This window comes from Saccharopolyspora terrae (assembly GCF_004348435.1).
Classification (GTDB): domain Bacteria; phylum Actinomycetota; class Actinomycetes; order Mycobacteriales; family Pseudonocardiaceae; genus Saccharopolyspora; species Saccharopolyspora endophytica.
The window spans coordinates 1-56,592 of sequence record NZ_SMKS01000009.1 but is presented as its reverse complement, the minus strand read 5'-3'; the positions used below and the strand labels follow the sequence as shown (position 1 = coordinate 56,592).

Here is a 56,592-nt window from a genome sequence, read left to right as displayed (position 1 = left end):
GCTGAACGCGCCGTCGCCGAACAGGCACACCACTTCCTTGTCCGGGCAGGCCTTCTTGGCGGCCATGGCGAACGGCACGCCGACGCCGAGGGTTCCCAGCGGCCCGGGGTCCATCCAGTGGCCGGGGGACTTGGGCTGGATGACCTGGCCGGAGAAGGTGACGATGTCGCCGCCGTCGCCGATGTAGATGGAGTCCTCGGTGAGGAACTCGTTGATCTCGTGCACCAGCCGGTAGGGGTCGATGGGGGAGGAGTCGGAGTGCTGGCGCGGGAGGCGCTTGGTCAGCGCGGCGCTCTCGACCTCGCGCAGTTCCTGCACCCACGCCTTGCGCCCGCTGGCGCCGTTGTCGGTGCGCCCGGACGCGGCCTGCGACAGGGCGGTGAGCACCGCGTCGGCGTCGCCGACGATGCCCAGGTCGACGTCGCGGTTGCGGCCGACCGTGCGGTAGTCCAGGTCGATCTGCACGACGGTCGCCTCGGGGGAGAGGCGCTTGCCGTAGCCCATCCGGAAGTCGAACGGCGTGCCGAGGATGATGATCAGGTCGGAGTTCTGGAAGGCGTAGCGGCGCGCGAGCTGGAAGTGCAGCGGGTCCCCGGGCGGGAGCGTGCCGCGACCGGCTCCGTTGCAGAAGGCGGGGACGTTGAGCTCGCGGACCAGCTTGACCGCCGAGTCGGTGGCCCGGCAGGTCCAGGTCTGGCTCCCCAGCAGGATGCAGGGCTTCTCGGCCTTGACCAGCAGGTCGGCGAGCTTCTGCACCGCGTCGGGATCACCGGCCGAGCGGGTGGTGGCCCGGTATCCGCCGGCCTGCGGGATGCGGGCCTTGTCCACCGGGACCTTGGCGTCGAGCACGTCGCGCGGGATCTCCAGGAACGACGGGCCGGGCGAGCCGTGGAAGCACTCGCGGAAGGCCATCGACACCATGTCGGCGGCGCGTTCGGTGTGCGGCACGGTGGCGGCGAACTTGGTGATCGGGTTCATCATGTCCACGTGCGGCAGGTCCTGCAGCGAGCCCATCTTGTGCTGTGACAGCGCGCCCTGGCCGCCGATGAGCAGCATCGGGCTCTCCGCGCGGAAGGCGTTGGCCACGCCGGTGACCGCGTCGGTGGTGCCGGGACCCGCGGTGACCACCGCGCAGCCGGGCTTGCCGGTGATGCGGGAGTAGCCGTCGGCGGCGTGGGCGGCGACCTGCTCGTGGCGCACGTCGATGACGTCGATGCCCTCGTCGACGCAGCCGTCGTAGATGTCGATGATGTGGCCACCGCAGAGGGTGAAGATCGTGTCCACGCCTTCGGCTTTGAGCGCCTTGGCGACGAGGTGGCCGCCGGAGATCTGATCGGGTTCGCCTGCGTTGTCGGGTGCCGTCTGGGCCATCAGCGCTCATCCCCTTGTGTGAACACGCGTCTGCGGTCGTCTCCATACTGCATACCGTATGAGGTCCGTATCAGGGATACCGCAGCGAAGCGCGGGTGTCCATAGGTCGCCGCGGGACTCGTCGCCGGGCGAGATTCGTCCATAGTGGAGCTTGATGATGCGGATCAGCTGGTCATCGGGCCAATTCCGGCGTTCCGCCGGAAGTCCGGGGGAGCGAGAATCTTGCCCGGTGATTCACATACTGTATACTGAATGCACCGACACCTGCGCCTGGCCGCAAGACCAGAGCGGAGATCGATTGTGAGAGTCGCTGTTGTCGGCGCCGGTGCCATCGGCGCGTACGTGGGTGCCTGCCTGCATCGGGCGGGAGCGGACGTGAGCCTGCTGGCTCGTGGGGACAACCTGGCCGCGCTGCGCGCCGACGGCGTGCGGGTGCTCAGCCCCCGCGGGGACTTCCAGGTCGCGCCCCACGCCACCGACGATCCGGCCGAGATCGGCGCGGTCGACCACGTCGTCCTCGGCCTGAAGGCATATTCCTACGCCACCTGCGGACCACTGGTCCACCCCCTGCTCAAGGAGGACACCACGATCATCGCCGCGCAGAACGGAATTCCGTGGTGGTACTTCCACGGACTGCGCGGTCCCTTCGAAGGCCACCGCATCGACACCGTCGACCCCGGTGGAGCCGTCAGCCGGGTCCTGCCGCCACGCCGCGCCATCGGCTGCGTGGTCTACGCCGCCACCGAACTCGACGCCCCCGGAGTGGTGCGGCACAGGGAGGGAACCCGCTTCTCCATCGGCGAGCCCGACGGCACCGCTTCCGCGCGCTGCCGCGAGTTCAGCGACGCCATGATCGCCGGCGGGCTGAAGTGCCCGGTCGAGGACGACATCCGCCGCGACATCTGGATCAAGCTGATGGGCAACGTCGCCTTCAACCCGATCAGCGCGCTCACCGGAGCCACCCTCGCCGGGATGTGCCGCCACTCGGGAGTGCGGGCGCTCGTGGCCGCGATGATGCGCGAATCGCTGGAGATCGCCGCCGCGCTCGGCTGCGATCCGGACATCGCCATCGACCGGCGTCTGGCCGGAGCCGAACGCACCGGTGACCACAAGACCTCGACCCTGCAGGACCTGGAGAGGGGAAAACCGCTGGAACTGGCGGCGATGCTCACCGCGGTCGTCGAACTGGCCGACCTGGTGGGTGCCGAAGCCCCCACGTTGCGCACCGTCAACGCACTCGGTGACCTGCTCGGTCAGCGGCTCGCGCCCGGCGAACCCGCGACGGCCGGGCGCATCCCACGGGAGTGAGCATGTCCGACCGCAGCAGCACCCGGGCCCGCCGCGCGCTCGTCGCGGCGGGCCCGGCCAGGGGCCCGCGATGACGGCCCGCAACCACCGCGACGCCCTCGACCGCGTCCTGCGCAGGACCATCGAGCCGCGAGCCCGCGACACCGATGGTGCAGGGCGGTTCCCGCGCGAGAACGTCGACGCGCTCGGCCGGGCCGGTCTGCTCGGCCTGACCTCGCCCACGCGGCACGGCGGCTGCGGCCGCGGCCTCGGCGAAGCCGTCGAGGTCACCGACCGGGTCGCCCGCGTCTGCGGATCCACCGCCGCGGTGCTGGCCGCCCACTACGCGGCCACGGCGGTGCTGACCCGCCACGCCGATCCCGAACTCCTGCGCGCGATCGCCGCCGGCCGCCACCTCAGCACCCTGGCGCTGGCCGAGACCGGGAACCCCGGACTGGTCCCGGCAGGACGGGCCGAATCGCGCGGGGGAGTGGTCGCCCTGTCGGCCCGCAAGAACTGGGTCGTCTCGGCCGGTGAAGCCGACAGCTACGTCTGGACCGCACCGCCCGCCGGGCAGCGCGGCGGCCTGTCGCTGTGGCTGGTCCCGGCTGAAGCGCCCGGCCTGTGCGTTCCCGCATCGGCCGACGCGGTGGGGCTGCGCGGGAGCGCCACCGCGACCATCACCGCGGACCCGGTCCTGGTCCCCACCTCCGCCGCGATCGGCGAAAGCGGAGGCGCCGCGCAGGAGCTGCTGGAGGTGATCCTGCCCTGGCTGTGCGCCCTGCAGGCCGCGCTCGCGCTCGGCCTGATGCGGGCAGTGCTCGCTCGCGGCGTCGAGTGCGTGACGGGCCCGCAGCCGTCCTGGTCCCGCTGGCAGGCCCCGCCTGCCGAGCAAGCCGAGGTCAGGGCCGATCTGGCCCGGATGCGGACGAAGGTGGACACCGCCGAGCTGGTGCTCGCCGACGCCGTCCAGCACGGCTGGCACCCCGACGGTCTGCAACGACTGCTGCAAGCCCGCGCGCTCAGCGGCGAGAACGCCGTCCAGGTCGCCGAACTCGGCATCAAGGTGTGCGGTCAGCACGCCTTCCGCCAGGACTACGGCGTCGAACGCCGCTTCAGGGACGCCCACACCGCGGCCCACGGTCAGTTCGCGGTGGATCAAGCCTGGGACCACGTGGGCAGAATCGCCTGCGGGAGAGCGCTTTTGGCCTAGAAAGAGGAAAGAACGGCCGCTCCCCACAAGCGGCCGCTCTCAGTCCCCCTCCCTGGACGGTGACGCCGGCGCCGGCGCGATGAATCCCCCATCACTCACCGAACCGGCGCCCGGCCACCCGAGCGACCGCCGATCCAACACCGGACGCCCATGTGCCCCAGGCAGGCAACACGAATGGTGCACGATTCAGCTTTCTCGGTGCTTTCACAACGGAGAAACCGGAGCGTGTGGAGTTGATCTAGTCCTCGGTGCTCTGATCGAGGTAGCTCTTGCGGGTGTGTTCGGTGTGCTCGCGCATGAGGTTCGACGCGGTGTCGCCGTCCTTCTTGGCGATGGCGTCGATGAGCGCGGAGTGCTCGTCCCAGGCCTGCTTGCCGCGGCTCTTGGCGACGGGCGTGTGGTACCAGCGGACTCGGCGGTTGATCTGCGCGGCGAGCTCGTTGAGGACCTTGTTGCCGGACATCTCGGTGATCTTGGCGTGCAGCTCGGCGTTGGCGGCCACCACCGCTTCGACGTCGTCGGCCTTGAGGGCGGCGAGACCGGACTTGTAGATCTGCTTGAGCTCGGCGACGCCGTCCTTGGTGGAGTTCAGCGCCGCCAGCCGGGCGGACTCGGCTTCCAGCAGGGTGCGCACGCCGAGGAGCTGATCGGCCTCCTCCGGGGTGGGGCTGTGGACGAAGGCGCCGTAACCCGGGCGCAGGTCGACCCACTCGTCCTTCTGGAGCCACTGGAGGGCTTCGCGAACGGGCTGGCGGGAGACGCCGAGCGCCTCGGCCAGCTCCTTCTCGACCAGGTGCTGACCGGGTTTGAGCTCGCCGGTGATGATCAGTTCGAGGATGGCCTCGTAGACCGTCTCGCGCAGCGGGACCGGGCGCGCCACCTGGCGGGTGGCGAGGCCCTCGGACAGCTTCGAGGTCAGCGACATGCGGTCAGCTCCGGTTGCTCGTACCGACGGTGGCCACGGGCTCGGCCCGTGGTTTTAGCATACAGTATTCCGGTCGGTGAGCGCGGAGCTGCGAGCGGCGGAGCCGATCCGTCCAGTGTGGACCAGCCGCTGGGCCGAACGGATGGATAACCGGTGTGGTCCTGGACACCATCCTCCGGCCGGACTACAACCACCGGTGCCAGGCCCCAGAGCCGAGGTCCGCGGGGAACGATCCGCTCCCCACTGCCGGAGGCGCCGATGAGCGTGCCCGCGTTGCTCCCGTTCGCAGCGGTCGCCGTGCTGCTCGCAGCAGTGGCCACCGACCTGCTCACCTGCGCCCGAGGGCGCGCCCCCACGCGGCACGACCTGCCCGTGGCCGCAGCCGGAATCGCGGTCGCGCTGCTCGCCGCGGGTGGCCTGAGCATCGGTTCACCGGTGGTGGCCGCGGAGTTCCTGGCGGCCTGGGGATCGGCGTTCGCGGTCACCGTGGACCTGGTCGTCGTGCTCGTGGTGCTGACCCACCAGCTCCCCGCCGCGAAGGGGCTGGTGGTGCTCGCCGTCGGCGCCTCCGCTCTGACCCGGATCGTGCTGGCCGCCACCGGGGTCGCCGGGGTCGCGTGGATCTCCGCGCTGTTCGGGCTGCTGGTGCTCCTCGCCGCCTGGTGGCTGTTCCGAGCCGGTGAGTCCGGTCTGCCGCACGCCGGGGCGCTGAGCCTGGGCGCCATTCCGGCGGCGGTGGCGTTCGGCGCCTTCGCGGTGTCGGCGACCGGCGGTGGATCGGTGGTGGTGCTGTGCGCGAACCTGCTCGCGCTGCTCGGCGCCGTCCGGCTGGTGCGGCTGGCCGCCCGGCTGTGCGCGCGGACGACCGACGCGTCGGTCGGGTTCTCGGCGCTGCTGGTGTTCCTCGGCGTGAAATCCCTGCTGTCCGGGCTGTCCGGGCACGGGCCCGCGGACGACGCCGGAGTCACGGTGCTGTCGCTGGGGATGGCACTGCTGGTGGCGGCGCTGATGGTGATCACCGCGGTGCGCGCCGAGCGTTGACGGATCGTCGTTCGCGAGCCGAAGATGAGCCCTTCGCTGATCAGCCGGGCGGGAGGCGCGTTGAGCACCGGGACGCAGCACACGACAGGTTTCTTCCACGGCCGCACCATCGAGGAGCTCGGCGAGCAGCTGCGCCGCGATGAGCTGCGCGCCGTCGACCTCGCCACGGCCGCGCTCGCCGCGGTCGACGCGCTCGACGGAGAGCTGAACGCCGTGGTCACCCTCGACCGCGAAGGCGCGCTGCGCGCGGCGGAGAAGGCCGACGCCGAGCTGTCCGACGGCCTCGACCGCGGCCCGCTGCACGGCATCCCGGTGGCGGTCAAGGACATCATCGACGTGGCCGGGTTGCGCACCACCATGGGCTCGGCGCACTTCGCCGACCACGTGTCCACATCGGACGCCGAGTGCGTGCGCCGGTTGCGGGAGGCCGGTGCGGTGATCATCGGCAAGACCACCACCCACGAGTTCGCCTTCGGCCCCACCGGGGACCGCGCCCACAACGGGCCCTCGCGAAACCCGCACGACACCGGGCGGATGACCGGCGGGTCCAGCGGCGGCAGCGGCGCGGCGGTCGCGGCCGGGATGGTGCCGCTGGCGCTGGGCACCGACACCGGCGGCTCGGTGCGCATCCCGGCATCGCTGTGCGGGGTCGCGGGTTTCAAACCCGCCCACGGCGCGATTCCCGCCGACGGCGTGTTCCCGCTGTCGCAAACCCTCGACCACGTCGGCGTGCTCGCCGGCACCACCGCGGACTGCCGGCTGGCCTACCGGGTGCTGGCCGGACTGCGGCCGATGCCCAGCCGCGAGCACGGTTCCGAGGTGTCCCTCGGCTGGATCCCGCCGGACCTGCTGCACCCCACCGACCCCCGCGTCACCGGTGTCGCGCGGACTGCGCTCGACCTCGACGGGATCGACGTGCGGGAAGTCCGGCCGAGCGGGTTGGAGGGGATGCTGCGGGCCTTCGGCGCGATCCAGTTCAGCGAGGCCCACGCCGTGCACGCCGAGCGCATCGCCGACGCCCCGCAGCTGTTCACCGACGACGTCCTGGCGATCCTGCGGCTGGCCGGTGAGACCGCCGGCTGGCAGTACGTGCGGGCGCTCGGCGAGCGCGACGACTGGCGCGCCGAGGTCGCCGGGCTGCTCGACGAGGTCGAGCTGCTGGCCATGCCCACCACCAGCGTCACCGCGCCCGAGATCGACCAGCGCGAGATCGAGGTCAACGGCACCCGGACTCAGGTGCGCGGCCCGCTGATCGGGCTGACCCGGCCCTGGAACCTCGCCGGAGCCCCGGCGATCTCGGTGCCCGCCGGAACGGTGGACGGGCTCCCGGTCGGCCTGCAGCTGGTCGGCCGACCGGGACAGGAGGACCGGCTGTTCGCCGTGGCCGCCCGCCTCAGCCGTTGATCGCCTCGGCGATCGCCTTGCCGAGGTCCTCGGTCGTGGCCGTGCCGCCCAGGTCCGGGGTGCGCGGGGCGGTGGGGTCGCCGAGCACCTGCTCGATCGCGGTCACCACGTCCGCGCCCGCCTCGGTCAGGCCGAGGTGGTCGAGCAACATGCCGACCGACCAGATCTGGCCGATCGGGTTGGCGATGCCCTTGCCCGCGATGTCCGGCGCCGAGCCGTGCACCGGCTCGAACGTCGACGGGTAGCGGCCCTCCGGGTTGATGTTGCCCGAGGGCGCGACGCCGATCGTGCCGGTCACGCCCGGACCGAGGTCGGAGAGGATGTCGCCGAAGAGGTTGCTGGCCACCACCACGTCGAAGCGCTCCGGGGTCATCACGAACCGCGCGCACAGGATGTCGATGTGGTCCTGGTCCACGCGGACCTCCGGGTACTCCTGGGAGATCTCGGCGAAACGCTCGTCCCAGAACGGCATCGAGTAGTAGATCCCGTTGGACTTCGTCGCCGAGGTCACGTGCGGTTTGCCGAGCTTGCGGGCCAGGTCGAACGCGTAGCGCATGATCCGGTCCGTGCCGAAGCGGGTGAACGACGCGGTCTGCAGCACCGTCTCGCGGTCGGTTCCCTCGTTCTGGCGGCCGCCGAGCTTCGAGTACTCGCCCTCGGTGTTCTCCCGCACCACCCAGAAGTCGATGTCGCCGGGCTGCTTGTCGCGCACCGGAGGCGTCACCCCGGGCAGCAGGCGCACCGGGCGCAGGTTGACGTACTGGTCGAACACCCGGCGGATCGGGATCAGCAGCCCCCACAGCGAGATGTGGTCCGGAACGCCCGGGTAGCCGACCGCGCCCAGCAGGATCGAGTGGTGGTCGCGCAGCCGGTCGAGGCCGTCCTCGGGCATCATCCGCCCGGTCTTGCGGTAGGTCTCGCAGCTCCAGTCGAAGTGGCAGTGGTCGAACCGCACGCCGTACTTCGCGCCGATCACGTCCAGCACGCGCAGCGCTTCGGGCATGACCTCGTTGCCGATGCCGTCGCCGGGCAACACCGCGATCTCGTACTGCTGCATGGGCACATCCCGTCGCAAGGTCGAGTGGACACGTTCGGGTTCATCTAACGCGTGGGGACATCGGCGGGGAAGGGCCGTGCGGCAACGGTGGCGGAGGAGCGCGTCACGGGCTACCAAGGACGGGTGACCGACGACGGCGCGGTCTCGGCCCTGCGCGAGATCGCCTTCTGGCTGGAACGGAAGAACGCGCCCACCTACCGGGTCCGGGCGTTCCGCCGGGCCGCCGCAGTCGTGTCCGAGACCTCCGACCTGGACCGGCGGGTCGAATCCGGTGGGCTCACCGACCTGGAGGGCATCGGCCGCACCACCGCCGCGGTCATCACCCAGGCCCACCGCGGTGAAACCCCCGACTACCTGGCGAAGCTGCGCGACGAGGCCGAGGTCCCCGAGCACGGCGCGACCCTTCGCGCCGCGCTGCGCGGGGACTGCCACACCCACTCCGACTGGTCCGATGGCGGTAGCCCGATCGCCGAGATGGCCACCACCGCGCGAGAGCTGGGGCACGAGTGGATGGCGCTGACCGACCACTCGCCCCGGCTCACGGTCGCGCGCGGCCTGGCGGCCGATCGGCTGCGCGAGCAGCTGGGTGTGGTCGCCGAGCTCAACCGGCGGCTGGCGCCGTTCCGGATCCTCACCGGCATCGAGGTCGACATCCTCGGTGACGGCAGCCTCGACCAGGACGACGACCTGCTCGCCGAGCTCGACGTCGTGGTGGCCAGCGTGCACTCGGACCTGCGGATGGCCTCGGGACCGATGACCCGCCGCATGGTCGCCGCCGTCCGCAACCCGCACGTCGACGTGCTCGGGCACTGCACGGGCCGGCTCATCGGCGACCGCAAGCGGCCCCAGTCGACCTTCGACGCGCGCGAGGTGTTCACCGCCTGCCGCGACCACGAGGTCGCTGTGGAGATCAATTCTCGACCCGACCGGCTCGACCCGCCCCGCGAGCTGCTGGAACTCGCCCGCGACCTCGGCTGCGAGTTCAGCGTTGACTCCGACGCCCACGCTCCCGGCCAACTCGACTGGCTGGTGCACGGCTGCGCCCGCGCCGAGGAGTGCGGCATCGGCCCCGACCGCGTCATCAACACCCGACCGGCAGCGGATATCGCCAGCTGAAAGCCCCACTTGCGGTTCACTCGGGCGGGCTGTCACCGTACGCGTGAGCCGCCGTTGCGACGAAGCAGCAGGTCCAGGCCCGGTTTTCGGGGCAACGGCACGTCGAGAGCGAGGCGCTCATGCCGGCCACCGAACACGCCACCCCCACCCGGCCAGGCCCCAACGGGCCGCAGAACCTCGAACGCTTCCGCGCGGACGTCGCGCGCATCATCGACGACTACCCGCACCAGCCGGTGTTCCCGCTGTACGTGGAGCTGCGTGACCTGCGCGACCGGGCGATGAAGGTGCTGGAAAGGCGGGTGCCCGCCGAACACGCCCGCGACTGGTTCCACACCACCGGCCTGGTGTGCGCGGCGATGGCCAACGCCGCCTTCGACCTCGGGCACTCGGTGGCGGCCGAGGCCCAGGCGCGCACCGCGTTCCAGTGCGCCGAGCAGGCCGGCAGCGATGCGCTGCGCTGCTGGATCCGGGGCACGCAGAGCCTCGTGGCCTACTGGGACGACCGCTGCCGAGACTCCGTCGAGCTCGCCCAGGACGGGCTGCGCCACCAGCCCGAATCCGGCACCGCCATGGTTCGGCTGGCGGCCCTGGAGGCCCGCGCGCAGGCGCGGCTGGGCGATGCCCACGCCGCCGAACGAGCCCTGACCCGAGCTGAAGAAGCCCGCGAGCAGGTCGCGGAGGCCGACGACCCTGCCGGGCTGATGGAGTTCCCGGTCGCCAAGCAGTACGGCTACGCCTCCTCGACCGCGCTGTGGCTCGGTGGCCAGGTGGGCCTCGCGCGCGCCGAGCGGGACGCGATCACCGCCATCGCCGGTTACGCGCAGGAACCCGCCGCGCGGCAGCGCATCGGCGAGCTGTGCCTCGCGAGGCTGGACCTGGCCGCCGCTCGGCTGCGAGGTGGGGAGCTCGACGGAGCCGTCGAGCAGGTCGACCTGGTGTTGGACGCTGCTGCCGCGCGACGGACCGAAGCCGTGCTGCGGCGACTGCGGCGGCTCGGCAAGGCCCTGGAACGCACGCCGCTGCAGGCGGCCCCGGCGGCGGTGGAGCTGCGCGAGAAGATCGGCTCGTTCTGCGCGGCCCGAGGGGTGTCCCCACTGGTCGGGCAACCTCGTTGAAGCTTGAACTGCTGTTAGGCTCTGGACCGTGAGTGACACGCGCTGGTTGAGCGACCACGAGCAGCGCGCCTGGCGGAAGCTGGCCGCCCTGATGGCGGTCGTGCCGGCCGCTCTGGACGCGCAGCTGCAGCGCGACGCCGGACTGACGATGTTCGGCTACTGGGTGCTGGCGATGCTCTCGGAGGCGCCCGGGCACCAGCTGCGGATGAGCCACCTCGCGCAGCAGTCCAACGCCTCGGCCTCGCGCGTCTCGCACGTGGTGTCGCGGCTGGAGAAGCAGGGTTACGTCTCCCGCCGCAAGGCCGAGGACGACGCGCGCGGCAGCATCGCCGAGCTCACCGACGCCGGGATGGCCAAGGTCATCGCCTCCGCCCCCGGCCACGTCGAGCAGGTCCGCTCGCTGATCATGGACGGTCTCGACGAGGATCAGGTCCAGGTCCTCGATGAGCTCTGCAGCGCCCTGCTCGCCCAGGTCGATCCGGGCGGAACCCTCTCGGTGGCCCCGCCCGGCTGACCCGGCCTCAAGCCGCTTCGTCGGAGTCCGACTGCGGGGCGAACTGCGTGCGGTACAGCTCCGCGTAGTGGCCACCTCGGGCGAGCAGCTCCTCGTGGGTGCCCTCCTCGGCGATCGTGCCGCCGTCGATCACCAGGATCCGGTCGGCCTCCCGGATGGTCGCCAAGCGGTGGGCGATGACCAGCGCCGTGCGACCCGACAGCGCGGTGGCCAGCGCCCGCTGCACCGCCGACTCCGACTCCGAGTCGAGGTGGGCGGTGGCCTCGTCGAGCACCACGATCGGCGGCGCCTTGAGCAGCAGCCGCGCGATCGCCAGCCGCTGCTTCTCACCGCCGGAGAGCCGGTGCCCGCGATCACCGACCACCGTGTCCAGCCCGTCGGGCAAGGTCTCGATCAGCTCGCCCAGCTGCGCGGTCCGCAGCGCCTCGACGAGCTCGTCCTCGGTGGCCTCCGGGCGGGCGAAGGCGAGGTTCTCCCGGATCGTGTCGTGGAACAGGTGCGCGTCCTGGGTGACCACCCCGACGTGCTCGTACAGCGACGCCAGCGACGCCTCCCGCACGTCGATCCCGCCGATGCGCACCGCGCCCGCGTTGACGTCGTAGAGCCGACCGGCCAGGTTCGTGATGGTCGTCTTGCCCGCACCGGAGTGACCGACCAGCGCGATCGTCTGACCCGGTCGGGCGCGGAAGCTGATGTCGTGCAGCACCGGGTGGGCGGGGGAGTTGTCGGCCCGCGCCACCGACTCCAGCGACGCCAGCGAGACCTCGCTGGATGCGGGGTAGCGGAACGAGACCTGGTCGAACTCGACGTCGGAGGCCCCGGCGGGCAGCTCCCGGGCGTCGGGCTTCTCGGTGATCATCGGCTTGAGGTCCAGCACCTCGAAGACCCGATCGAAGCTCACCAGCGCCGTCATGATGTCCACGTGCACGTTCGACAGCGCGGTCAGCGGTCCGTAGAGCCGGTTGAGCAGCGTCGCCAGCGCCACGAGCGTGCCCAGCTGGAACGCCCCGGCCAGCACCAGGCCGCCGCCCAGGCCGTAGACCACGGCGGTGGCCAGCGCCGCCAGCAGCGTCAGCGCCACCATGAACACCCGGCTGTACATCGCCGAGATGATGCCCATGTCGCGGACCTTCTCGGCGCGGCGGGCGAAGCGGTCGGACTCCTCGTCCGCGCGGCCGTAGAGCTTGGCCAGCATCGCTCCGGACACCCCGAAGCGCTCGGTCATCAGCGAGCTCATCTCGGCGTCGAGCTGCATCTGCTCGCGGGTGATGCGCTGGAGCTTGCGGCCCACCCAGCGCACCGGCAGCAGGAACAGCGGCAGCATGACCAGCGAGATCACCGTGATCTGCCAGGACAGCGTGAACATGGTGGCCAGCACGAGGACCAGGCTCAGCACGTTGGACACCACCGACGACAACGTCGAGGTCAGCGCCCGCTGCGCGCCGATGACGTCGTTGTTGAGCCTGCTGACCAGAGCCCCGGTCTGGGCGCGCACGAAGAACGCCACCGGCATCCGCTGCACGTGGTCGAAGACCTCCCGGCGCAGGTCGTAGATCAGGCCCTCGCCGAGGCGCGCGGAGTACCAGCGCTGGGCGAGGCTCATCGCCGCCTCCAGCACGGCGACCGCGGCCACCCCCAGCGCCAGCCACACCACGAGCGAGAAGTTCCGGGGCACGATGCCGTCGTCGATGATGGCCTTGAACAGCAGCGGGTTGACCACCCCGAGCACGGCGGCCAGCGCGACCAGCACCAGGAACGGCACGATGTCGCGCACGTAGGGCCGGGCGTAGCCGGCGATGCGGCGCAGCAGGCCGGCGGACAGGCGTTGCCGGGTGACGGACTTGTCGCTCGCGAACGAGCGCATCGTCGACCAGTTGGCGTTCACTTGGTGGTCCTTCGTGACGTGGTGGTGCTCAGCGGTTCGGGTGACTACATCCTCGGACTTCGTGCTAGGTGGAAGTCAATGCGCCTCCCGGATGTTCCCCGCGCACTTCCTAGCGGACGGTTGGGCACCACAACGATTCGGCCACATCCCACGCCCGGTCGATGCGCCCGGAGAGGTTGATCTTGAACGATGGGCGTGCACTGCGCGGAGTGCCGCCCTGGACACCTTCCGGAGTGCGGCGAGCTCGGCGAACCCGGTCTGGCTGGTGAAGGAGAACGACGACGTGGTGAAGGGCGCGGCCAGGGGCGGTCGAATCGTCGCGGAGCTCGAGGGCGCGCGACTTCCGCTGCGCGTCGCGGACCGGTTCTTCCTCGCAGCGCACAGCGGGGAGAGCCGCATCTCCCCGCGGATCGACGGGGAACTGCTGGCGCTGGGCTGCGCCGGCGGCCTGCTGGCGGAGCTGATCGTCGAAGAGGAGATCGCCCTGACCCCCGACGTGCGGCCCAGCGGCAACGGACGCTGCCCGGACTTCCTGTCCTGGACGGTGCTGCGCGAGGTCCGCCGCGAGTCCGGGCACGACCTGCGCACCTGGCTGGAGTACCTGGCGCAGACCGCGGTGGAGAAGGTGCGGTGCAGGCTGGTCCTGGTCGACGTGCTGCGCGAGGTCCCGGTGTCCGGCGGGCTGCGCGGCGGTTCGGCCGCGGCGTGGCGCATCGCCGACGAGCACCGCGGGAACACCACCGCCGACCTCGAAGAGCTGTTCACCGGAACCGAGACCGCCACCGGCAACGGCGTGATCACCGTGCCAGAACGGCTCGCCGAGATCACCTTCGCCCTGCTGGTGCGCGAGACCGGGGCCCTGCGGCACCTGAGGCTGTCCAAACAGGCGCAGCGCCAGGGTGATTTCCGCATGGACTCCTGGGAATCGCTGCTGCCCGGCACGTTGCGCAGCCTGGTGCACGAGATCGCCGTCGCACGCGGGAGATCCGCCATCACCCCACGCCACTGAGAAGACCCGAGGAGCGCGACGCTTGCCACCTTCGAACGTCTCGGCGGCACTGGCCGGATCCAAGCTGGGCGTGCTGTCGATCGTGTTCTTCACGGTGGCCGCCGGCGCCCCCGCCACCATCGTCGGCGGGGTCTCCGCCAGCGGGTTCGCCGTGGCCGGTACGCCCGGCGTGCCGCTGGGCTACCTGGCGATGGCGCTGGTCGTGGGGGCGTTCGCCATCGGCTACGTGACCATGTCCCGGCACGTCGACAACGCGGGCGCCTTCTACGCCTACATCGCCAAGGGGCTCGGTGGTGCCCCCGGAACCGGGGCCGGGGCGGTCGCCGTGGTGTCCTACCTGATGATCCTCGCCGGGCTGGTCGGCGGGTTCGGCGTCGGCGCAGCGGATTTCGCCGAGCGGCTCACCGGCCACGCGGTGGCCTGGTGGTGGTACTCGGCGGCCGCGATCCTGCTGGTCGCGGCCCTGGGGGTGCAGCGCATCGACGTCAACGGGCGGGTGCTCGCCCTGCTGCTGCTGGCCGAGGTGACGGTGCTGCTGGTCTTCGACGTGGCGTTCGTGGCCGCACCCGCCCCCGGCGGCGTCGGGTTCGGCTCGCTCAACCCCGCTGTGCTGGTGACCGGTTCGGCCGGGTCGATCCTGCTGATCGCCTTCACCGGCTTCATCGGTTTCGCCAACCTCACCGTGCTGGCCCAGCAGGCGCGCGACCCGCGCACCGTCATCCGCGCCGCCTACCTGTCGCTGCTGGTCATCAGCGCGCTGTTCGGGGCCTCCACCTGGGCGATCACCGAGGCCGCGGGGCAGGGCGAGGTGGTGGCCGCCGCCGACCGGCACTCCACGCGCCTGCTGTTCGTCCTGGCCGCCGAACGCCTCCCGGCCGCGCTCGTCGACCTGGGCAACACCCTCTACCTGACCTCGCTGTTCGCCGCCGCCCTGGCCTTCCACCACGTGTGCGCCCGCTACCTGTTCGCCCTCGGCCGGGAGGGGATCGGCCCGGCGTGGTGGGCGCGGACGAGCACCCGCACCGCCGCGCCGGTCGCCGGATCGCTGATCGCGACCGGGGCGGCGAGCGTCGCGGTGCTGGCCACCGGGGCGCTGGGGCTGGACCCGGCCGTGCACCTGTTCTTCTGGGGTGCCACGACCGGTGCGCTGGGCGTGCTGCTGCTGGTGCTGCTGACCTCGATCGCCGTCGTCGGCTACTTCCGCCGCGTCGGCGGGAACGGCTACGGCGCGTGGCCCACCACGATCGCGCCCACCGCGGCATCGGTGCTGCTGGTGGTCGTGCTGGTGCTGGCGGTCTCCTCCTACGGCACCACGCTGGGCGTCGGTCCGGGACACGCGCTGGGCTGGGTGGTTCCGTCGGGCCTGGCGGTGGTCTTCACGCTCGGCCTGGTCTGGGGCGTGGTGCTCAAGCACGCCAGACCGGAGGTCTACGCGCGCATCGGACTCGGCGCGCGGGCGACCGTGGTGCGGATCGGTCCGGAAGAGCTGGTCGGTCGTTGACCGGCGGTCGCGGCAGGGCACCCGGCTCCGTGCCCTGCCGTGGCGACGAGGCGTCAGGTTTCGGCACCGGTGTAGCGGAACTCCCAGGTTCCATCACCGTTCTTGCCCGCGCGCTCGTAGATCAGCCGCGGTGGCACGGCCTCCGGATTGCGCGCACGTGCGGGAAGGGTGATGCGCGGGATCGGTTTGCCCGATGAATCGGCCGAAACGGTCAGCTCCTGACCGTCCTGCGGCCCACCGCGGAGCCGGACCCGGATGTCTGGCACGGCGACCCCTTTCCTTCTCCCAAAGACGCGAGGACAACGACATCGGCTAGGACCCGCGCACCCGTGGCCCGGTTCCCGCAGTCACTTGATCGTGTGGGCGAGGAAGAGCATCCCGTCACCAGATCCAGGAGCTCACACCGGTACATCCTGGTAGAAACGACGAATGAACGTAGCACGAACGGTGCGATTGACCTTCACCGCCGATGCGGTCGAATCCGACACGCACGTCAACCTCTCGGCGGTGCGCACCGACGGTGAGCACCTCTGGATCGCCGGCGACGAGACGGCCACGGTCGAACGGCTCACCTGCGACGACCCCGGCAAGCCCACCGAGTACCGGGACCACGTGAGCTTCCCGCTCGCCGACGTCGTCGACCTGCCCGGCGAGGCCGACGAGGAGGTCGACGTCGAGGGGATCTCCCGCAACGGTCCGTTCCTGTGGGTGGTGGGGTCGCACAGCGCCAAGCGGCGCAAGATCAAGTCGCACCACTCCGACGCCAAGGCAGCCAAGCGCCTCGCCTCCGTCAGCGCCGAACCGAGCCGCCGGGTGCTCGCCCGCATCGCCCTGTCCGACGACGTGCCCGCCGAACGCACCCCGGAGGGCGCGCGCAGCGCCGGCCTCGGCAGGGGAGGGCTGTTCGAGCTGCTGGCCGACGACGACCACCTGGCGCCGTTCCTCAACATCCCCGGCAAGGACAACGGGCTCGACGTCGAAGGCATCGCGGTGCACGGGGAACCCGGCGAGGAACGCGTCTACCTCGGACTGCGCGGTCCGGTGCTGCGCGGCTGGGCCGTGGTGCTGCTGCTGGAACCCCGCGAGGACGACGGGGAGCTGGAGCTGCGCAAGCTCAACGGCCACCGCTACGCCAAGATCTTCCTCGACCTCGACGGCCTGGGCATCCGCGACATGTGCGTGCACGGCGACGACCTGCTGCTGCTCGCCGGGCCCTCGATGGACCTCGACGGCCCGGTCCGCGTCTACCGCTGGCCGGGCGCGGCCACCCTCGACGCCGCCGACGTCGTCCACCGCGGCGAACTGCACCGCGAGCTCGACCTGTCCCACGGCGAAGGCGACGACCACGCCGAGGGGATCGCGCTGCTGCCCTCCGGTGAGCTCCTCGTCGTCTACGACAGCCCCGCACCGCACCGGCTGGAGGAGCCGGGCGCGGTGCTGGCCGACGTCGTCCCGCTCTGACCGGTCAGGCGTCCGGGTGGACCAGGACGTGGAGCGTCCTGGGGCCGTGCACGCCCTCGACGCGGTTGAGCTCGATGTCGCTGGTGGCCGAGGGGCCGCTGATGAACGTCGTCGGGCGGACCGGGTCCAAGCGCGACAGCGCGGCGGGCACGTCGTCGCTGACCTGGGATTCGCCGACCACGCAAATGTGCAGGTCCGGGACCAGGGTGGCCGCCCGGCGGCCCTGGCCCGGGCCGTGGTCCAGCACGATCGTGCCGGTCGAGGCGATGCCCACCGCCGCTGTGGTGATCACCGCGTCGACCTGCTCCAACGCCGCCGTGTCGGCCGCCGGGTCGACGAGCTCGAACTCCTCGCCCAGCGAGTCCGACCACGCCTGTGGTGCCCCATCCGGGATGAGCAGCCGGCGCGCTCCGGCCGCGCGCGCGGTCGCGGCGATCGCCGGTGCGACGGCGTCGTCGGCCACCCGGTCCACAGTGGCCTGGTAGTCGGCCACCGCTTCGCAGAACGCCCCCACCAGATCCGCCAGCGGACGCGCCGTGCGGTAGTCGCGGGGAACGGCCGACAGGGGAGTGCGCTCGGCATCGCGCAGCGCCCGCCGCACCCGCCCCAGCACGGCCTCGCGAGCCGAGTTCGAACTCATGCCTTGCCTCCTCGGTTCCGCTCCCACCACGACCGGAACGACTCCTGCGCGGGTGCGGGCGCGTCCCGCGCGTCGGTCCACCGCGACAGCGGCGCGGGCAACCGGCCGATCGTGCCGCGGCGGCCGATGACCTTCCGGCTCCACGACGCCAGCTTCTGCGCGACCGCCAGCCGCTTCGCATCGCCGAGCACCCACGAGGCCACGCCCATCAGCGCGTCCATCGGCTTGTCGCGAACGCCCGAGTGCTCGTCGACGACGCGAGTCCGCAGGTGCACCAGCAGGTCCGGGATGTCGATGGCCACCGGGCACACGTCGTAGCACGCACCGCACAGCGAGGACGCGTACGGCAGGGACTTGTCCACTTCGGACGCGGTCCCGCGCAGCTGCGGCGTCAGCACGGCGCCGATCGGACCCGGGTACACCGACCCGTAGGCGTGGCCGCCGGTGCGCTCGTAGACCGGGCACACGTTCAGGCAGGCCGAGCACCGGATGCAGCGCAGGGCCTGCCTGCCGATCTCGTCGGCCAGCGCGTTGGTGCGCCCGTTGTCCAGCAGCACCACGTGGAACTCCTGCGGCCCGTCGCCCGCGGCCACACCGGTCCAGGTCGAGGTGTAGGGGTTCATCCGCTCGCCGGTGCTCGACCGCGGCAGGAGCTGCAGGAACACCTCCAGGTCCTGCCAGCTCGGCACGATCTTCTCGATGCCCACCACGCTGATCAGCGTCTCCGGCAGCGTCAGGCACATCCGCCCGTTGCCCTCGGACTCGACCACCACCAGCGTCCCGGTGTCGGCGACCGCGAAGTTGGCTCCCGAGATCGCGACCTTGGCGCGCAGGAACTTCTCCCGCAGGTGCCGGCGCGCCGCCTCGGCCAGCCGCGCGGGCTCGTCGGTCAGGTCCTCCGGGGCCGGGGTGCCGACCTTGCCCATCTCGCTGCGGAAGATCTCCCGGATCTCCGCGCGGTTGCGGTGGATCGCGGGCACCAGGATGTGGCTGGGGGTGTCGTGTCCCAACTGGACGATCAACTCCGCCAGGTCGGTCTCCCACGCGTCGATCCCGGCCTCGGCCAGCGCTTCGTTGAGCTCGATCTCCTGGGTGGCCATCGACTTGACCTTGACGACCTCGCGCTCGCCGGTGGCCCGCACCAGCTCGGTGACGATCCGGTTGGCCTCCTCGGCGTCGCGGGCCCAGTGCACCGTGCCGCCGGCCTCGGTCACCGCGGTCTCGAACCGCTCCAGGTAGGTGTCCAGGTTGGACAGCGTGTGGGCCTTGATCGCCGCCCCGGATTCGCGCAGCTGCGCCCAGTCGTCGAGCTCGTCGACGACATCGGCGCGCTTGCGGCGGATCGTGGTGGTGGCGTTGGCCAGGTTGTGCCGCAGCTGCGAGTCCGCTAGCTCGCGCTTGGCCGCGTCCGGGAACGAGGGCATGCCCAGGTGGGTCGCGCTCACAGCTGGTCTCCTTCCGTGGAAGCCAGGATCTCGGCCAGGTGCAGCACCCGGACCCCGGAGCGCTGGCGGGACAGCAATCCGCCGATGTGCATCAGGCACGAGGAGTCCCCGGCGCACAGCACCTCCGCGCCGGTCTCGCGCACGTGGCGCGCCTTGTCCGATCCCATCGCCACCGACACGTCGGGGTTCTTCAGCGCGAACGTGCCGCCGAAGCCGCAGCACTGGTCCGACGCCGGCAGCTCCACCAGGTCCAGCGAGCGCACGGCGCGCAGCAGCCGCACCGGGCGTTCCCCGACCCGCAGCAGTCGCGTCGAGTGGCAGGTGGGGTGGTAGGTCACGCGGTGCGGGAAGTAGGCGCCGACGTCGGTCACGCCCAGCACGTCGACCAGGAACTCCGAGAGCTCGTGCACCTTCGGCGCGGTGCGCTCGACGGCGCTGGTCAGCGCGCGGTCGCCGTCGGCGACCATCGCGTGCTGGTGGCGGACCGAGGCCACGCACGAACCCGACGGTGCCACGATCGCGTCGTAGCCGGCGAAGGCGTCGACGAAGGTCCGCACCGAGGACTTCGCCTGCTTCCGGTACCCGGTGTTGGTGTGCATCTGACCGCAGCAGGTCTGGGCCGCGGGGAAGTCCACCTCGCAGCCGAGCCGCTCCAGGACCTGCAACGTCGCCTTCGGGGCTGACGGGAATAGCGTGTCGCCGAGGCAGGTCGCGAACAGTGCCACCCTCATGCGCGCATCACCGGTTCCTCTCCGTCCGGGGCTCACGAGCATCCTCGCGCACCGCGCGCCACAACACCGGACTTGCTGACCATTGTATGGTCCGACCATAGCGGAGACTTACCCTAGGTACCGGTGACGGCGCGTGTAAAGGGGAACCGAGTGACCGGCTTCGAATCCGACGCGGAAGCGGGCGACGCCGAATGGCGCCCGGTCGCGCGCACCCGCACCTACGAGCTGGTCATCGACCGGGTCGAGGAGCAGATCGTCTCCGGCTCGCTCGAGGTCGGTGACCGGCTGCCCGCCGAACGCGACCTGGCCAAGATGCTCGGCGTCAGCAGAGCCGCGGTGCGAGAGGCCTTCCGCGCGCTGGAAGCCCAGGGAGTGCTGCGCATGAACGTGGGCACCGGGCCCGATTCGGGAACCACCGTGGCCGCTCTGCCCAGCGAGGCGCTGACCCGGTTGCTGCGACTGCACGTGGCGCTGGCGAACTTCCCCGTCGCCGACGTGGTGCGCGCCAGGATCATGCTCGAACGCGAGAGCGCCCGGCACGCCGCCGCCCGCGCCCGGCCCGACGACCTGGCCATGCTCGGCGAACTCCTCGACGAGATGGACTCGCCCGACTGCGACCGCGCGCGCTTCAACGACCTCGACACCGAGTTCCACGTCGGCATCGCCGAAGCCGGTGGGAACCGCCTCGTCGCGGACATGACCATCGCCATCCGGGAGTCGATGCGCCGACCGCTGCTGGCGGCGTTCGACGACCTCGGAGACGACTGGTACCCGATCGCCGAGGAACTGCGCCACGACCACCGCGCGATCCACCAGGCGCTGCGGGACGGCGACGCCGACGCCGCCGAGAAGCTCACCGAATCCCACATCCGCGCCTCCTACCGACACGGCTGGGCCCAGGAACTGGGTTAGAGGTTGTTCGCGGTTGTTCTGCGTGGCGGTGCGGGTGGCGGAACCTGACACGTCTTCTGGCTGCGGGATCCGTTGCTGATGTATGTCCACTACACGGCGCAACGGCTGTCCTCGCCAGAAGACGTGTCAGAACCCGCGGCGGTGCGAGTTGAGTCCCACACCTGAAGCAGTGGCTCCGCCGCGTTCTTGAAGAAGAACCGGTTCAGCGGACCACCGCGCGGGACTGCGGGGAGACCGCGAGGTCGGCGGCGATGCGGCGGGTGGTGTCCAGCAGGGGCGGTAGCAGGTCCTCGTGCGCGGCTTCGAGCGTGGTCCGGCTGGCGTGCGAGGAGATGTTGGCCGCGGCGACGACCCGGCCGTAGCGGTCGCGGATCGGAGCCGCGATCGAGCGCAGGCCCGCCTCCAGCTCCTGGTCGACCAGCGCCCAGCCCTGCTCCCGGATGCGCGCCAGCTCCTCGACGAGGTCGGCGCGGGTGGTGATGGTGTGCGGGCCCAGCGGTGCCAGGTCGATCTGGTCGAGGTGCGCGTGCAGCTTGTCCTCGGGCAGATCCGCCAGCATCACCCTGCCCATCGAGGTCGCGTAGGCGGGGAAGCGGGTGCCGATGTTGATCGAGACCGCCATGATCCGCGAGGTGGGCACGCGGGCGACGTAGACGACGTCGGTGCCGTCGAGCACCGACACCGACGCCGACTCGTGCACCTCCGAGACCAGCTGCTCCAGGTGGGGCTGGGCGATTTCCGGCAGCGACACGCTCGACAGGTAGGAGAAGCCCAGCTCCAGCACCCGCGGGGTCAGCGCGAACACCCGGCCGTCGGTCCACACGTAGCCCAGGTGCACCAGGGTGTGCAGGAACCGGCGGGCCGCCGCGCGCGAGAGATCGGTCGCGCGGGCGACCTCCGACAACGTCATCTCCGGGTTCGCCTCGTTGAACGCGCGGATCACCAGCAGCCCGCGCGCCAGCGACTGCACGTACCCGGTGCCGGTGTCGGACTCGGATTCCATCGATGATCCCCTCGTCAGCGCAGCTCCAGGTGAAGTTATTCCGTTTGCTCCTCGGCGAGGATCGTATTGGCGATGCCGAAGGCGGTGTTCGCGCGGGGCACGCCCGCGTAGATCGCCACGTGCATCAGCACCTCCTTGATCCGCTCGGGATCCAGGCCGTTGCGGCGGGCCGCGCGCACGTGCATCGCGAACTCGTCCTCGCAGCCGGTCGCGGCCAGGATCGCCAGCGTCAGCATGCTGCGCGTCGGCCGGTCGACGCCGTCGCCGGTCCACACCTCGCCCCACGCGTAGCGGGTGATGAAGTCCTGGAAGTCCTCGGTGAACTCGGTCTTGCGCGCGTTGGCGCGGTCGACGTGCGCATCGCCGAGGACCGCGCGGCGCACCTGCATCCCCGCGTCGTGGCGGGCTTCGTCGCTCATGCGGCTCCTCCGAAGTGCTCCAGCAGCAGCCGGTTGACGGCCTCGGGCTGCTCGGCGTTGGCCAGGTGCGCGGCCGGCGAGAGCACTTCCACGCGGGCGCCCGCGACACCGGCGGCGATGCGCTCGGCGTGCGAGGGGGGAGTGGCGGGGTCTTCCGCACCGGCGATCACCAGGGTGGGAGCGGTGATGGCCGGCAGGTCGTCGAAGATGTCCATCCCGGCGATCGCCTCGCAGCACGACGCGTACCCCTCGGCGTCGGCCCTGGTGATCATGTCGCCGAACTTTGCCCGGACGTCGGGACGTTCGGCCGCGGCCGGGGTGAACCAGCGGGGCAGGGACGGCTCGACCATCGCGGCCATGCCGTTGGCCCGCACGGTCGCGGCGCGGTCGAGCCACGCGGTGCCGCCCAGGTCCGCCGAGGTGCAGATCAGCGCCAGCCGTCCGATGCGCTCGGGCGCGTGCTCGGCCAGCCACATCCCGGTCATGCCTCCCAGCGACACCCCGGCGAAGTGCGCCTCGGAGATGTCCAGCCGGTCCAGCAGTTCCAGCACGTCGCCGCCCAGCTGCGCCAGCGTGTAGGGGCCGGGCTTGCCCTCGGTGCCGCCGTGCCCGCGCTGGTCGTAGCGCAGCACGCGGAAACTGCCGGTCAGCGCCGGGACCTGCTCGTCCCACAGGCGCATGTCGGTGCCCAGCGAGTTGGACAGCACCACGACCGGCGCCCCCTCGGGCCCGGTCAGTTCGTGGTTGACGTTCACCGCTTCTCCAATCGGGTGTGTGCGGCCAGTGCCCGGTCGATGAAATCCGATGCGGCGCCCAGGTAATCGCTCGCCGACGTGGCCGCGATGACGTCCTGCTCGGACAGCACGTCGCGGACCCTCGGCTCCGCGAGCAGTTCGGCCCGCAGCGTGCTGCCGCGTTCGACGGTGCGGCGGCACAGTGCGGCGACCAGTTCCTGGGCCTCGGTGCGGCCGAGCGCCCCGGCCAGCCGGGCCGCGGCGTTCTCGGCGAGCACCAGGCCGCGGGTCAATTCGAGGTTGGCAGCCATGCGCTCGGGGTGGACGCGCAGGCTCGACAGGAGTTCTCGGGTTCGGCGGGCGGCGCCGGCGGTCAGCCGCAGCAGTTCGGTCAGCGGCTCCCACTCGGACTGCCACGCCCCGGCCGCGCGCTCGTAGGCCTGCGGCATCGCCGACAGCAGCGTCGCCACCAGCCCCGGGACCCGGTGGGTCGAGGCGGTGATCAGCACCGACGTGGCCGGGTTCTGCTTGTGCGGCATGGCCGAGGAACCACCCGGCTTGCCCTCGGTGAGCTCGCCGACCTCGGTCTGGGCGTGCAGCTCCACGTCCAGGGCGATCTTGCCCAGCACCCCGGACACCGCGCCCAGGGCGCCCGCGAGCTCGGCGATGCGGGTGCGGTCGGTGTGCCAGGGCAGCACCGGTTCTGCCAGGCCGAGCCGCTCGGCGAGCCCGGTCAGCACCGCGGTGCCATCGGTTCCCAGCGACGCGAGAGTGCCGGCCGCGCCGCCGAACTGGACAGCCAGCGGGACTCGCTCCAGCCCGGCGATCGCCTCGTCCAGCGCGGTCAGCCAGCCCGCGCAGCGCAGCCCGAACGTCGTCGGGAGCGCCTGCTGCAACAGCGACCGGGCGACGAGCACCGTGTCCCGGTGCTCGTCGGCCATCCGCGCGCACTCCCGAGCCGCTTCCCGGAGGTCGTCGAGGACCAGGTCCAGCACGCCGCGGGTCACCAGCATCGCCGCCGTGTCGATGACGTCCTGGCTGGTCGCTCCCTTGTGCACGTGCGGCCTGGAATCCGGGCCGACCAGGGCGGTGAGGTCCTTGACCAGGGCGATCACCGGGGTCGCCGAGGACACCGCGCGCTCACCGAGGGAGGCGGAGTCGAACTCCTCGGCGCGGCAGTGCGCGGCGATGTCCGCCGCGGCCTCGGCGGGCACGATCCCGGCTTCGGACTGGGCGGCGGCCAGCGCCGACTCGAAGTCCAGCATCGCCTGCAACCACGCGTCGTCGCCGGTGCGCGCCGCGGCCTCCGGGGTGCTGAACATCGAACCGAACAAGCCGGCCTCCCTCGATCCCGTGTGGACTCGCGGCACCATCAGACCGCGAAGAACACCGTTTCGCCATCGCCCTGCAGGCGGATGTCGAACCGCACGCCGTCGGCCTCGGCGACTCCGATCAGCGTGTCCCGGCGCTGCGCGGGCACGGCCGAGAGCACCGGGTCGGTGTCGTTGGCCGCCTCGTCCGGGAAGTACACGCGGGTCACCACCCGGTTGAGCATGCCGCGCGCCAGCACCGTGACGTCGATGTGCGGCGCCTCGGTCTGCCCGCCCGGGGTGGGCAGCGGGCCCGGTTTGACCGTGCGGAACCAGAAGCGGCCCTCCGGGTCGGTGCCGCACCGGCCGAACCCCTGCCAGCCGGAGGACTCCGGGCGCGGGTCGTCGGGGTGGTCGAAGCGGCCCTGCTCGTCGGCCTGCCAGATCTCGATGACGCCGTCCGGGACCGGATCGCCGTTGCCGTCGCGGAGAACACCGCGCAGCACGAACGCGCCCTCGCGGTCGGCGGGGACGAGTTCGGGGCCGTCGTCCCAGAGCATGCCCTGCGGCAGCGCGAAGAACGGGCCGACCGTCTGCGACGGGGTGGTGGCGGGAGCGCCCATCAGTCGTCGTCCTCCTCTTCCTCGTCCTCGAACACCGTGGCCTGGGGACCGCGCAGCACGATGTCCCACTTGTAGCTCAACGCCCACTCGGGCTCGGTCGAGTCCAGGTCGAACCGGGAGATCATCCGCTCCCGCGCCTTCTCGTCGCGCACCGAGTTGAAGATCGGGTCCTGGTGGAACAGCGGGTCGCCCGGGAAGTACATCTGGGTGATCAGCCGCTGCGTGAACGCCTGCCCGAACAACGAGAAGTGGATGTGCGCGGGACGCCAGGCGTTGTCGTGGTTGCGCCACGGGTAGGCGCCCGGCTTGATCGTGACGAACCGGTAGTTGCCCTCGGCGTCGGTCATGCAGCGGCCGGTGCCGGAGAAGTTCGGGTCCAGCGGGGCCGGGTGCCGGTCGCCCTGGTGCAGGTAGCGGCCCGCCGCGTTCGCCTGCCAGATCTCCACCAGCGTGTTCGGCACCGGCTTGCCGGAGGAGTCCAGCACCTTGCCGGAGACGATGATCCGCTCGCCCAGCGGTTCCCCGTCGTGCTGGGTGGTCAGGTCGTCGTCCTGGGCGCCGCACCGGTCCTGGCCGAGCAGCGGGCCGGTGACCTCGGTCAGGTATTGCGGCAGGTACTGCAGAGGCTGCTTCGGGTGCCGCAGCGTCGAGGACCGGTATTCGGGCGAATCCAGCGGCGCGTGCGAGGCATCGTCCGGCGAGTACTCCGGCAGGATGAGACCGGACCCGGACCGCGTCTCATGAACAGTCATAGGAGCTCCTTGAACTTCACTGCATTGTGGTCTCTTTGCTTGGCGGTGTGGGTAGCGGAACCTCAGACGCCGCCTGGCTCCGGGATCCGAGACGGATGTATGCCAATACACGGCGTGTCGGCTGTCCTCCCCAGACGACGTCTGAGAACCCGCGGCGGCGCGAGTTGCTCAGGTGCGAAAGAGGAAGCACCTTCGGTGCTTGTCTGACGCGGTGCCCGCCTCGGGGTTAGACCGTAGCTTTCAGGGCGCGCAGGACTTCCAGCTCGTTTTCACTGGGCGGATCCTGGGTCCCGAGGTCGTCGGCGACCTTGAGGTCCCAGCCGACGGCCGCCTTGGCCTGCTCGACGGTGGAGCCGGGGCTGAGCTCGGTGAGGGTGAGCTCGCAGGTCTCCGGGTCCGGGCGCAGGACGCCGAGGTCGGTGATCACCTTGACCGGGCCGCGTCCGCGCAGGCCCAGCGCCTCGCGGTCGCCCTTGCCGGTGCCGTAGCCCAGCGAGGTCACGAAGTCCACGCGGTCGACGAAGCTGCGCGGGCTCATCCGCATCACGATCAGCACCTCGCGGCACGACGCCGCGATCTCCGGGGCGCCGCCCGCGCCGGGCAGGCGCACTTTGGGGTTGCGGTAGTCGCCGCCGATGACGGTGGTGTTGATGTTGCCGAAGCGGTCGACCTGCGCCCCGCCGAGGAAGCCGATGTCGATGCGGCCCGGCTGCAACCAGTAGTTGAAGATCTCCGGGACGCTGATCACCGAATCCGCCGTGTCGGCCAGCACTCCGTCGCCGATGGACAGCGGCAGCCGGTCCGGCTTGGTGCCCAGGGTGCCCGACTCGTAGATCAGCACGAGGTTCGGCGCGTGCGTGCGGCGTGCCAGGTTCGCCGCCGTGCTGGGCAGGCCGATGCCCACGAAGCACTTCGCCCCGTCGTCCAGCGACCGGGCGGCACCGACGGTCATCATCTCGTCGGAGGTGAACTCCAGGCTCATCGCGCGCTCCTCTCCGCACCGCGGACCTCGGTCGTCAGCCACTGCTCGAAGCGCTCGCGGTCCCGGCCGATCGGGTCCCATTCCTGGTAGTACTCGTTGTCCCGCTCGTAGTAGCCCTGCGCGTAGGAGGGGTGCGCGCCGCGCGGCACCTCGGCGACGGCGGTGATAGCCCACTGCGGCAGCACGACGGCGCCGGGCACCGGGGTGAGCTCCTCGACGACCTCCTCGACGGTCACCAGCGACCGCTTCGAGGCCAGAACGGTCTCCTTCTGCACGCCGGTGATGCCCCACATCTGCACGTTGCCCGCCTTGTCGGCGCGCTGCGCGTGGATGATGCCCACGTCCGGGTTCACCGCGGGCACGGCCGTGAGCCGCTCGCCGGTGAACGGGCACTCGATGGGCTTGATGGTGTCGGTCTGGTCGGGCAGGTCGGTCCCGGTGTAGCCGCGCAGCACGGCGAAGGGCAGCCCGGAGGCGCCGGCGGCGTAGCGGTTGGCCATGCCGGCGTGGCTGTGCTCCTCGATCTCCAGCGGCACCGGCCAGGAGTTCTGGATGGCGTCGCGGAAGCGGTGCAGCGACCCGACTCCGGGGTTGCCGCCCCAGGAGAAGACCAGCTTGCGCGCGCAGCCCGCGCCGATCATCTGGTCGTAGACGATGTCCGGCGTCATCCGGATCAGCGTCAGGTCCTTGCGGTGTTGCCGGATGATCTCGTGACCGGCGGCGACCGGGATGAGATGCGTGAAGCCCTCCAGCGCCACCGTGTCACCGTCGTGGACCAGCTCCGCGACGGCCTCGCGAAGGCTCAGGATGCGTGCCACCCCGACCACCTCTCGTTGTGCGCATAGTGAACAAGTGTGCTGTATGCGAACGATAGAGGACCGGCTGCGGCCAGGTCAAGGGCGGTTTCGCCTGGTTGAAGGGTGTGGGAGCGGTCAGAGCTCGCTGGCGGCCGGGAGTCCGTCGGCGGGCAGGCCGAGGATCCCGACGGCGGCCTCAGCAGCCGCCGTGGCCTGCAGGTACCCGGTCTCGCCCCAGGCCAGCAGGTCACCGGCCTTGCTCGGGTGCACCAGCAGTCGCCGGTAGGTGCGCCCGCTGTCGGGGTCCGGCGCGGGCGGGTAGGCGCAGGAGATCAGCGCGGCCATCCGGACCTGCGCGTAGGGGGAGATGCCGTCGTTGACGCACTGGTAGCCGAGGTAGTGCGGCTCCTCGATGTCGACGGTGACCTCTTCCATGGCTTCGCGGCGCAGGATGTCGACGTAGGCGACCTCGCCCGGCTCCGGGCGTCCGCCGGGCAGCGTGTGCTTGGTGCCGTCGAGGCGGATCAGGAGCCTGCCGTCGGGGACGAAGAGGAACCCGTACACCTGCCGCACCGCCAGACCCGCCGGAACGGGGTCGGTGTGCCAGGAGAACTTGGGCATTGGTGCGGGTCCCTTCGGCGAGGTGCGGAGAAAAGATCACTTTACCCGAGAGGGCGGTGTGAGCACCTGCGTTCGAAAGGGTGTTTCCGCTGCGCACAGATCTCAAATCGGACATTCGGGATGGATCAAGTACTGTGATCTGGTTCACAGAACCGGTTCGGGTTGCTACACCTGATCGGCCGAATCCGCTCCAGCCAGGAGGCATCGTGGCCATCCAGGATCGAGAGGTACCGGAGGCAGGGGCCGAAGCCCGCGAACTGCCCAGCAGATTCCTTCCCGCGGCCAAGTACCGAGACCTGCCCGAACCCCGCACGTTCCGCCAGATCTTCGGGGCCAGCATCATCCTCACCGCCACCGCGATCGGTTCCGGCGAGTTCGTGCTGTGGCCCTACATCACCAGTCAGGTCGGGCTCGTTCTGATGTGGACGGCCGTGCTCGGCTTCTTCATGCAGTACATCCTCAACATGGAGATCGAGCGGTACACGCTGGCCACCGGCGAGACCGCCGTCACCGGCTTCACCCGGATCTGGCCGCCGCTGGGCGTGCTGATCACCGTCATCGCGATCATCCCGAATCTGTGGCCGGGCTGGGCGACCGGCGCGGCCACCATCGTGACCTACGTGGCCGGGGCGGGCTCGCCGGTGCCCATCGCGATCGTGGCCATGGTGGCCATCGGCGCGGCCCTGACCCTGTCCAAAGTGGTCTACAAGACCGTGGAACGCGTCGAGATGGTGCTGGTCGGCGGGATCGCGGTGTTCCTCGTGGTGGCCCTGTTCGTCGGAACCGGGCTGTCCGACTGGGCCGCGTTCGGCGCGAGCTTCGCCCACGTCGGGCAACTGCCGCCGATGGAGGAGGTCGGCGGGATCGCCGCGTTGCTGGGCGCGATCGCCTTCGCCGGCGCCGGCGGCGGCAACAACCTGGTCCAGAGCAACTGGGCGCGCGACAAGCAGATGGGCATGGGGCAGTACATGCCGCGCGTGACCTCGCCGTTCACCGGCCAGGAAGCCGCCGCCGCGGGCACCGGGCACATGTTCCTCGACAGCGACGAGAACCGGCGCCGCTGGAAGGGCTGGTGGAAGGTCGCCAACGTCGAGCAGTTCGGCACCTTCTTCCTGCTCGGCTGCGGAACGCTGGTGATCATGTCGGTGCTGGCCTACGCCACGGTGTTCGGCGTTCCGCTGCCGGAGGACGACTTCGACTTCATCCGCGCCCAGGGCGAGATCTTCGGCCAGCGCTTCGGGGGGTGGTTCCAGACCGCCTTCTGGATGGCCGGTGCGATCGCGCTGTTCTCCACCCAGCTGGGCATCATGGACTGGGTCAGCCGGCTCACCGCCGACACCGTCAAGGTCACCTTCTTCCGCGGCAGCACGAAGGTCACCGAGAGCCGCATCTACTTCGCGGTGATCTGGGTGATGATCGTCGCCGGATCGGCGATCCTGCTGTCGGGCACCGAGGAACCGCTGGCGCTGATCCTGATCTCCTCGTCGGCGGGCGGCGTGGTGATGTTCCTGTACTCGATGCTGCTGATCTTCACCAACCGCCGGTTCCTCCCGCGCTCGATCCGGCTGGGCGGCTGGCGGATGGTCATGATGTGCGTGGCCGTGGTGTTCTACGGCTACTTCTCCATCGCCCTGCTCGTCGACCAGTTCTAGACGGGGCTGAGCACGACCCAGACCTGACCGGTGTCCACCGTGAGCGGTGCGCCGGTCCGGTCGGTGTAGGTGGTGGGAGCTTCGGGGGAGGTCCGGTTCCAGGTGCCCTCGAAGCTCTTGCCGTCGCGCAGCATCACCATCGGACCGCTGCCGATGCTCTCGGCCACCGGCGACGGGTTGCCCGCGGCGTCGCGCACCGCTGAATCGTGAGTGCGGACCTTCTGGACGATCACGGTCGAGACGCCGAGTCGGCCGCTGTGCACCGCCGCGTAGGGCTCGCCGTCCATCGAGACCATCCACCGCTGCGACTGGTGGTTGTAGAAGAACCCGATGGTGGCGGCGGGGTAGCGGACCTCGTAGCGCTCGGTGGGCGCGCCGCCGCCGGGAACGTCGCCGATCAGCGGCCTGCTCGCTCCGGGCCACGGCTGCGCAGGCGGCAGCCTGGTCGAGTCGACGAACAGGTTGTGCGGAACCGAGCGGGCCTCGTCGCGGGAGTAGGCCTCGGGCGCGTTGGCGTCGGAGGCATCGGTCAGCGGGGCGGCCGCGATGATCGGCAGCACCTCGGGAGCCGCGCCCGAGTAGGCCAGCGTGGGCCTCCCGTACTGCGGGAGGAGCTCGGCGTCGGTCTCGCGTGCGCTGCGCACCGGGCCGACGGTCTTGGGCTTGTGGGTCGCGAAGATGGCCAGGATCCGGCTCAGCCCGCCTTCGACCGGCTCGACGTAGACCACGTCCGCCGCGTCGATGCCCACCGGTGGGCGCCCCTCGGACGAGTTGTCGATCTTGACCGCCACCACCGGCGGTCCGTCAGGAGCTGCTGCGCCGCCCTGCTCGCCGGAGGTGGTGCCGCCGCCCTGCGGTGGAGGTGGAGCCGGGGCCGGCTGGCAACCCGTCGGGGCGAGGGTCGCGATCGCGATCAGCGCGGCGAAGAACGTGCATAAGCGGGTGCGCATGGTGCGGCCGACTCCTTCCCCCTGCTGTTTGAGGCTACGGATCTGGAAGGAATTCGCATTTCGATCGAGGTCATGAGCCCGGGGGAGGTGCGCGCGGGGGTAAGTTAGCATTGCTAATGGTTGTTCGACGCAACCGTTCTCCCGCGCCGCGAAGAAGGAGGTTCCTTGACCGAGGCACAGCCGCCGTCGACGGTCCGCACGCTGGTCAGCACCCTGTGGTTCCCCGCGTTCTTCATCTGCGGGTTCATGCTCTGCTACCTGCTGCCGATGCACGCCCCGAAACCCCACGACATGCCCGTGGTGGTCGTCGGCGACCACGCCGCGCACCAGCTCGCCGCGACCTTCCAAGCGCGCATGCCCGGCGGCTTCGACATCACCCCGGTCCCCGACGAGGCTGCCGCGCGCGAAGCCATCACCCAGCGCGACGCCGTCGCCGGCTACGACCCCGGCAGCGGCGAACTGCTCTACGCCAAGGCCAACGGCTCGGCGCTGATGATGATCCTGCAGCAGATCTTCACCCCGGTCGCCGCAGCCACCGGACACCCCCTGGTGCTCACCGACCTCGCACCGTCCGCACCCGGCGACGTGATGGGCACCGGTCTGCTCTACTGCCTGCTGGCGATGAACATCCCGCCTTACATCACGGTGATGATGCTGCTGCGCGCCGAACTGCGCACCCGCCAGAAGCTCGCCGCCCTGGTCGGGGTCGGCGCGTTCGCCTCGATCGTCTGCTACACGGCCGCGCTGTCCATGGGCGTGATCTACAACCAGCCGTCGCTGCTGCTGGTCGGCTTCCTGCTGACCCAAGCCGTGGGGTGGACGTCGTTCGGGCTCGTGCCGTTCGTCAAGCAGTTCCTGCCCGGTGTGGCGATGGGGCTGTTCGTGCTGCTGAGCATGCCGTCCTCGGGCGGCGCGATCCCGAAGGAACTGGTGCCGCCGTTCTTCCAGGCGCTGCACGGGGTTCTGCCCCTCGGCCAGGCGGTCGACTCGATGCGCGGCATCCTCTACTTCGACGGAGTCGGGGCTGCGCGCGGCATCCTCGGGTTGTGCTGCTGGTTCGCCTTCGGCATCGCGCTGGTCGTCGGTCACCAGTGGTGGGTGCGGCGCAAGGCCGGAGCCGACCCGGAGGCGGTGACGGCAGCCGGCACGTACGAGCACGAGGACGACGACGGCGTGGTGCTGGACCCGGTGTTCGAGGCGCCGAAACCCCGCAGGCACCGCACCCTTTCCGGCGCCGTGCGCGACAGCGCGGGAACCCCGGTTCCCGGCGCGGTCCTGACCATCACCGACCAGTCCGGCCTGCAGCTGGCCCGCCTCGTCGCCTCGCCGGCGGGCGAGTACGAGGTCCACGACCTGCCGGAGGGTTTCGTGACCGTCGTGGTCTCCGCCTCGGGCAGGAGGCCCGCCGTGGACCGGGTCAAGATCCGCCCGGGACGGGTCGAGGGCCAGGACTTCGAGCTGCCGTCCGAGCTCGCCGCGGCGACGCGGAAGTAGCCGAGAGCGCCGACCGGCCGCGGGGGCTGATCCGCGGTCGGTCGGCGAGAGGTGACAATGAGGCCATGAGCAACACGCGGGTCGCGGTCGTGACGGGTGCCGGGTCGGGACTGGGGCGGGTGATCGCCCGAGCGCTGCTGGACGAGGGGTACGGGGTGGCGCTGGCCGGGCGTCGCGCCGAGCCGTTGATCGAGGCGGCCGGCGACGCCGCGGGTGCTGCGGTCATGCCCACCGACGTCACCGATCCCGACTCGGTGGCGGCCCTCTTCGACGGCGTCCGCGAGCGGTGGGGGCGGCTGGACCTGCTGGTCAACAACGCCGGCACGTTCGGCCCCGCCGGCGACGTCGGCGAGCTGTCGGCCACCGACTTCAACGCGGTGGTGCAGGCGAACCTGACCGGCTCGTACCTGTGCGCCCACCACGCGTTCCGGATCATGCAGGACCAGGACCCGCGCGGCGGGCGCATCATCAACAACGGCTCGATCTCCGCGCACGCGCCCCGGCCGCGCAGCGTCGCCTACACGACGACCAAGCACGCCATCACCGGGCTGACCAAGTCGATCTCGCTGGACGGCCGCGCGCACGACATCGCCTGCGGCCAGATCGACATCGGCAACGCCGCCACCGACATGACCTCCGGCATCGCCACCGGCGCCGCCCAGGCCGACGGATCGGTGCGCCCGGAACCCACCTTCGACCCGCAGCACGTCGCCGACGCCGTGCTCTACATGGCCGGGCTTCCGCTCAACGCCAACGTCCAGTTCATGACCATCACCGCCACCACGATGCCCTTCATCGGCCGCGGCTAGCGCTTGTTCATGAGTTGTCTTGCTCGGGGGTGCGGGTGGCGGAACCTGACACGTCTTCTGGCTGCGGGATCCGTTGCTGATGTATGTCCACTACACGGCGCAACGGCTGTCCTCGCCAGAAGACGTGTCAGAACCCGCGGCGGTGCGAGCTGAGTCCCACACCTGAAGCAGTGCCTTCTCGTGCTCTTACGCCCCGTTCCAGGTCTTGGCGAGGAGTTCGTAGGAGCGGACCCGGTCGGGGTGCTGGTGGGTGATGGTCGTGATGACCAGTTCGTCGGCCCCGGTCACCCGCTGCAGGGTCGTGAGCCTGTCGGCCACCTCGTCCGGGGTGCCGACGAACTGGGTGGCCAGCCGGTCGGCGACGACGTCCCGCGCCTCGGCGTCCCACTCGAACTCGGCGGCCTCGGCGGGGGAGGGGAACGGGATGGCGCCCGCGCCCGCGCGGATGCTGTGCACCCACGCGCCGTAGGGCGAGGCGAGCTCTCGCGCTCGATCCCCGGTCTCGGCGACCACCACGTCCGCTGACACCACCACGTAGGGCCGGGCCAGGCGTTCCGACGGCGTGAAGTGCTCCCGGTAGGACCGCACGGTCTCCAGCACCGTCGACGGAGTGATGTGGTAGCTCGCCGCGAACGGGATGCCCAGTTCCGCTGCGGTGACGGCGCTTTCACCACCGCTGGAGCCCAGGACCCACAGGTCCAGATCGGCTCCCTCGGCCGGGTTCGCGCGCACCGGCTCGCCGTCCGGGCCGGGAAACCCTCCTTCGACGAACCGCCGCACCCGCTCCACCTGCTCCCGGTAGGCCAGTTCCTCGGCGGGGGCGCCGACGAGCTCGGCCTGCTGGCGCAGCCGCGCCGCGTACTTCTCCGATCGGGCCACCGCACGGGGTTTCGGCGGGACCACCAGGCCGTCGACGGTGGATCCTTCGCTCTCGGCCGGGGCGGTCAGCCGTTCGGCGAGCTCCTGCGTGCGCTTCTTCCCGGACCGGCCCACGCCCAGGTCCACCCGGCCCGGGTGCAGCTGGGCGAGGGTGCCGAACTGCTCGGCCACGGTCAGCGGCGAGTGCTGGCCCAGCAGCACCGCCGCCGAGCCGACGCGGATGGTGCTGGTCGCCGCGGCGATCGCGGTCAGCAGCACGGCCGGTGCCGCCGAGGCCACGCCCGGCGTGAGGTGGTGCTCGGCGACCCAGTAGCGGCGGTAGCCGAACTCCTCGGTGCGACGCGCCAGATCGAGGGTGTTGCGCAGCGCGTCCTCGGCGGTCTGCCCGGAGACGATGGGCGAGAGGTCCAGGACCGACAGCGGGACCGGCATCGAAAGCCTCCGGAATGCCTAGGAAACGGGTGCGGGTGTCAGGCCGAGGTTCTCGCGCAGCGTGGCCACCGGGTACTCGGTCCGGTAGACGCCGCGCTCCTGCAGCAGCGGTACGACCTGAGCGGCGAAGTCGTCCAGCCCGCCGGGAGTCAGGTGCGGCACCAGGATGAACCCGTCGGAGGCGTCCTCCTGCACGAAGCGGTTCATCTCCTCGGCGACCGTGGAAGGACTGCCGATGAACGACTGCCGGGCGGTGACCTCGATGATCAGCTCGCGGACGGAGAGCTTCTTCGCCTCTGCGAGCTCCCGCCAGCTGCGGGCGGTGGCCACCCGGTCGCCCAACGTGCGGGTGCTGGCCCGGCCCTGGGTGATGGCGTCGGCGTCGACCACCGGGTCGAACTCCGGCAGCGGGCCGTCGGGATCGAGCTCGCTGAGGTCGGTGTTCCACAGCTGCTCCAGGAACGAGATCGCGGTCGGCCCGCTGACCTGCTGCTTGCGGATGATGGCGGCCTGCTCCTGCGCGTCGGCGTCGCTGTCGCCGAGGACCACCGTGGTCGCCGGGAACACCAGCAGGTCCTCCCGGGAACGACCGTGCGCGGCCAGCCGGGACTTGACGTCGGCGTAGAAGTCCTTGCCCGCCTGCAACGTCCCGTGCCGGGTGAAGATCGCATCGGCGGCCGAGGCCGCGAACTCCCTACCGGCTTCGGAATCGCCCGCCTGGAAGATCACCGGTCGGCCCTGCGGGCTGCGCGGCACGTTGAACCGGCCGCGGATGTCGAAGTGCGCGTCGGCGTGCTCGAACTCGCCCGCGCGCGGATCGGCCAGGAACACGCCCGACTCCGCGTCGGCGATGATCTCGTCACCGCGCCAGGAGTCGAACAGCTCGGTGGCGGTGCGCAGGAACTGCCGGGCGCGCTCGTAGCGCTGGTCCTCGGGCAGGAACCCGCCGCGCCGGAAGTTCTCGCCGGTGAAGGCGTCCCAGGAGGTCACCACGTTCCACGCGGCACGCCCGGCAGAGAGGTGGTCGAGGCTGGCGAACTGGCGCGCCACCTCGTAGGGCTCGTTGAACGTGGAGTTGATGGTGCCCGCCAGCCCGAGCCTCTCGGTCACCCCGGCCAGGGCCGCGAGCACGGTGAACGTGTCGGGACGGCCCACGACGTCGAGGTCGTGGATCCGGCCGGCGTGCTCGCGCAACCGCAAGCCCTCGGCGAGGAACAGGAAGTCGAACTTCGCCCGCTCGGCGGTCTCGGCCAGGTGCGCGAACGAGGAGAACTCGATCTGGCTCAGCGACCGCGGATCGGTCCACACCGTGGTGTTGTTGACCCCGGGGAAGTGCGCGGCCAGGTGGATCTGCTTGGTCACGACGTGCCTCCAGCGGTCGCGTAGCGGTTGACCGGACGGGTCAGCCCGAGCCGTTCGCGCAGCGTCCCCGTCGGCTGCTCGGTGCGGAAGACCTCGCGCCGCTGCAATTCCGGAACGAGCTCCTCAGTGATCGCGGTCAGGTCGCGGGGCAGTTCGCCCGGGTGCAGCCGGAACCCGGTCACGCCGCGCTCGGCCAGCGACAGCAGCAGGTCCGCCAGCCGCTCGGCCGTGCCGGCGAACACCGGTGTGTCCGAAGTGGATGGTTGATCGAGCTCGTCCAGGCGTGCCCTGCGGTCCGCGGCGTCGGTGCCCAGGAACACCACCAGGTCGCCGAAGACGTGCAGCGGATCGTCCGAAACGCGGTGCGAGCGAACCTGGTTGACGACGTCTCCGGCGGCCTGCGCATCCGGCACGGGGGTGAGCACGACGTCGGCGGAGCGGGCGGCGAACCGGTACCCGGCCCGGTCGCCGGCGGTGGCGACCACCAACGGCTGACCCTGCGGCGGGCGCGGGGTGATCGACGGTCCCTTGACGCTGAACCACTCGCCGCGGAACTCGACGTAGTGCAGCTTGTCGCGGTCGATGAACCGGCCGGTGGCCACGTCGCGGATCTCCGCGTCGTCCTCCCACGAATCCCACAACCGGCGCACGACCTCGACGTGATCGGCGGCCTCGTCCAGCAGCTCGTCCGGGACGATCTCGCGGCGACCGAAGTGCGCGTTGTCGCCTGGGCTCGCGCTGACCTGCGGCAGCCATCCCGCACGGCCGCCGGAGACGTGGTCGAGCGTGGCGACGGCCTTGGAGACGTGGAACGGCTCGGTGTGGGTGACCACGACGTGCGGCACCAGGCCGATGTGGTGGGTGCGCGGTGCCACCCGCGCGGCGATCAGACCCGCGTCCAACCTGCCGCGCACCCGATCGGTGCGCTCGTCGGGCCCGTCGGGGAGGCTGGATTGCAGGCCCAGCGAGTCGGCGAAGGTGACGAAGTCCAGCAGTCCGGATTCGGCGCGACGCACCAGGTCCAGCCAGTACCCGGCGGTGAACAGCTCGGCTGGCCTGGCGTGCGCGGATCGCCACGAGGCCGGGTGCCAGCCCGTCCCGTCGAGCGCCACTGCCAGGTGCAACTGCGTTGGTCGAACCATCCTCGTGTCCTCCCTGCGTCAACGGCGCGGGTCGAGGGGGAACACCGCTGCGACGCGGTGCTGGGGAGCGCGACGCACCACCGGCGTCGAGCCGGGGGCGTGCGGGGGAAAAGGGGAGAAGCGGCGGACTTTCGCCTTCTACCGCGGACAGGCGGCGGCGATGACCCGGAGCAGGTCGATGTGGTCGCGCGTGACCAATCGCAGCCGGTGACCCATGAACCCCAAGCTAGGACCACACCCCCACACCGTCAACGCAGCCCAAGATGTGGGCACCACCGGAACACCGCCGCCCTCCGCCACCCGGATTACCGCCGTAATCGGGTACCTGAATACCGCCGTAATCCGCTGTCCGACTACGGCGATTGTCCGTCGTCCGGTGATGGACGTGGTCGGTGGCCGTGGTGGTTCGGCACCGGATTACTGCCGTGTTCCGGTGTCTGATTACGGCGGTTTTCCGTCGTCTGGTGGTGGCTGTGGTGGTGCGTTGCCTGAATACCGCCGCAATCCGTGGCCTGAATACGGCGGTATTCGGCGTGGTTCAGCGGAGGGTGATTCGGATGTCGTCGGTTCGGCCGGGGAAAACGTGGCCGATGACCGGGAAGCCGGGGATTTCGCCGACCACCAGGAGGCCGCCTGAGGTTTGGGCGTCGGCGAGCAGGAAGAGGTCTTCGGCGCTGGTGCCTCCCGGATCCAGGTGTGGCCTCACCCAGTCGAGGTTGCGGCGGGTGCCTCCGCTGATGTAGCCGTCGCGCACGGCCTCCCGGGCGCCCTCCAGGTAGGGCACGGCCGCGACGTCGAGCTCGGCCGTCGTGCCGGAGGCGCGCATCATCTTGAACAGGTGCCCGAGGAGCCCGAAACCGGTGACGTCCGTGGCGCACACCGCGCCGGAGCGCAGCGCCGCCTTCGAGGCGTCCCGGTTGAGCTCGGTCATCGCCGCAACGGCGTGGGCGAACCGCTCGCCGGTCTGCTTGTGCCGGGTGTTGAGGACTCCGATGCCCAGCGGTTTGGTCAGCGTCAGCGGCAGACCCGGCCGGGCCGCGTCGTTGCGCAGCATCCGGTCGGGGTCCACCAGACCGGTCACCGCCAGCCCGTACTTGGGTTCCGGGTCGTCGACGCTGTGCCCTCCGCCCAGGTGACACCCGGCCGCGGCCGCGACCTCCGAGCCGCCGCGCAGCACCTCACCGGCCAGTTCGAACGGCAGTACGTCCCGGGGCCAGCCGAGCAGGTTCACCCCGAGCAGCGGTGTCGCGCCCATCGCGTACACATCGGACAGCGCGTTGGCCGCCGCGATCCGCCCCCAGTCGAACGCCTCGTCGACCACGGGCGTGAAGAAGTCCGTGGTCACCACGAGCCCCGCGCCCTCGTCGGTGCACACCACGGCGGCGTCGTCGCCGGTGTCCAACCCGACCAGCAGCTTCGCGTTCGGCTCGGCGACCTCCGGCATCAGCCCGCCGACGACCTCCTCCAGCTCGCCCGGCGGGATCTTGCAGGCGCATCCGCCGCCGTGCGCGTACTGCGTGAGCCGGTAGCCGCCCATCGACATCCCTCGCGATCGGGGAACGAGTTGGCGGAGACGGACGGGAATCGAACCCGCCGCGCCGAGGTGCTCGGCGCCATCGGCTTTGAAGGCCGTGGGGGCCACCAGACCCCTGACGTCTCCGGCGCCCACTGTAGGAGGTAACGCCGATCAGCACAGATCAGTCGGTCACCGAGTCCGGGAGGCCGAACTTGGCGAAGTCCACGTCGAAGAAGCACACCACGTGCTCGACCCGCGTGTCGCCGAGTTCGAGCACGTGCAGCTGAAAGGGGCGGAACACGTCGTCCTCGCCGCGGATGTAGACGCCGAAGGCCAGCTGCCCGTTGGCGCGGGTGTGGCGCAGCCGCAGCCCGTCCGGCCCGGCCGGGCACTGCCTGGCGTTGAGCTGCGCGATCCGCTCGCCGCCGCGCACCCACAGGCGGAAGGGCGGCATCTCCCAGACGGCCTCCGCGGTGAACAGGTCCACGATCGTCGACACGTCCTTGGCCTCGAACGCGGCCACGTAGCGCTCCAGCAGCCGCTCCTGCTCGGCGGTGAGCGGTTGCGGCCGGTCCTCCTCGGTCGGGGAGACGTCGGCGATCTGGGCGCGGGCGCGCTGCAGCACGCTGTTGACCGCGGCGGTGGAGATCTCCAGGGCGCTGGCGACCTCCGCGGCCCGCCACTTGAGGACGTCGCGCAGGATCAGCACCGCCCGCTGCCGCGCGGGCAGGTGCTGCAGGGCGGCGATGAACGCCAGCCGCGTGCTCTCCCGAAGCCCCACGATCGAGGCCGGGTCGGTGGCGGTGTCGGCGATCATCCCGTCCGGGATCGGCTGCAGCCACGGCACTTCGCCGGACTCGACGACCTTCTCGTGCGGCACGTCGTCGGCCGGAGCGCCCAGACCGCTGGGCAGCGGACGCCGCTTGCGGCTCTCCAGCGCCGTCAGGCAGGTCGTCGTGGCGATCTTGTACAGCCAGGTGCGGACCGAACTGCGGCCCTCGAAGCGGTCGTAGGACCGCCACGCCTTGAGGTAGGTCTCCTGAACGAGGTCCTCCGCGTCCTGCAGAGAGCCCAGCATCCGGTAGCAGTGCGCGATCAGTTCCCGGCGGTAGGAGTCCGCCTGCGCGACGAAGTCGTCGGTTGGCGCGGTCGAGGTGACTGGCATGGCGCTGTCCTTCGGTGTGAGGTGGCCCGACCCGATGCCGAAGACGCTAGCGCGCCAGTCCGACAAATGGGTCAGCAACGACCTTCGCGCCAATAGCCCATGAACGCCACCGCCTGCTTGGGGACGCCGTGCTCGTCGATCAGCAATCGGCGCAACCGCTTGATCACGCCCGCCTCACCCGCCAGGAACCCGTAGATCGAGCCCGTCGCTCCTTCCGGCACCTCCCAGAGCACCCCGGTGTCGACGTCGACGTCGTCGAGCTCGGACGGCCGCGGGGAGGTGTCGCGGACCGGGCGCAGTTCGCGCAGCGCCTCGGCCACGCCCTCGGTGAGGTGCTTTCCGTGCGGTGCTCCGGCGCGCGGGTACCAGCGGACGTCCACCCCGGCGGGGCGTGCCCACTCCTGCTCGTCGCCGCTGTCGGGGACCTCGACGCAGACCACGCCGCGCGCGTCGGCGGGCAGCGATTCCACGATGGCCGCGAGCGCGGGCACCGCTGTCTCGTCGCCGGCCAGCACCAGGCGGTCGGCGGAGGCCGGGGGAGACCACTCGCAGCCCCACATCCGGCCCGAGCCGGGCCGGTCCGGCGCGAACAGACCGATGAGCTGGCCGGGCCGCGCGGCGGCGGCGAAGGTGGAGGCAGGACCGGCGTGGCCATCGTCGAGCCCGTGCAGCACGAAGTCGACGTCGACCTCCTGCGCGTGGGGCCGGTAGTCGCGGACGGTGTAGGTCCGCAGGTCGGGACGGACGTCGTCGGGCAGGTCCAGCCAGCGCGGGTACCAGTCGTCGCCCTCGGGGAAGTCGTCGAGCGCGCGGCCCGGCTTGGGCAGCACGATCTTGATGCGCTGGTCGTGACCGCCGAACCCGAACCCGGACAGGCAGGCGCCGCCGAAGGTGATCCGCACGAAGCTGGGGCCGAGCCGCAGCACCCGGGTCACCTCGACCGGGAACAGCCGGTATTCCGGCTTGGTGCTGGCAATTCGTCCTGTTCGTGCGACGGTCATCCGAAACCTCCCGATTCGTGGTGCTAGGTTAGCCTAGCCTTAGAATCATGGGAGGTCGACCTTGCGTCACACGATCCGGGCCGCCGCGCTGACCGCGGCCTCGCTCGCCGCCGTCGGCACGCTGTCCGCGTGCGGATCATCGCAGCCCGAACAGACCGGCGACGGCTGGTCCTACACCGATGACCGCGGCATCACGGTGACCCGCCCCGAGCGTCCGCAGCAGATCGTCGCCCAGGTCTCGGCCGGTGCCGCGCTGCAGGACTTCGGCGTGAAGATCGCCGGAACCTTCGGTCCGCTGGTGCGCGACGACGGTTCGGTCGAACCCGAGGCCGGCAGCCTCGACCCCCAGGCGCTCACCGACGTCACCGGCGCGGGCTACGGCGAGGTCAACCTGGAACGGCTCGCCTCGCTGCACCCGGACCTGCTGGTCAGCGGCAAGTACGCCGAGTACCCGGGCCTGTGGCACCTGGTCGAGGACCAGGAGCAGAAGGTCAAGCAGATCGTGCCGACCGCGGGCGTGCAGCAGTCCGGCATCGCGCTGCCCGCCGCGATCGGCAAGTACAAGGAGCTCGCCCGCGCCCTGGGCGCGGACGTGGAGTCGCCGAAGGTCAAGGCCGACGAGCAGGCGTTCCACGCCGCCGCGTCCCGGCTGCGCGACATCGGCGCGCGGATGAAGGCCGAGGGCAAGTCGATCCTGGCGATCGGCGGCACGAAGGAGGAGTTCTTCGTCGTCGTGCCCGCCCGCAACCCCGACCTGGACTACTACGTCAAGGAACTCGGCCTGCCGATCACCACGCCGGCCAACCCCGACCAGGCAGGCGGCGGATACTTCGAGCGGCTGTCCTGGGAGAAGGCCAACGCCTACCCCGGCGACATCTTCCTCTGGGACGCGCGGTCGGCGTCGATGACGCCCGAGCAGATGAAGCAGAACCCCGTCTTCGCCGCCACGCCCGCGGCGAGCGCAGACCGGTTCGTCGAGTGGGAAGCCGTCGCCCCGATGAGCCACGCCAGCTACGCGAAGATCATGAACGAGCTCGCCGACCAGCTCCAATTCCGGCTCGCCGCCTGATCTCGTCCCCGGGGTGCTCGCGACTGGGGGTGAGCACCGCGCGGTTCTGGTCCGAACCGTCCGTGATCGACGTCTGGAACGCCCGGACGGTTCGCACCAGAACCATCTCGCTCCAGGAGCCCCGGAGCCGGAGAGGTGGTGTCAGTCGCCGAGGCCGCGGACGTCGGCGAGGAGTTCCAGGGAGCGCAGCCAGGCGGCGCGGTCGACGGCCGAGGAGACGACCATGAGCTCGTCGGCCTGGGCCTGCTTGGCGAACTTGTCGAGGTAGTCGTCCACCTCGGCCGGAGTGCCGACCGCGCTGTAGCGGGTCATCCCCTCGATCTGGCGGCCGGCGGGGGAGGCCAGCAGGGCGTCGATCTCCTCGGTGCTGAGGTTGCGGCCCTGGGCCAACATCCGGCCCGCCCGGTAGCGCTTGGCCTCCAGCAGCTGCTGCTGGGCGTACTCGGTGGTGTCCGCCGCGATCACGTTGACCCCGGCGATGATGTGGGGCTCCGACAGCTGCGCCGAGGGCTGGAACTCGCGCCGGTAGTGCGAGGTCGCAGCCTCCAGCGCGTCCGGGGCGAAGTGCGAGGCGAAGGCGTAGGGGAGACCCAGCAGGGCGGCCAGCTGCGCGCCGAACATCGACGAACCCAGCACGTACAGCGGCACCTTCGTGCCGTAGCCGGGTGTGGCGTTGACCCCGGCGACTCGGGTCTCGCCGGCCAGGTAGCCCTGCAGCTCCAGCACGTCCTGCGGGAACGCGTCGGCCGAGGTGGGATCGCGGCGCAGCGCCCGCATCGTGCGCTGGTCGCTGCCCGGCGCGCGGCCCAAACCGAGGTCGATCCGGCCGGGGAACAGGGTTTCGAGCGTGCCGAACTGCTCGGCGATGGTCAGCGGCGAGTGGTTGGGCAGCATGATGCCGCCCGCGCCCAGCCGGATCGTGCTGGTCCGGGACGCGACGTGGCCGATCAGCACGCTCGTCGCCGAGGAAGCGATGGTCGGCATGTTGTGGTGCTCGGCGTACCAGATGCGGTGGTAGCCCCACCGCTCGGCGCGTTGGGCCATGTCGACGCTGGCGGTGAAGCTGTCCGCGGCGGTCTCCCCCTCGCCGATGTGCGCCAGATCGAGAACGGAGAGAGCCACAGTCACGACAGGATCAGCCTTTCCACACGCGCCACGGTCCGGGACCCGTCGTCCCGCCCACGCTGGTCGCAACGCGTCGCCGACTCCCGATATTTCCCGGAGGCCGTGTGATCTGGTCCCCGATGCGCGGTGTGCCGGGGCGGGCGCGGTGCGTCAGGCCTTCGGGCCGGGACCGGTGCTGGCGCGCAGGACCAGGTCGGTGGCCAGTTCGACGCGGTTGGTCTCGAAGCGGCCGGTTTCGGCGTGCCGCAGCACCATCCGCGCGGCCTCGGCCGCCATCGTCGCGACCGGCTGGTTGACCGTGGTCAGCGCGGGCGAGATCCACTGCGCCATCGGCAGGTTGTCGAAGCCGATGACGCTGATGTCGTCGGGGATGCGCAGCCCGCGCTGCTCGACGGCCCGGTAGGCGCCCAGCGCCTGCTGGTCGTTGGCGGCGAAGATCGCCGTCGGCGGCTCCGCCAGGGCCAGCAGCTCGCCCGCGGCGTCCTGGCCCCGGTCGTGGGTGAAGTCGCCGTCGGCGATCAGCTCGTCGGCGACCGGGATGCCCGCCGCCATCAGCGCGGAGCGGTAGCCGTCGAGCCTCGCGACCGAGCACTGCAACTGCGGTGGGCCGCCGATGAAACCGATGCGCTCGTGGCCCTGCTCGATGAGGTGCTCGACGGCGGCGCGGGCGCCGCTCCAGTTCGTCGCGCCCACCGACGCCACCCGAGGATCGGGCTGGCCGAGCGAGTCGATGATGATCACCGGGACGCCGAGGCCGTGCAGCTGCTCGGCGTGCCGCGGGCCGAGCTCGGTGACGGCCAGGATGATGCCGTCCGATCGGCGCGAGGTGAGGTTGTCCAGCCACGCGCGTTCGGTCTTGCGGCCGTCGTGCACCGCCGAGACCACCATGCCCACACCGGCGTCGTGCGTCACGCTCTCGACGCCCCGCACTATCTCCAGCACCCACTCGTTGTCGAGGGTGTGGAAGACGAGGTCGATCAGTCCCGCGCGCCCGCTGCCGTGGTTGGCCCGCCGCGAGTAGTTGTGGCGGGTGATGAGCTTCTCGACCCGCTCCCGGGTGTGGGCGGCGACCTCCGGACGTCCGTTGAGGACCTTCGAGACCGTCGGGACCGAGACGCCGGCCTCCCGCGCGATGTCGCTGATCGTCACGCGGCTCTTCTTCGCCTCAGCCACCCTGCCTCCTCGCTCGACCGACGTCACCGTACCTGAAAGTTTCGGAGCAACCGCCCGCACCCGATCACCTCACGACGTCACCGTCACCGGGGTGTCCAGGACGCGGTCGGCTCCGACCTCCCGCACCTCGCCGACCAGCCGGAACTCGCCGGACAGCCGCGGGTGCGCGCTGTCGCCGCCCACGTGGACCTCGATCAGCCCGGGGTCGACGATCCGCTTGCCGCGGGCGCCGGTGTAGGCGGTCCGGTCGGCGTGCAGGTGGAACGACACCGTGCGGGACTCGCCCGCCGGGATCGAAACCCGCTTGAAACCGGTCAGCTGGCGGACCGGGCGGGTCACCTGCGCGACCGGGTCGCGCAGGTAGAGCTGCACGATCTCGTCGCCGTCGCGGTCGCCGGTGTTGGTGACCGAGCACGAGATCTCCACCGAGCCGTCGGTGGCGACCTCTCCGGCGCTGATCGCCAGCTCCGAGTAGGCGAAGGTCGTGTAGGAGAGGCCGTGGCCGAACGGGAACAGCGCCGTCGGGTCCAGCGAGCTGACCTCGCTGGCCGCGCCCAGGGGAGCGGTCAGGTAGGTGCCCGGGTTGCCGCCCGGGGTGGCCGGGATCGACACCGGCAACCGGCCCGACGGGTTGACCTCGCCGGTCAGCACGTCGGCGAGCGCCGCGGCACCGGCCTCGCCCGGGAAGAACACCTGCACCACGGCCGCGACCCGGTCGGCGAACCTTCCCAGCGCGTACGGGCGTCCGCTGGAAACCACCAGCACCACGGGTGTTCCGGTCTCCAGCAGCTGCTCCACCAGCGCTTCCTGGTCGCCGGGCAGTCGCAGGTCGGCGGCGTCGCAGCCCTCGCCCGAGGTCCCGCGGCCGAACAGGCCCGCCCGGTCGCCCACCACCGCGACGCACAGGTCCGCGTCGGCTGCGGCGGCGCGCGCCGCGTCGAAGTCGGCGCCGCCCTCGGGGAGGTCGCAGCCCTTGACGTGGTCGACGTGCGTGGCGATGCGGGCGATCTCGTCGCGGAAGGTCGGCAGGTCGATGCCGTTGGGCCAGTCCGGGTAGGACACGCCGATGTGCGCCGGGAACGAGTAGCAGCCCAGCAGCGCGAACGGGTCGTCGGCCAGCGGGCCCACCAGTGCCACCTTGCCGGGTTCGCGCACCGGCAGGGTGCCGTCGTTGGCCACCAGCACCACCGATTCCTCGGCCAGTCGCCGGGCCAGGTCCCGGTTGCGCGCGGAGTCGAACTCGCGCGGCTGCGCGACCTCCGGCGTCCAGTCGGGATCCAGCAGGCCCAGCTCGACCTTCTGGTCGAGCACCCGGGTCAGCGCCCGGTCCACCAGCGCCTCGTCGACCTCGCCGGAGCGCACCAGCTGCGCCAGCGGCTCGACGTAGCAGCGGGCGTTGGGAAGCTCCACGTCCACCCCGGCGCGCAGCGCGGCCGCGCCCGCCGTCCCGGGGCCGTCGGCGACGCCGTGCAGCTTGTGCAGGAACGACACGCCGAAGTAGTCGGCGACGACGGTTCCGGTGAAACCCAGTTCGTCGCGCAGCAGATCGGTCAGCAGCGCCTCGTCGGCGGCCGAGGGCATGCCGTCGACGTCGGTGTAGGAGTGCATGACCGAGCGGGCACCGCCCAGCCGCAGCGCCATCTCGAACGGCGGCAGGACGACGTCGGCGAACTCGCGCGGACCCATGCTCACCGGCGCCAGGTTGCGGCCGGCGCGGGAGGCGGAGTACCCCGCGAAGTGCTTGAGGGTGGCCACGATTCCGCTGGACTGGAGGCCGGCGACGTAGGCGGAGCCGACCGCGCCGATCAGGTGGGGGTCCTCGCCGATGGTCTCCTCGACCCGTCCCCACCGCAGGTCCCGCACCACGTCGAGGACCGGCGCCAGGCCTTGGTGCACGCCTACCGACCGCATGTCGGCGCCGATGCTCGCGGCCATCTCGCCGACCAGGTCCGGGTCGAAGGAGGCGCCCCAGGACAGCGGAACCGGGTAGGCGGTGGCGCCCCAGGCGGTGAAACCGGCCAGGCACTCCTCGTGCGCCACGGCCGGGATGCCGAACCGGCTGGACCCGGTGATCTCGCGCTGCAGGCGGGTCAGCGCGGCGGCGCCCTTGGCAGGTTCGATGGGCGCGCTGCCGAAGACGCGGGTGAGCTGCCCCAGCCCGTTCTTGATCATCTCGTCCCAGGGCGGGGTGTCGTCGGCGAAGTCCTCCTGGTGCGGCGCGACGCGCTCCTCGGCTCCGGAGACGTAGATCCACATCCCGACGAGCTGGTTGAGCTTCTCCTCCAGCGTCATGCGGGACACCAGGTCGGCGACCCGCTCCTCGACCGGTAGTGCGGGATCGCGGTAGGGCTGGCGGTCCTCGGTCGGGCGCGACTGCGGCATGTGCGGCGACTCCCGTCGTGGTGGGGTGGTCGTCCGGACGAGGCTTTCGAAATAGTTTCGGTCCGCGTCTCGGTCAACCCAGGGTGCAACGTTCGACAGATTGCCACATGGTTCACCGAAAGTCCTGCGTTGGGACCGATAAATCACGGATAGAGCACAGCATGAAAGTTTTGGAAACTCGGTCTTGTAGATCGCTTCGACGCTGCGGTACGGTCTCGCCGACCGGAAGCCGGGTGTGACCGCGTGCACACCCGGCTCCGGGACTCCGGAAGGTCCGCAACGGTGCGACGGGAGTTGACGATGCGTGGACTGCGACGTCTGTGCGCGATGGGTGCGGCGCTGGCGTTCGCGCTGACCTCCACCGGCTGCGCCGTGCTGCTGCCGCCGAGCGAGGGCAGCGCCGACGTGGTCACCACCTGGGCGATCAGCGGCGGTGGTGAGGAAGAGCTGATGCCCGCTGAGGGCGAGAAGTTCCAGCAGCGAACCGGTCGCCGCATGCAGACCCAGTTCTTCCAGAACGACCCCTACAAGAACAAGCTCTGGGTCTCGATGGGTTCCGGCACGCCGCCGGACACCTTCTTCGGCTGGGGCGGGGGAGCGCTGCAGGCGTTCATCGACGCGGGCAAGGTCGCCGACCTCGGCCCGGCGATGCGCGAACATCCCGAGTGGCGGCAGAACTTCCTGCCCAGCGTGATGAGCCCCGTCGACATCAACGGCGGCACCTACGGCATCCCCGTCGGCGGGATCCAGCCCGTCCTGCTGTACTTCAACAAGGACGTCTTCGCCCGGGTCGGCCTGCAGCCACCGCGCACCTGGGGCGAGCTGCTCGACCAGATCCCCAAGTTCCAGCAGGCGGGGATCCTGCCGATCGCGCTGGGCGGCGCGGACTCCTGGACCTACCTGATGTGGGAGGAGGCCATCGTCGACCGGGTCGCGGGCCCGGAGGCCTTCCGGGACGTGGTCGAGGGCAAACCCGGAGCATGGCTCAACCCCGACATCATCAAGGCCAACGCCATGCTGCAGGACCTCGTGCGCAGAGGGGCGTTCGGCAACGCCTTCGCCTCCACCAGCGCCGAGCTCGGCCAGCAGCGCACGCTGGTGGCCAGCGAACGCGCGGCGATGATGGTCCACCTCGGTTCCGGCTACTCCGACCTGCTCGGCGACGACGAGAAGTGGGTCCGCGAAGGACATCTCGGCTGGGCGCCGTTCCCCGCCGTCGAAGGCGGCAAGGGTGATCCGGCCAACCTCGTCGGCAACCCCACCACCTTCATGTCCGCGACCGCGGGCCCCGACCAGCAGCAAGCGGTGGAGTTCCTGCGCCAGGAGCTCTCCAGCGACGCCTTCACCGAGGGGCGTCTGAAGCGCGGCGACGTCCCGCCGGTGACCGGCATCGAGGACGAGCTGCGCGCCTCCGAGGACGCCGACTTCATGACCTTCGTCTACGACCTGGCCAAGAACGCACCGCACTTCCAGCAGTCCTGGGACCAGGCGCTGCCGCCAGGTCCCGCCCAGAACGTGCTGATCAACCTGCAGAAGCTGTTCCTCGACCAGATCAGCCCGGAAGAGTTCTCCCAGCTGATGGAGGAGTCCTCGCGATGACCGCCACCGAGGCGCTGCGCCCCACGGCGCCGGCCACCACCGAACGACGGGGCCGCTCCGCGCGGCACTGGACCGAACCCTCCACCTGGTTCGCCGCACCCGCGCTGGTGTTCTTCGCGGCGTTCGTCGTCGCGCCCATCGTCGTGGTGATCGTGCTGTCCATGATGGACTGGAACGGCATCTCCGCGCCCGAGCTCAACGCCGCGGAGAACTGGGGCAAGCTCGCCTCCGACTCCGGCATGTGGCACTCGGTGTGGGTGTCGCTGCAGGTGATGATCCTGTGCTGGGTCGTGCAAACGCCCATCAGCATCCTGCTCGGCGTCTACGTCGCCGGGCAGCAGCGGCACCGGGCGGTGCTCGCCGCGCTGTTCTTCCTGCCGCTGGTGCTGTCGTCCACCGGCATCGGCATCCTGTGGCGCAACCTCGTCGACCCGGAGTTCGGCGTGCTGCCCGCGCTCGGCCTGCCGGGCCTGAACCTGCTCGGTGATGCGAACCTGGCGCTGTTCACGCTCATCTTCGTGGTGTCCTGGCAGTTCATCCCGTTCCACACGCTGATCTACCAGGCCGGCGTGCGGCAGATCCCCGCGCAGCTCTACGAAGCCGCCGAACTCGACGGAGCCGGGTCGGTGCAGCGGTTCTTCCTGATCACGCTGCCGCAGTTGCGCAACACCATCGTCACCTCCAGCACCCTGATGCTGGTGGGCTCGCTGACCTACTTCGACCTGTTCTACGTGCTCAGCGAAGGCGGACCGGGCGACGCCACCCGGATCCTGCCGGTGAACATGTACGTCACCGGTTTCCAGCAGTACCAGCTCGGATACGCCAGCGCGATCGCGCTGCTGCTGGTGGCGCTCGGCACCGCGCTGTCGCTGGGACTGACCAAGTACTCCGGCTTCGCCCGGATGCGCAGCGACCAGGAGGGCGCGTGATGCTGCGAATCAGAGGTCTGCTGCCCAACGCCGCGGCCCTGCTGTGGGCTCTGGTGGTGGCCGTGCCGCTGTACTACGTGGTGGTCACCAGCCTGCGGGCGCAGGAGGACACCACCGGCGCGAACCCGTTGTCGCTGCCCGGTTCTCCGACGTTGGAGAACTACGGGCTGGTGTTCTCCGACGGGTTCTTGAAGTTCCTGTTCAACAGCCTGCTCACCACCGGGCTGACCGTCGTGGTGGTGCTGCTCGTCGCGCTCCCCGCCGCCTACGTGGTGGTGCGCGGCAAGCGACGCCGGCACCAGTGGCTGTTCCGGATGTTCCTGGCAGGACTGGCGATCCCGCTGCAGGCCACGATCATCCCGGTGTACGTGATGATCGTGGAGGCCGGGCTCTACGACAGCCTGCTGGCGATCATCCTGCCCGCGATCGCCTTCGCGATGCCGCTGTCGGTGCTGATCCTCAGCAACTTCCTGCGCGACATCCCCGAGGAGCTCTACGAATCGATGTGCCTGGACGGCGCGGGGCAGATGCGGGTGCTGGTGAACCTCGTCCTGCCGCTGTCGCGTCCGGCCCTGCTGGCGGTGGGCATCTACCAGGCGCTGCAGGTGTGGAACGGGCTGCTGTTCCCGCTGATCCTCACCCAGCGCGAGGAGACCGCGATGCTGCCCGTCATGCTGTGGCAGTTCCAGGGCCAGTACACCGTCAACGTTCCCGCCATCATGGCCGGTGTGGTGCTCTCGGCGATCCCGGTGCTGGTGCTCTACATCCTCGGCCGACGGTTCATGATCGCCGGACTCACCGCGGGCGCGGGCAAGTGAGAACCGTGCCGGTCGGCGGCCAGGGCAGGCCGCCGACCGGCACCGTCAGCGCGGTCGGGACGGGGAGCGTTCGAGGTAGCGCAGCACAGCCGTCACCCGCCGGTCAGCGCGGTCGTCCGGCGGCAGGTCGAGCTTGGCGAAGATGCTGCGGATGTGCTTGTGCACGGCGCCGTCGGTGACCACCAGGCGCTCGGCGATCGCGGCGTTGCCCAGTCCCTCGGCCATCAGGGCGAGCACGTCGCGCTCGCGAGGGCTCAGCCGGTCCAGCCCGGGACCCGGACGGGTCCGGGTGAGCAGCTGGGCGATGACGTCGGGATCGATGGCCGTGCCGCCGTCGGCGACCCGGTGCAACGCCGACATGAACTCCTCGACCCGGCCCACCCGCTCCTTGAGCAGGTAGCCCAGCCGCGCGCTGCCGCAGGCGAGCAGTTCCGTGGCGAAGGCCTGCTCCACGTACGCCGAGAGCACGAGCACCGCCAACTCCGGATGACGCCGGCGCGCCTCCACCGCCGCGACGATGCCCTCGTCGGTGTGCGTCGGCGGCATCCGCACGTCCACCACGGCGATCTCGGGCCGGTGCTCGTCCACCGCGGCCAGGAAACCCGCCGGGTCGCCGGCCGTGGCGACCACGTCCAGCCCCTCGGCCCGCAGCAGCAGCGCCACGCCCTCCCGCAGCAGCGGGTCGTCCTCGGCGATCACAATCCGCACGGCAGGCTCACCTCCACAGCAGTCGGGCCGCCGACGGGGCTGGCCAGTTCGAACGTTCCGTCGTGCGCCTCGACCCGGCGCCGAATTCCCTCCAGGCCGGTGCCGCCGCTCGCGTGCGCTCCACCGCGCCCGTCGTCGGTGATGACCACGCGGATCCGGTCATCACCGCATCGGCGCAGTACCACCAACGCGGTGCGGGCACCGCTGTGCTTGGCGACGTTGCTCAAGGCCTCGGCGACCACGAAGTACACCGACGCCTCCACCGACGCCGCGCAGCGGCCCGGCAGGTCGGCGTCGATGCGGCAGTCGGCGGGGCAGTCGGCGGTCAGCGCGGTGAGCGCGTCGGCCAGGCTCCGGTCCTGCAACACCGGCGGCATGATGCTGCGCACCACCGCGCGCAGTTCGCGCAGCGCTTCCTCGGCGGCGTCCTGGGCGCGACCGAGCATCGCATCGGCCTCCTCCGGGCTGCGCCCGACCGCGCGGCGTGCCGCACCGGTCAGGACGGTCACCGCCACCAGGCGGTTCTGGGCGCCGTCGTGCAGGGCGCGCTCGATGCGCCGCAGCTCGGCGGAGTGGGCGTCGAGCGCGGCCGCGCGGGTCGCGGTGAGGTGCGCGACCCGCGTCGCCAGGTCGGCGTCCGAACCCAGGGGCAGCAGCGCGCGTCCTGGCAGCGCCTGCAACCGCGCCATGCCGGGGAGCAGCAGCAGGCAGGCCAGCACCCACCCGATCCCCATCAGCGACACCAGCAGCGAACCGGAGAAGTCCCGCACCTGCCACAACCCCAGCGACGCCGTCGCGTCCGCCGGTGGGAGCAGGTGCCACCACAGCGGGAAGGTGCCGTCGCGCACGGTGTTGAGGCCCAGCGTCAGCCCCAGCACGCCCAGCACGAACCCGGTCACGCCGTGCACCGCGACCCACACCAGCTCGCGCCGCACCGCTTGGGACCGCAGCGCGGCCACGAGCCCCGAAGGGACCGGGCCGGGGCTGATCACGTCAGGACCCCAGCGGGTGAGCCGGGCGCGCTCCTGCTCGGCGACCACGTGCACCAGCCGCAGCACGTGAGGCGCGAGCAGGACGCCGACGCCCACCGCGCTCAGCAATGCGCACACGACCACCAGCAGCGCGGCGATCAGCGCCAGCACCGAGGTGCCCAGACCGGCCACGACGTGCTCCAGCGCGTCGAACGTGACGCGGGCGCGGCGAGCCAGCCTGCGCTTGGCGTCCAGCTGCGGTGACATGGCACCTCCTCGACGCGAAACATTATCCGGCGCACACAGTTCCACGCGGTAGTGCTGGCTGTACCACCGGAAGTCGCGTCAGCGGGATCGTCTCGGAAGGCGTCGCGCCGCAGACTTCCAGCCATGCGAGAAGACGCCACCAACCTGACCGGCAGGCCGATGAGGATGTCCGGCAAGGTCAAGGTCCTGCTGTGGACCACCTTCACCATCTGCGTCATCACCAACGCGGCGGCCTCCTTCGACGAGCGCCCGCCGCTGGTGCCGCTGCTGCTGGGGCTGCTGACCACCGCCTGCGCGGTCGCCCTGTTCGCCCAGCACCGCCGACGATGAGTCCCGCTGCCGCGCAGAGGAGAACCATGACCTCCCGACTGCGATCCCACCTGGCGGAGCGACCGATCACCTGGTTCTTCGTCCTGTCCTACGCCCTGAGCTGGCTGGTGTGGACGCCGTACGTGCTCTCCCGCAACGGGATCGGCGTGCTGCCGATCGAATTCCCCGTCATCGGGGGCACCACGCAACTGCTCGGGGTGCTGCCGGGCGCCTACGTCGGACCGCTAGTGTCGGCGTTCCTGCTGACCGCGCTCATCGGCGGACGCCCGGGACTGCGCCGGTGGTTCGGGCGCGTGGCCCGGTGGCGCGTGCACTGGTCGTGGTACGTCGGCGTGCTGCTCGGCGTCCCCGCCGCGCTGACGATCACCAGCCTGCCCATCATGGGCCACTGGCAGGTTCCCGCCGCCGACGTGCTGGTGGTCTTCGCCGTGGGCATGGTGTTCCAGCTGTTCACCACCGGGCTCGCCGAAGAACCCGGTTGGCGCGACTTCGCGCTGCCGCTGCTGCAACCCGAGTACGGGCCGCTGCGCGGAACCCTGCTGCTCGGTCCGCTGTGGGGGCTGTGGCACCTGCCGCTGTTCTTCACCGAGTGGGGCGGCTGGCCGGTGTTCAGCGCGATCGAGGTGCTGGAGTTCTGCGGTCTGGCCACCGCCATCAGCGTCGTCATGACGTGGGTGTTCAACCGGACCGGGGAGAGCCTGCCGATCGCGGCGCTGCTGCACATCGGCGTGAACAACTACTTCTCCACGACGTGGTCGGAGATCTTCCCCGGTGGCGACCACGCCACGGTCACCCGCATCACCCTCATCGCCTCGACGATCGCGGCCGTGGTGACCATCGTCGCCACCCGCGGGAAGCTCGGCTACGCCCCACCGCGATCCGCCCCTCAACACCAGGATCCGGTGTCGGCGTAGTCCGCGGGGGCCGGCCGTCGGCGCAGGCGGCCGGCCCCCGCCCTCGCGGGAGCGGGCGGGCCTCGATCCCCCGAGAGACCGAGGACCGCCCGCGGCCTGTCAGGACTTCAGCTCGACCACCTCGACGCCGAACGGCGCCAGCGTCACCTCCGACACCGGGTCACCGGACAGGCTCCGCAGCGAACCCGTGGTGCGCGGAACCACCGTCGCGTCTGCGGCGTGCTGGCTGACCAGCCACGCGAACCGGCGTCCGTCCTCGTGCACCACGACATCGGCGAACACCTTCGGATCGTCCACCACGACCTCGCGGGCCACCCCGGCGACCTCGGCCAGCGCCGCGTAGAGCCGGTGGCTGTCGTCCGGGTTCACCCGCGTGCTGCGGGCCGCGAACAGCTCGACCGGGTACGTGCACAGCACCGCCAGGCCCTCGCCGGTCGCGCGGCGCAGCAGCGCCGGGTTGCCGTGCGCGTCGGTGGCCACCACCTCGGCGCCGTCCGGGACCACGGGCAGGAACGAGCGGCTGTGCTCGTTGCCCGACACCCGGAACCGCAGCGTCGCACCCGCCTCGATGCCGCCGAAGTCCTCGACGAAGGTGAACACCACCTCCTCGTCGGCGACCTCGTCGACCACGCCATAGGTGATCTCCTTGCGCACGCCGAAGGTCTCGTCGAAGTAGGGGATCCACGGCTGCCGGTGATGTCCCACCTCACCGGCGGTGTAGGACAGGTACAGCACCGCGCCCTCGGCGACCCGCTCGCGCAGCCGCTGCCACGTCGGTCCCTGGATCTGCTTCACGCACGGCAGCAGGTAGAGATCGCAGTCGGTGTCGACGCCGTCGCGCTCCCGCGTGAAACCCACCGGCAGGTCCGCTTCCCGGGCCGCCACGTACCCCTGGTGCAGCGTGTCGAAGATCAGCGGCCGGTCGTCGTCCTGGGTGAAAGGGTACCCGCGCTCCAGGTACTCGGTCACCAGCAGGCTCGCGCGCGCGTCGCTGCGCTCGCAGCGGGCGAAGTCCACCTCGTCCAGGACCTCGGCGAACGCGGCCAGCTCGTGCAGCGGCGGCTTCGGCGCACCCGTGCGGTCGGTGATGCCGAAGTGCATCTCGAACGGGTGGTGCGAGTACGGGCCCTGGCCGATTAGGTCGTCGTAGTCGGTGTTGTTCCACGCCACCCAGCCCGTCGAACCGCCCAGCAGCGAGTTGTGCAGCGTCTGCCGGTAGTAGTGGCCGGCGTTCTCCGGCGACACCTGGTCGCTGGACAGGCCGAACTCCTCCAGCACGACCGGCTTGTCGGCCACCGCCGACAGCTCGCAGATGAACGCCGCGATCAGGTGCTGGCGGACGGGGTCGCTGTCGATCCGGTACACGTGCGGACCCACGAAGTCGACCATCGCACCCGTCTCGCGCACCGAGAACCCGTTGTCCACGCCGGTGACCTCGATGCCCCACGCTCCGTCGCCCAGCGACACCGGCTGGGTGCCGCCACCGGCGCGCACCGCCTGCACCATCAGCTGCGCCCACGCGCTGACCTGCTCGGTCGGCGCCTTCGGTTCGTGGCGCAACCGCCCGTAGATGGGCATCTCGTTGCTGAGCAGCCAGCCCGCCACCGCCGGGTGCTCGGCGAAGCGCTCGGTCATCCGCTGGACGAACCACGCCTGCCGGGACACCAGCCACACGTCGGCGTAGAGGTCCCGGCCGCCGCGCCACTCCGGGTCCCAGTTGTCGCCGGACATGTGCCCGACGAGGAAGGTGGGGATCGAGGTCATGCCGATCTCGGTGTGGGCGTCCAGGAAGTCCTGGTAGTGCGCCACCTTCTGCTCGTCCACGGTGTCCGGGGTGGGCATGAAGTCCGGCCAGTAGAAGAACGACCTGGTCTGCCGCAGGCCGTGGTCGTGGAGCACCCGGAGCTCCTCGCGCACGACCTCGGGGGAGTAGTTCCGCCACATCAGAGGGCCACCGGTGCGCGACCAGAAGTTGGCGCCCAGCCACACTTGGGGCTGCCCGGCCGCGGTCACCTTGGCGCTATTACGTCGCATGAAAACCCTTTCGCGGTTGTGGCATGGGCCGTGGTTGCTTTGCTGGGCGGTGCAAGTGGCGGAACCTGAGCGGTGCCGTGGACTCCGTGCGCCACTCCTGATGTATGTCCAATACACGGCGTCGCGGCGTACTCGCCACGGCACCGCTCAGAACCCGCGGCGGTGCGGGCTGAGTCCCACACTTGAAACCGTGAACGCACCGCATTCCCGAAAGGCTCGGGAGAACGCGCTTGGCGAATGTGAATCACTTGACGGCGCCGGCGGTCAGGCCTTGGGCGAGGTAGCGCTGCAGTGCCAGGAACCCGATGACGACCGGGATGCTGACCACCAGGGAGGCGGCCATCACCTCGTTCCAGTACACCGACGTCTCCGTGGAGTACTCCCGCAGCCCGACCGCCAGCGTCCGCGAATCCGAGTCGGTCATGATCGAGGCGAACAGCGTCTCGCCCCACGCCGTCATGAACGCGTATATGCCCACCGCGGCGATGCCCGGCCGCGCGGCGGGCAGCACCACCCGCCACAGCGCGCCGATCGGGCTGGCGCCGTCGATCAGCGCCGCCTCGTCGAGATCGCGCGGGATCGTGTCGAAGTAGCCGACCATCATCCAGATCGCGAACGGCAGCGAGAACGTCAGGTACGTGACGATCAACCCGAGTTGGCTGCCGTAGAGCTCGATGCCGGTGTAGCGGCCGATCGTCGCGTAGATCAGGTACAGCGGCAGCAGGAACAGGATGCCCGGGAACATCTGCGTCGACAGCACCACGATCCGGAAACCGTTGCGCCCGCGGAACCTGTAGCGGCTGACCGCGTAGGCCGCGAGGATCGCCAGCGTCAGCGACACCAGGGCCGCGCCCAGCGCGACGATCGCGCTGTTGATGAAGTAGTCCGCGAGGTCGATCGTCGACCACATGTCGATGAACGGCTCGAAGGTGAGGTGGTCCGGGATCCACTGGAACCGGTCCCGCACATCACCCAGCGGTTTGAGCGCCGAGGTCACCATCACGTACAGCGGCACCAGCGTGAACAGCGTCAGCAGCGTCAGGCCCACGACCCGCAGGACGCGGAACCACCTCGGCTCAGGCATCCTTCATCCTCCGCGATGTGAAGGCCAGGTACCCGGCCGTGACGACCAGCAGGAACAGCAGCAGCAACGTCGACATCGCCGATCCGAGGCCGAAGTTCCAGGTGATGAACGAGTTGTTGTAGATGTGGATCGACAGCAGGTTCGCCGCGTTGGGAACCGACTTGTCGAACAGGATGTAGGGGACGTTGAAGTCGTTGAACGTCCACAGGAACAGCACCAGCACCAGGACCTGGTTCACCGGCCGCAGCATCGGCAGCGTGATCGAGCGGAACTGCTGCCACAACCCGGCACCGTCCACAGTGGCCGACTCGTAGACGTCGTGCGGGATGGACTGCATGCCCGCCATCAGCACCAGGAACGCGAACGGCCACAACCGCCAGGTCGCCGTGGCCACCGTCGCCAGGAACGCGTTGTCGCCCAGCAGCCAGAACGTCTGGCCGTCGGTGAGGCCCAGCCCGCCCAGCGTCGCGTTGACCATCCCGTCGTCCTGGTCCAGCAGGAACTTCCAGATCATCGCCGCGGTGTAGACCGGCAGCGCGTAGGGGACCAGGAACAGGGTGCGCAGCACCGCACGTCCCCGGAAGGAGCGTTGCAGCAGCGTCGCCGCGAACACCCCCAGCAGCCAGGAGAACCCCACGGTCAGGATCGAGAAACCGGCGGTGACCGCGAACGAGCGCAGCAGCGTGACGCCGACGGCGCTGTTGAAGTCCAGCGCGAAGCTGAAGTTCGACAGGCCAGCGAACGGCGCGTTGAGCCAGTCCCGCAGGTAGAACTGCGTCAGCTCCAGCACGCTCATGTACAGCCCGCCGAGCATCGGCAGCAGGTGCACCAGCAGCTCGAAGCACAACGCGGGCGCCACCAGCAGGTACGGCAGCAGCCGGCGGCTCGGCGACCACGTGCGCCTCGGTGGGGGTTCCGG

The 56,592-nt window shown here is 70.7% G+C and carries 52 protein-coding genes and 1 tRNA gene (1 of these 53 only partly in view); 20 read left to right on the top strand and 33 right to left on the bottom strand.

Annotation, left to right across the window (positions count from 1 at the left end):
* A protein-coding gene (locus E1181_RS08530; RefSeq protein WP_132673419.1) for a thiamine pyrophosphate-binding protein crosses the window boundary here: on the bottom strand, positions 1–1,371 show its 5' portion. Its footprint begins 330 nt before the window's first position; 1,371 of the gene's 1,701 nt are visible here — the first part of the coding sequence; the start codon lies at positions 1,369–1,371; its stop codon lies off the left edge, out of view.
* A gap of 300 nt (positions 1,372–1,671) precedes the next feature.
* Between E1181_RS08530 and E1181_RS08525 the strand changes: the two genes are divergently transcribed.
* On the top strand, positions 1,672–2,679 hold the full coding sequence (locus E1181_RS08525) for a 2-dehydropantoate 2-reductase (protein WP_132673418.1): 1,008 nt from the start codon (positions 1,672–1,674) through the stop codon (positions 2,677–2,679).
* A 70-nt stretch (positions 2,680–2,749) separates the two neighbouring features.
* Positions 2,750–3,871: an acyl-CoA dehydrogenase family protein gene (locus E1181_RS08520; RefSeq protein WP_132673417.1), complete on the top strand. Its 1,122-nt coding sequence runs from the start codon at positions 2,750–2,752 to the stop codon at positions 3,869–3,871.
* A gap of 238 nt (positions 3,872–4,109) precedes the next feature.
* Here E1181_RS08520 and E1181_RS08515 read toward each other — a convergent pair whose 3' ends face one another.
* Positions 4,110–4,796, bottom strand: coding sequence for a GntR family transcriptional regulator (locus E1181_RS08515; RefSeq protein WP_132673416.1), 687 nt, complete (start codon positions 4,794–4,796; stop codon positions 4,110–4,112).
* 258 nt (positions 4,797–5,054) lie between these two features.
* Here E1181_RS08515 and E1181_RS08510 point away from each other — a divergent pair, with 258 nt between their 5' ends.
* Positions 5,055–5,837, top strand: a complete 783-nt coding sequence (locus tag E1181_RS08510) for a hypothetical protein (RefSeq protein WP_132673415.1) — start codon at positions 5,055–5,057, stop codon at positions 5,835–5,837.
* Between the two features lie 24 nt (positions 5,838–5,861).
* Entirely contained in the window at positions 5,862–7,241 is a 1,380-nt protein-coding gene (locus E1181_RS08505) for an amidase (RefSeq protein WP_132673414.1), read from the top strand.
* Here E1181_RS08505 and E1181_RS08500 read toward each other — a convergent pair.
* A complete protein-coding gene (locus tag E1181_RS08500; RefSeq protein WP_132673413.1) occupies positions 7,231–8,298 on the bottom strand; it encodes a tartrate dehydrogenase in 1,068 nt (355 codons plus the stop codon). The genes E1181_RS08505 and E1181_RS08500 overlap by 11 nt on opposite strands.
* 123 nt (positions 8,299–8,421) lie before the next feature.
* On the opposite strand from E1181_RS08500, the gene E1181_RS08495 reads away from it, so the two are divergent.
* The 3 genes from E1181_RS08495 to E1181_RS08485 all read left to right on the top strand — a co-directional run bounded on the left by E1181_RS08495 (position 8,422) and on the right by E1181_RS08485 (position 11,043).
* Positions 8,422–9,414, top strand: coding sequence for a PHP domain-containing protein (locus E1181_RS08495; protein WP_235876625.1), 993 nt, complete (start codon positions 8,422–8,424; stop codon positions 9,412–9,414).
* Between the two features lie 119 nt (positions 9,415–9,533).
* Positions 9,534–10,529, top strand: a complete 996-nt coding sequence (locus E1181_RS08490; protein ID WP_132673412.1) for a hypothetical protein — start codon at positions 9,534–9,536, stop codon at positions 10,527–10,529.
* Between the two features lie 28 nt (positions 10,530–10,557).
* On the top strand, positions 10,558–11,043 hold the full coding sequence (locus tag E1181_RS08485; RefSeq protein ID WP_207922056.1) for a MarR family winged helix-turn-helix transcriptional regulator: 486 nt from the start codon (positions 10,558–10,560) through the stop codon (positions 11,041–11,043).
* Positions 11,044–11,050: 7 nt separating this feature from the next.
* Here the strand turns inward: E1181_RS08485 and E1181_RS08480 are convergent, their stop codons facing one another.
* Positions 11,051–12,907, bottom strand: a complete 1,857-nt coding sequence (locus tag E1181_RS08480; protein WP_132673487.1) for an ABC transporter ATP-binding protein — start codon at positions 12,905–12,907, stop codon at positions 11,051–11,053.
* A gap of 286 nt (positions 12,908–13,193) precedes the next feature.
* Here E1181_RS08480 and E1181_RS08475 point away from each other — a divergent pair, with 286 nt between their 5' ends.
* Both E1181_RS08475 and E1181_RS08470 read left to right on the top strand, forming a co-directional pair.
* Entirely contained in the window at positions 13,194–13,937 is a 744-nt protein-coding gene (locus E1181_RS08475; RefSeq protein ID WP_235876624.1) for a GPP34 family phosphoprotein, read from the top strand.
* Positions 13,938–13,959: 22 nt separating this feature from the next.
* Positions 13,960–15,438, top strand: coding sequence for an APC family permease (locus E1181_RS08470; protein WP_132673411.1), 1,479 nt, complete (start codon positions 13,960–13,962; stop codon positions 15,436–15,438).
* 53 nt (positions 15,439–15,491) lie between these two features.
* Here E1181_RS08470 and E1181_RS08465 read toward each other — a convergent pair whose 3' ends face one another.
* The gene (locus tag E1181_RS08465; RefSeq protein ID WP_132673410.1) at positions 15,492–15,704 is read right to left on the bottom strand and encodes a hypothetical protein; all 213 of its coding nucleotides are present in this window, start codon (positions 15,702–15,704) and stop codon (positions 15,492–15,494) included.
* 163 nt (positions 15,705–15,867) lie between these two features.
* On the opposite strand from E1181_RS08465, the gene E1181_RS08460 reads away from it, so the two are divergent.
* Positions 15,868–16,899 (top strand): DUF3616 domain-containing protein, encoded by a 1,032-nt coding sequence (locus E1181_RS08460; RefSeq protein ID WP_132673409.1) that lies wholly within the window; start codon positions 15,868–15,870, stop codon positions 16,897–16,899.
* Between the two features lie 4 nt (positions 16,900–16,903).
* Here E1181_RS08460 and E1181_RS08455 read toward each other — a convergent pair whose 3' ends face one another.
* From E1181_RS08455 to E1181_RS08445, 3 genes are read right to left on the bottom strand one after another with little or no spacing between them, the layout of a single operon-like run.
* Positions 16,904–17,539, bottom strand: a complete 636-nt coding sequence (locus tag E1181_RS08455; RefSeq protein ID WP_132673408.1) for a LutC/YkgG family protein — start codon at positions 17,537–17,539, stop codon at positions 16,904–16,906.
* Positions 17,536–18,963 carry a LutB/LldF family L-lactate oxidation iron-sulfur protein gene (locus tag E1181_RS08450; RefSeq protein ID WP_132673484.1) on the bottom strand — a complete coding sequence of 476 codons (1,428 nt, stop codon included), beginning with the start codon at positions 18,961–18,963 and terminating at the stop codon, positions 17,536–17,538. The genes E1181_RS08455 and E1181_RS08450 overlap by 4 nt, the downstream gene beginning before the upstream one ends.
* A gap of 17 nt (positions 18,964–18,980) precedes the next feature.
* Positions 18,981–19,715, bottom strand: a complete 735-nt coding sequence (locus E1181_RS08445) for a (Fe-S)-binding protein (protein ID WP_132673407.1) — start codon at positions 19,713–19,715, stop codon at positions 18,981–18,983.
* A gap of 150 nt (positions 19,716–19,865) precedes the next feature.
* Between E1181_RS08445 and E1181_RS08440 the strand changes: the two genes are divergently transcribed.
* Positions 19,866–20,627: a FadR/GntR family transcriptional regulator gene (locus tag E1181_RS08440; protein WP_132673406.1), complete on the top strand. Its 762-nt coding sequence runs from the start codon at positions 19,866–19,868 to the stop codon at positions 20,625–20,627.
* A gap of 202 nt (positions 20,628–20,829) precedes the next feature.
* On the opposite strand, the gene E1181_RS08435 is transcribed toward E1181_RS08440, so the two are convergent.
* The 9 genes from E1181_RS08435 to E1181_RS08395 form a co-directional block, all read right to left on the bottom strand.
* Positions 20,830–21,630: an IclR family transcriptional regulator gene (locus E1181_RS08435; protein WP_132673405.1), complete on the bottom strand. Its 801-nt coding sequence runs from the start codon at positions 21,628–21,630 to the stop codon at positions 20,830–20,832.
* A 35-nt stretch (positions 21,631–21,665) separates the two neighbouring features.
* Positions 21,666–22,049 (bottom strand): 4-carboxymuconolactone decarboxylase, encoded by a 384-nt coding sequence (pcaC, locus tag E1181_RS08430; RefSeq protein ID WP_132673404.1) that lies wholly within the window; start codon positions 22,047–22,049, stop codon positions 21,666–21,668.
* On the bottom strand, positions 22,046–22,804 hold the full coding sequence (gene pcaD / locus E1181_RS08425; RefSeq protein ID WP_132673403.1) for a 3-oxoadipate enol-lactonase: 759 nt from the start codon (positions 22,802–22,804) through the stop codon (positions 22,046–22,048). Before pcaD ends, pcaC begins: the two co-directional genes overlap by 4 nt.
* A complete protein-coding gene (pcaB, locus tag E1181_RS08420) occupies positions 22,801–24,117 on the bottom strand; it encodes a 3-carboxy-cis,cis-muconate cycloisomerase (RefSeq protein ID WP_132673402.1) in 1,317 nt (438 codons plus the stop codon). Before pcaB ends, pcaD begins: the two co-directional genes overlap by 4 nt.
* Positions 24,118–24,155: 38 nt before the next feature.
* Positions 24,156–24,716: a protocatechuate 3,4-dioxygenase subunit alpha gene (gene pcaG, locus E1181_RS08415; RefSeq protein ID WP_132673401.1), complete on the bottom strand. Its 561-nt coding sequence runs from the start codon at positions 24,714–24,716 to the stop codon at positions 24,156–24,158.
* On the bottom strand, positions 24,716–25,468 hold the full coding sequence (pcaH, locus tag E1181_RS08410; protein WP_132673400.1) for a protocatechuate 3,4-dioxygenase subunit beta: 753 nt from the start codon (positions 25,466–25,468) through the stop codon (positions 24,716–24,718). Before pcaH ends, pcaG begins: the two co-directional genes overlap by 1 nt.
* A 226-nt stretch (positions 25,469–25,694) precedes the next feature.
* Positions 25,695–26,450: a CoA-transferase subunit beta gene (locus tag E1181_RS08405; protein WP_132673399.1), complete on the bottom strand. Its 756-nt coding sequence runs from the start codon at positions 26,448–26,450 to the stop codon at positions 25,695–25,697.
* Complete coding sequence (locus tag E1181_RS08400) at positions 26,447–27,268, bottom strand: CoA transferase subunit A (protein WP_132673398.1); 822 nt, start codon at positions 27,266–27,268, stop codon at positions 26,447–26,449. Before E1181_RS08400 ends, E1181_RS08405 begins: the two co-directional genes overlap by 4 nt.
* 114 nt (positions 27,269–27,382) lie before the next feature.
* Positions 27,383–27,868, bottom strand: a complete 486-nt coding sequence (locus tag E1181_RS08395) for an NUDIX domain-containing protein (protein WP_132673397.1) — start codon at positions 27,866–27,868, stop codon at positions 27,383–27,385.
* Positions 27,869–28,074: 206 nt separating this feature from the next.
* Here E1181_RS08395 and E1181_RS08390 point away from each other — a divergent pair, with 206 nt between their 5' ends.
* Complete coding sequence (locus E1181_RS08390; RefSeq protein WP_235876623.1) at positions 28,075–29,520, top strand: Nramp family divalent metal transporter; 1,446 nt, start codon at positions 28,075–28,077, stop codon at positions 29,518–29,520.
* Here the strand turns inward: E1181_RS08390 and E1181_RS08385 are convergent.
* A complete protein-coding gene (locus E1181_RS08385; protein ID WP_132673396.1) occupies positions 29,517–30,470 on the bottom strand; it encodes a DUF3048 domain-containing protein in 954 nt (317 codons plus the stop codon). The two genes, E1181_RS08390 and E1181_RS08385, sit on opposite strands and share 4 nt — an antisense overlap.
* Positions 30,471–30,635: 165 nt before the next feature.
* Here E1181_RS08385 and E1181_RS08380 point away from each other — a divergent pair, with 165 nt between their 5' ends.
* Together E1181_RS08380 and E1181_RS08375 are read left to right on the top strand one after the other, a co-directional pair.
* Positions 30,636–31,964 (top strand): carboxypeptidase regulatory-like domain-containing protein, encoded by a 1,329-nt coding sequence (locus tag E1181_RS08380; protein WP_235876622.1) that lies wholly within the window; start codon positions 30,636–30,638, stop codon positions 31,962–31,964.
* Between the two features lie 65 nt (positions 31,965–32,029).
* A complete protein-coding gene (locus tag E1181_RS08375; protein ID WP_132673395.1) occupies positions 32,030–32,773 on the top strand; it encodes an SDR family oxidoreductase in 744 nt (247 codons plus the stop codon).
* A gap of 186 nt (positions 32,774–32,959) precedes the next feature.
* Here the strand turns inward: E1181_RS08375 and E1181_RS08370 are convergent, their stop codons facing one another.
* From E1181_RS08370 to E1181_RS08340, 7 genes are all read right to left on the bottom strand, one after another.
* On the bottom strand, positions 32,960–34,084 hold the full coding sequence (locus E1181_RS08370; protein ID WP_132673394.1) for an MsnO8 family LLM class oxidoreductase: 1,125 nt from the start codon (positions 34,082–34,084) through the stop codon (positions 32,960–32,962).
* Positions 34,085–34,102: 18 nt separating this feature from the next.
* Positions 34,103–35,446, bottom strand: coding sequence for an NtaA/DmoA family FMN-dependent monooxygenase (locus E1181_RS08365; RefSeq protein ID WP_132673393.1), 1,344 nt, complete (start codon positions 35,444–35,446; stop codon positions 34,103–34,105).
* Positions 35,443–36,588, bottom strand: coding sequence for an LLM class flavin-dependent oxidoreductase (locus E1181_RS08360; protein WP_132673392.1), 1,146 nt, complete (start codon positions 36,586–36,588; stop codon positions 35,443–35,445). Before E1181_RS08360 ends, E1181_RS08365 begins: the two co-directional genes overlap by 4 nt.
* Positions 36,589–37,126: 538 nt before the next feature.
* The gene (gene selD / locus E1181_RS08355; RefSeq protein ID WP_207922055.1) at positions 37,127–38,125 is read right to left on the bottom strand and encodes a selenide, water dikinase SelD; all 999 of its coding nucleotides are present in this window, start codon (positions 38,123–38,125) and stop codon (positions 37,127–37,129) included.
* Positions 38,126–38,153: 28 nt separating this feature from the next.
* Positions 38,154–38,248: transfer RNA gene (locus tag E1181_RS08350), tRNA-Sec, on the bottom strand.
* 37 nt (positions 38,249–38,285) lie between these two features.
* Entirely contained in the window at positions 38,286–39,269 is a 984-nt protein-coding gene (locus E1181_RS08345; protein WP_132673390.1) for a sigma-70 family RNA polymerase sigma factor, read from the bottom strand.
* A 71-nt stretch (positions 39,270–39,340) separates the two neighbouring features.
* On the bottom strand, positions 39,341–40,270 hold the full coding sequence (locus tag E1181_RS08340) for a siderophore-interacting protein (RefSeq protein WP_132673389.1): 930 nt from the start codon (positions 40,268–40,270) through the stop codon (positions 39,341–39,343).
* 61 nt (positions 40,271–40,331) lie between these two features.
* Here E1181_RS08340 and E1181_RS08335 point away from each other — a divergent pair, with 61 nt between their 5' ends.
* Positions 40,332–41,339 (top strand): ABC transporter substrate-binding protein, encoded by a 1,008-nt coding sequence (locus E1181_RS08335; protein ID WP_235876621.1) that lies wholly within the window; start codon positions 40,332–40,334, stop codon positions 41,337–41,339.
* A 141-nt stretch (positions 41,340–41,480) separates the two neighbouring features.
* Here the strand turns inward: E1181_RS08335 and E1181_RS08330 are convergent, their stop codons facing one another.
* The 3 genes from E1181_RS08330 to E1181_RS08320 all read right to left on the bottom strand — a co-directional run bounded on the left by E1181_RS08330 (position 41,481) and on the right by E1181_RS08320 (position 46,019).
* Positions 41,481–42,467 (bottom strand): LLM class flavin-dependent oxidoreductase, encoded by a 987-nt coding sequence (locus tag E1181_RS08330; protein WP_132673388.1) that lies wholly within the window; start codon positions 42,465–42,467, stop codon positions 41,481–41,483.
* Between the two features lie 147 nt (positions 42,468–42,614).
* Positions 42,615–43,637 carry a LacI family DNA-binding transcriptional regulator gene (locus tag E1181_RS08325; protein WP_132673387.1) on the bottom strand — a complete coding sequence of 341 codons (1,023 nt, stop codon included), beginning with the start codon at positions 43,635–43,637 and terminating at the stop codon, positions 42,615–42,617.
* A gap of 69 nt (positions 43,638–43,706) precedes the next feature.
* Complete coding sequence (locus E1181_RS08320; protein ID WP_132673386.1) at positions 43,707–46,019, bottom strand: beta-xylosidase/alpha-l-arabinosidase; 2,313 nt, start codon at positions 46,017–46,019, stop codon at positions 43,707–43,709.
* Between the two features lie 300 nt (positions 46,020–46,319).
* Here E1181_RS08320 and E1181_RS08315 point away from each other — a divergent pair, with 300 nt between their 5' ends.
* Genes E1181_RS08315 through E1181_RS08305 form a run of 3 tightly spaced genes read left to right on the top strand, consistent with a single transcriptional unit; the run spans position 46,320 to position 49,365 of the window.
* A complete protein-coding gene (locus E1181_RS08315; RefSeq protein WP_132673385.1) occupies positions 46,320–47,618 on the top strand; it encodes an ABC transporter substrate-binding protein in 1,299 nt (432 codons plus the stop codon).
* Positions 47,615–48,547: a carbohydrate ABC transporter permease gene (locus tag E1181_RS08310; protein ID WP_132673384.1), complete on the top strand. Its 933-nt coding sequence runs from the start codon at positions 47,615–47,617 to the stop codon at positions 48,545–48,547. Before E1181_RS08315 ends, E1181_RS08310 begins: the two co-directional genes overlap by 4 nt.
* Complete coding sequence (locus E1181_RS08305) at positions 48,547–49,365, top strand: carbohydrate ABC transporter permease (RefSeq protein WP_132673383.1); 819 nt, start codon at positions 48,547–48,549, stop codon at positions 49,363–49,365. The genes E1181_RS08310 and E1181_RS08305 overlap by 1 nt, the downstream gene beginning before the upstream one ends.
* A gap of 45 nt (positions 49,366–49,410) precedes the next feature.
* Here E1181_RS08305 and E1181_RS08300 read toward each other — a convergent pair whose 3' ends face one another.
* Positions 49,411–50,073, bottom strand: a complete 663-nt coding sequence (locus E1181_RS08300; protein WP_132673382.1) for a response regulator transcription factor — start codon at positions 50,071–50,073, stop codon at positions 49,411–49,413.
* Positions 50,061–51,311, bottom strand: a complete 1,251-nt coding sequence (locus tag E1181_RS08295) for a sensor histidine kinase (protein ID WP_132673381.1) — start codon at positions 51,309–51,311, stop codon at positions 50,061–50,063. Before E1181_RS08295 ends, E1181_RS08300 begins: the two co-directional genes overlap by 13 nt.
* A gap of 123 nt (positions 51,312–51,434) precedes the next feature.
* On the opposite strand from E1181_RS08295, the gene E1181_RS08290 reads away from it, so the two are divergent.
* Together E1181_RS08290 and E1181_RS08285 are read left to right on the top strand one after the other, a co-directional pair.
* On the top strand, positions 51,435–51,641 hold the full coding sequence (locus E1181_RS08290) for a hypothetical protein (RefSeq protein WP_132673380.1): 207 nt from the start codon (positions 51,435–51,437) through the stop codon (positions 51,639–51,641).
* 26 nt (positions 51,642–51,667) lie between these two features.
* On the top strand, positions 51,668–52,555 hold the full coding sequence (locus tag E1181_RS08285; protein WP_235876620.1) for a CPBP family glutamic-type intramembrane protease: 888 nt from the start codon (positions 51,668–51,670) through the stop codon (positions 52,553–52,555).
* A gap of 99 nt (positions 52,556–52,654) precedes the next feature.
* On the opposite strand, the gene E1181_RS08280 is transcribed toward E1181_RS08285, so the two are convergent.
* The 3 genes from E1181_RS08280 to E1181_RS08270 all read right to left on the bottom strand — a co-directional run.
* Entirely contained in the window at positions 52,655–54,589 is a 1,935-nt protein-coding gene (locus tag E1181_RS08280) for a cellulase family glycosylhydrolase (RefSeq protein ID WP_132673378.1), read from the bottom strand.
* 244 nt (positions 54,590–54,833) lie between these two features.
* Positions 54,834–55,673, bottom strand: a complete 840-nt coding sequence (locus E1181_RS08275; RefSeq protein WP_132673377.1) for a carbohydrate ABC transporter permease — start codon at positions 55,671–55,673, stop codon at positions 54,834–54,836.
* The coding region (locus E1181_RS08270) for a carbohydrate ABC transporter permease (RefSeq protein ID WP_132673376.1) at positions 55,666–56,592 on the bottom strand (927 nt) is incomplete at its 5' end. The genes E1181_RS08275 and E1181_RS08270, both read right to left, overlap by 8 nt.

Excerpts from the sequence above, each read along its gene's own strand:
- E1181_RS08460 (WP_132673409.1), top strand. The coding sequence starts at position 15,868 with ATGAACGTAGCACGAACGGTGCGATTGACCTTCACCGCCGATGCGGTC.
- pcaG (WP_132673401.1), bottom strand. The coding sequence starts at position 24,716 with ATGGGCGCTCCCGCCACCACCCCGTCGCAGACGGTCGGCCCGTTCTTC.
- E1181_RS08275 (WP_132673377.1), bottom strand. The coding sequence starts at position 55,673 with ATGCCTGAGCCGAGGTGGTTCCGCGTCCTGCGGGTCGTGGGCCTGACG.
- E1181_RS08360 (WP_132673392.1), bottom strand. The coding sequence starts at position 36,588 with ATGGTTCGACCAACGCAGTTGCACCTGGCAGTGGCGCTCGACGGGACG.
- E1181_RS08510 (WP_132673415.1), top strand. The coding sequence starts at position 5,055 with ATGAGCGTGCCCGCGTTGCTCCCGTTCGCAGCGGTCGCCGTGCTGCTC.
- E1181_RS08515 (WP_132673416.1), bottom strand. The coding sequence starts at position 4,796 with ATGTCGCTGACCTCGAAGCTGTCCGAGGGCCTCGCCACCCGCCAGGTG.
- E1181_RS08385 (WP_132673396.1), bottom strand. The coding sequence starts at position 30,470 with ATGCGCACCCGCTTATGCACGTTCTTCGCCGCGCTGATCGCGATCGCG.
- E1181_RS08290 (WP_132673380.1), top strand. The coding sequence starts at position 51,435 with ATGCGAGAAGACGCCACCAACCTGACCGGCAGGCCGATGAGGATGTCC.
- E1181_RS08375 (WP_132673395.1), top strand. The coding sequence starts at position 32,030 with ATGAGCAACACGCGGGTCGCGGTCGTGACGGGTGCCGGGTCGGGACTG.
- E1181_RS08505 (WP_132673414.1), top strand. The coding sequence starts at position 5,862 with ATGAGCCCTTCGCTGATCAGCCGGGCGGGAGGCGCGTTGAGCACCGGG.
- E1181_RS08405 (WP_132673399.1), bottom strand. The coding sequence starts at position 26,450 with ATGAGCCTGGAGTTCACCTCCGACGAGATGATGACCGTCGGTGCCGCC.
- E1181_RS08520 (WP_132673417.1), top strand. The coding sequence starts at position 2,750 with ATGACGGCCCGCAACCACCGCGACGCCCTCGACCGCGTCCTGCGCAGG.
- E1181_RS08445 (WP_132673407.1), bottom strand. The coding sequence starts at position 19,715 with ATGAGGGTGGCACTGTTCGCGACCTGCCTCGGCGACACGCTATTCCCG.
- E1181_RS08500 (WP_132673413.1), bottom strand. The coding sequence starts at position 8,298 with ATGCAGCAGTACGAGATCGCGGTGTTGCCCGGCGACGGCATCGGCAAC.
- E1181_RS08280 (WP_132673378.1), bottom strand. The coding sequence starts at position 54,589 with ATGCGACGTAATAGCGCCAAGGTGACCGCGGCCGGGCAGCCCCAAGTG.
- E1181_RS08450 (WP_132673484.1), bottom strand. The coding sequence starts at position 18,963 with ATGCCCTCGTTCCCGGACGCGGCCAAGCGCGAGCTAGCGGACTCGCAG.
- E1181_RS08340 (WP_132673389.1), bottom strand. The coding sequence starts at position 40,270 with ATGACCGTCGCACGAACAGGACGAATTGCCAGCACCAAGCCGGAATAC.
- E1181_RS08345 (WP_132673390.1), bottom strand. The coding sequence starts at position 39,269 with ATGCCAGTCACCTCGACCGCGCCAACCGACGACTTCGTCGCGCAGGCG.
- E1181_RS08435 (WP_132673405.1), bottom strand. The coding sequence starts at position 21,630 with ATGGAATCCGAGTCCGACACCGGCACCGGGTACGTGCAGTCGCTGGCG.
- pcaC (WP_132673404.1), bottom strand. The coding sequence starts at position 22,049 with ATGAGCGACGAAGCCCGCCACGACGCGGGGATGCAGGTGCGCCGCGCG.
- E1181_RS08315 (WP_132673385.1), top strand. The coding sequence starts at position 46,320 with ATGCGTGGACTGCGACGTCTGTGCGCGATGGGTGCGGCGCTGGCGTTC.
- E1181_RS08310 (WP_132673384.1), top strand. The coding sequence starts at position 47,615 with ATGACCGCCACCGAGGCGCTGCGCCCCACGGCGCCGGCCACCACCGAA.
- E1181_RS08305 (WP_132673383.1), top strand. The coding sequence starts at position 48,547 with ATGCTGCGAATCAGAGGTCTGCTGCCCAACGCCGCGGCCCTGCTGTGG.
- E1181_RS08320 (WP_132673386.1), bottom strand. The coding sequence starts at position 46,019 with ATGCCGCAGTCGCGCCCGACCGAGGACCGCCAGCCCTACCGCGATCCC.
- E1181_RS08480 (WP_132673487.1), bottom strand. The coding sequence starts at position 12,907 with ATGCGCTCGTTCGCGAGCGACAAGTCCGTCACCCGGCAACGCCTGTCC.
- selD (WP_207922055.1), bottom strand. The coding sequence starts at position 38,125 with ATGGGCGGCTACCGGCTCACGCAGTACGCGCACGGCGGCGGATGCGCC.
- E1181_RS08490 (WP_132673412.1), top strand. The coding sequence starts at position 9,534 with ATGCCGGCCACCGAACACGCCACCCCCACCCGGCCAGGCCCCAACGGG.
- E1181_RS08370 (WP_132673394.1), bottom strand. The coding sequence starts at position 34,084 with ATGCCGGTCCCGCTGTCGGTCCTGGACCTCTCGCCCATCGTCTCCGGG.
- E1181_RS08295 (WP_132673381.1), bottom strand. The coding sequence starts at position 51,311 with ATGTCACCGCAGCTGGACGCCAAGCGCAGGCTGGCTCGCCGCGCCCGC.
- E1181_RS08395 (WP_132673397.1), bottom strand. The coding sequence starts at position 27,868 with ATGCCCAAGTTCTCCTGGCACACCGACCCCGTTCCGGCGGGTCTGGCG.
- E1181_RS08455 (WP_132673408.1), bottom strand. The coding sequence starts at position 17,539 with ATGAGTTCGAACTCGGCTCGCGAGGCCGTGCTGGGGCGGGTGCGGCGG.
- pcaH (WP_132673400.1), bottom strand. The coding sequence starts at position 25,468 with ATGACTGTTCATGAGACGCGGTCCGGGTCCGGTCTCATCCTGCCGGAG.
- E1181_RS08285 (WP_235876620.1), top strand. The coding sequence starts at position 51,668 with ATGACCTCCCGACTGCGATCCCACCTGGCGGAGCGACCGATCACCTGG.